The 56,010-nt window shown below is 54.9% G+C and carries 57 protein-coding genes, 1 tRNA gene and 1 pseudogene (1 of these 59 only partly in view); 35 read left to right on the top strand and 24 right to left on the bottom strand.

The window, feature by feature from the left end:
- On the top strand, positions 1-132 hold the 3' end of the coding sequence (locus ABLU87_RS12415) for a fimbrial protein (RefSeq protein ID WP_025106042.1). The gene continues 771 nt to the left of window position 1, outside the view; the window shows 132 of its 903 coding nt (coding positions 772-903); its start codon lies beyond the left edge, outside the window; the stop codon is at positions 130-132.
- 104 nt (positions 133-236) lie between these two features.
- On the opposite strand, the gene ABLU87_RS12410 is transcribed toward ABLU87_RS12415, so the two are convergent.
- Positions 237-509 carry a GNAT family N-acetyltransferase gene (locus ABLU87_RS12410; RefSeq protein ID WP_014226706.1) on the bottom strand — a complete coding sequence of 91 codons (273 nt, stop codon included), beginning with the start codon at positions 507-509 and terminating at the stop codon, positions 237-239.
- Positions 510-520: 11 nt separating this feature from the next.
- On the bottom strand, positions 521-751 hold the full coding sequence (gene yjdI, locus ABLU87_RS12405; RefSeq protein WP_004134525.1) for a 4Fe-4S mono-cluster protein YjdI: 231 nt from the start codon (positions 749-751) through the stop codon (positions 521-523).
- 269 nt (positions 752-1,020) lie between these two features.
- On the opposite strand from yjdI, the gene ABLU87_RS12400 reads away from it, so the two are divergent.
- From ABLU87_RS12400 to ABLU87_RS12385, 4 genes are read left to right on the top strand one after another with little or no spacing between them, the layout of a single operon-like run.
- The gene (locus tag ABLU87_RS12400) at positions 1,021-1,293 is read left to right on the top strand and encodes a YtcA family lipoprotein (RefSeq protein WP_014226707.1); all 273 of its coding nucleotides are present in this window, start codon (positions 1,021-1,023) and stop codon (positions 1,291-1,293) included.
- Between the two features lie 6 nt (positions 1,294-1,299).
- Entirely contained in the window at positions 1,300-2,328 is a 1,029-nt protein-coding gene (gene mdtN / locus ABLU87_RS12395; protein WP_014226708.1) for a multidrug transporter subunit MdtN, read from the top strand.
- A gap of 9 nt (positions 2,329-2,337) precedes the next feature.
- Complete coding sequence (locus ABLU87_RS12390; protein ID WP_122117370.1) at positions 2,338-4,275, top strand: FUSC family protein; 1,938 nt, start codon at positions 2,338-2,340, stop codon at positions 4,273-4,275.
- Positions 4,272-5,750, top strand: a complete 1,479-nt coding sequence (locus tag ABLU87_RS12385; RefSeq protein WP_049078728.1) for an MdtP family multidrug efflux transporter outer membrane subunit — start codon at positions 4,272-4,274, stop codon at positions 5,748-5,750. The genes ABLU87_RS12390 and ABLU87_RS12385 overlap by 4 nt, the downstream gene beginning before the upstream one ends.
- Here ABLU87_RS12385 and ABLU87_RS12380 read toward each other — a convergent pair.
- A complete protein-coding gene (locus ABLU87_RS12380; protein WP_122117369.1) occupies positions 5,747-8,458 on the bottom strand; it encodes a LuxR C-terminal-related transcriptional regulator in 2,712 nt (903 codons plus the stop codon). The genes ABLU87_RS12385 and ABLU87_RS12380 overlap by 4 nt on opposite strands.
- Before the next feature lie 167 nt (positions 8,459-8,625).
- Here ABLU87_RS12380 and ABLU87_RS12375 point away from each other — a divergent pair, with 167 nt between their 5' ends.
- Entirely contained in the window at positions 8,626-9,405 is a 780-nt protein-coding gene (locus ABLU87_RS12375) for an acetoin reductase (protein ID WP_032751132.1), read from the top strand.
- Between the two features lie 40 nt (positions 9,406-9,445).
- Here ABLU87_RS12375 and ABLU87_RS12370 read toward each other — a convergent pair whose 3' ends face one another.
- From ABLU87_RS12370 to deoC, 6 genes are all read right to left on the bottom strand, one after another.
- Positions 9,446-10,999, bottom strand: coding sequence for a peptide MFS transporter (locus tag ABLU87_RS12370; protein WP_004124798.1), 1,554 nt, complete (start codon positions 10,997-10,999; stop codon positions 9,446-9,448).
- 496 nt (positions 11,000-11,495) lie between these two features.
- Positions 11,496-11,918 (bottom strand): hypothetical protein, encoded by a 423-nt coding sequence (locus ABLU87_RS12365; protein ID WP_009654947.1) that lies wholly within the window; start codon positions 11,916-11,918, stop codon positions 11,496-11,498.
- A 423-nt stretch (positions 11,919-12,341) separates the two neighbouring features.
- Positions 12,342-12,536 carry a hypothetical protein gene (locus ABLU87_RS12360; RefSeq protein WP_177952253.1) on the bottom strand — a complete coding sequence of 65 codons (195 nt, stop codon included), beginning with the start codon at positions 12,534-12,536 and terminating at the stop codon, positions 12,342-12,344.
- Positions 12,517-13,290 carry a DeoR/GlpR family DNA-binding transcription regulator gene (locus ABLU87_RS12355; protein WP_009654966.1) on the bottom strand — a complete coding sequence of 258 codons (774 nt, stop codon included), beginning with the start codon at positions 13,288-13,290 and terminating at the stop codon, positions 12,517-12,519. The genes ABLU87_RS12360 and ABLU87_RS12355 overlap by 20 nt, the downstream gene beginning before the upstream one ends.
- Before the next feature lie 61 nt (positions 13,291-13,351).
- Positions 13,352-14,857 carry an FGGY-family carbohydrate kinase gene (locus tag ABLU87_RS12350; protein ID WP_025106036.1) on the bottom strand — a complete coding sequence of 502 codons (1,506 nt, stop codon included), beginning with the start codon at positions 14,855-14,857 and terminating at the stop codon, positions 13,352-13,354.
- A gap of 53 nt (positions 14,858-14,910) precedes the next feature.
- On the bottom strand, positions 14,911-15,660 hold the full coding sequence (deoC, locus tag ABLU87_RS12345; protein WP_102803220.1) for a deoxyribose-phosphate aldolase: 750 nt from the start codon (positions 15,658-15,660) through the stop codon (positions 14,911-14,913).
- Positions 15,661-16,023: 363 nt separating this feature from the next.
- On the opposite strand from deoC, the gene ABLU87_RS12340 reads away from it, so the two are divergent.
- From ABLU87_RS12340 to ABLU87_RS12270, 15 genes are all read left to right on the top strand, one after another.
- Positions 16,024-16,824 carry a DeoR/GlpR family DNA-binding transcription regulator gene (locus ABLU87_RS12340; protein WP_122117368.1) on the top strand — a complete coding sequence of 267 codons (801 nt, stop codon included), beginning with the start codon at positions 16,024-16,026 and terminating at the stop codon, positions 16,822-16,824.
- A gap of 109 nt (positions 16,825-16,933) precedes the next feature.
- Entirely contained in the window at positions 16,934-17,623 is a 690-nt protein-coding gene (gene alsE / locus ABLU87_RS12335; protein WP_014839469.1) for a D-allulose 6-phosphate 3-epimerase, read from the top strand.
- Positions 17,624-17,634: 11 nt separating this feature from the next.
- Positions 17,635-18,576 (top strand): ribokinase, encoded by a 942-nt coding sequence (locus ABLU87_RS12330; protein WP_085520413.1) that lies wholly within the window; start codon positions 17,635-17,637, stop codon positions 18,574-18,576.
- Between the two features lie 36 nt (positions 18,577-18,612).
- Complete coding sequence (gene fucP, locus ABLU87_RS12325; protein ID WP_032751147.1) at positions 18,613-19,947, top strand: L-fucose:H+ symporter permease; 1,335 nt, start codon at positions 18,613-18,615, stop codon at positions 19,945-19,947.
- A 1-nt stretch (position 19,948) separates the two neighbouring features.
- A complete protein-coding gene (locus ABLU87_RS12320; protein WP_025106031.1) occupies positions 19,949-20,338 on the top strand; it encodes a VOC family protein in 390 nt (129 codons plus the stop codon).
- Positions 20,339-20,587: 249 nt separating this feature from the next.
- Positions 20,588-22,144: a class I adenylate-forming enzyme family protein gene (locus ABLU87_RS12315; RefSeq protein ID WP_025106030.1), complete on the top strand. Its 1,557-nt coding sequence runs from the start codon at positions 20,588-20,590 to the stop codon at positions 22,142-22,144.
- Positions 22,141-23,742 carry a CoA-transferase gene (locus ABLU87_RS12310; RefSeq protein WP_196942054.1) on the top strand — a complete coding sequence of 534 codons (1,602 nt, stop codon included), beginning with the start codon at positions 22,141-22,143 and terminating at the stop codon, positions 23,740-23,742. The genes ABLU87_RS12315 and ABLU87_RS12310 overlap by 4 nt, the downstream gene beginning before the upstream one ends.
- Before the next feature lie 2 nt (positions 23,743-23,744).
- The gene (gene fabG / locus ABLU87_RS12305) at positions 23,745-24,479 is read left to right on the top strand and encodes a 3-oxoacyl-ACP reductase FabG (protein WP_032751155.1); all 735 of its coding nucleotides are present in this window, start codon (positions 23,745-23,747) and stop codon (positions 24,477-24,479) included.
- A gap of 11 nt (positions 24,480-24,490) precedes the next feature.
- Complete coding sequence (locus ABLU87_RS12300; protein WP_122117384.1) at positions 24,491-25,681, top strand: thiolase family protein; 1,191 nt, start codon at positions 24,491-24,493, stop codon at positions 25,679-25,681.
- 135 nt (positions 25,682-25,816) lie between these two features.
- Complete coding sequence (locus tag ABLU87_RS12295) at positions 25,817-27,154, top strand: MFS transporter (protein WP_025106028.1); 1,338 nt, start codon at positions 25,817-25,819, stop codon at positions 27,152-27,154.
- A gap of 13 nt (positions 27,155-27,167) precedes the next feature.
- A complete protein-coding gene (locus tag ABLU87_RS12290) occupies positions 27,168-28,046 on the top strand; it encodes an SMP-30/gluconolactonase/LRE family protein (RefSeq protein ID WP_116279866.1) in 879 nt (292 codons plus the stop codon).
- Between the two features lie 76 nt (positions 28,047-28,122).
- On the top strand, positions 28,123-29,493 hold the full coding sequence (locus ABLU87_RS12285) for an MFS transporter (RefSeq protein ID WP_183129340.1): 1,371 nt from the start codon (positions 28,123-28,125) through the stop codon (positions 29,491-29,493).
- Between the two features lie 13 nt (positions 29,494-29,506).
- A complete protein-coding gene (locus tag ABLU87_RS12280; protein ID WP_032751158.1) occupies positions 29,507-30,682 on the top strand; it encodes a glycerate kinase in 1,176 nt (391 codons plus the stop codon).
- Positions 30,679-31,836, top strand: coding sequence for a sugar diacid recognition domain-containing protein (locus tag ABLU87_RS12275; RefSeq protein ID WP_014226730.1), 1,158 nt, complete (start codon positions 30,679-30,681; stop codon positions 31,834-31,836). Before ABLU87_RS12280 ends, ABLU87_RS12275 begins: the two co-directional genes overlap by 4 nt.
- A gap of 280 nt (positions 31,837-32,116) precedes the next feature.
- Positions 32,117-33,766, top strand: coding sequence for an OFA family MFS transporter (locus ABLU87_RS12270; protein WP_122117382.1), 1,650 nt, complete (start codon positions 32,117-32,119; stop codon positions 33,764-33,766).
- Between the two features lie 226 nt (positions 33,767-33,992).
- On the opposite strand, the gene ABLU87_RS12265 is transcribed toward ABLU87_RS12270, so the two are convergent.
- The 8 genes from ABLU87_RS12265 to ABLU87_RS12230 form a co-directional block, all read right to left on the bottom strand.
- Positions 33,993-34,607: a DUF2913 family protein gene (locus ABLU87_RS12265; RefSeq protein ID WP_183129339.1), complete on the bottom strand. Its 615-nt coding sequence runs from the start codon at positions 34,605-34,607 to the stop codon at positions 33,993-33,995.
- Between the two features lie 66 nt (positions 34,608-34,673).
- The gene (gene hxlB / locus ABLU87_RS12260) at positions 34,674-35,234 is read right to left on the bottom strand and encodes a 6-phospho-3-hexuloisomerase (protein WP_122117380.1); all 561 of its coding nucleotides are present in this window, start codon (positions 35,232-35,234) and stop codon (positions 34,674-34,676) included.
- A gap of 15 nt (positions 35,235-35,249) precedes the next feature.
- Complete coding sequence (locus tag ABLU87_RS12255; RefSeq protein WP_072124470.1) at positions 35,250-36,002, bottom strand: SDR family NAD(P)-dependent oxidoreductase; 753 nt, start codon at positions 36,000-36,002, stop codon at positions 35,250-35,252.
- A 122-nt stretch (positions 36,003-36,124) separates the two neighbouring features.
- Complete coding sequence (rpe, locus tag ABLU87_RS12250) at positions 36,125-36,769, bottom strand: ribulose-phosphate 3-epimerase (RefSeq protein ID WP_122117966.1); 645 nt, start codon at positions 36,767-36,769, stop codon at positions 36,125-36,127.
- Between the two features lie 18 nt (positions 36,770-36,787).
- Complete coding sequence (locus tag ABLU87_RS12245) at positions 36,788-38,041, bottom strand: PTS transporter subunit IIC (protein ID WP_025106019.1); 1,254 nt, start codon at positions 38,039-38,041, stop codon at positions 36,788-36,790.
- A 27-nt stretch (positions 38,042-38,068) separates the two neighbouring features.
- A complete protein-coding gene (locus tag ABLU87_RS12240) occupies positions 38,069-38,362 on the bottom strand; it encodes a PTS sugar transporter subunit IIB (RefSeq protein ID WP_025106018.1) in 294 nt (97 codons plus the stop codon).
- A 21-nt stretch (positions 38,363-38,383) separates the two neighbouring features.
- Positions 38,384-38,863 (bottom strand): PTS galactitol transporter subunit IIA, encoded by a 480-nt coding sequence (gene gatA / locus ABLU87_RS12235; protein WP_051586028.1) that lies wholly within the window; start codon positions 38,861-38,863, stop codon positions 38,384-38,386.
- A 327-nt stretch (positions 38,864-39,190) separates the two neighbouring features.
- Positions 39,191-39,946, bottom strand: a complete 756-nt coding sequence (locus ABLU87_RS12230; protein ID WP_025106016.1) for a DeoR/GlpR family DNA-binding transcription regulator — start codon at positions 39,944-39,946, stop codon at positions 39,191-39,193.
- 378 nt (positions 39,947-40,324) lie between these two features.
- Between ABLU87_RS12230 and ABLU87_RS12225 the strand changes: the two genes are divergently transcribed.
- The 4 genes from ABLU87_RS12225 to ABLU87_RS12210 are packed head-to-tail and all read left to right on the top strand — an operon-like array spanning position 40,325 to position 43,007.
- Entirely contained in the window at positions 40,325-40,861 is a 537-nt protein-coding gene (locus ABLU87_RS12225; protein WP_025106015.1) for an RpiB/LacA/LacB family sugar-phosphate isomerase, read from the top strand.
- 3 nt (positions 40,862-40,864) lie between these two features.
- Complete coding sequence (locus ABLU87_RS12220; protein ID WP_004105509.1) at positions 40,865-42,235, top strand: PTS transporter subunit IIC; 1,371 nt, start codon at positions 40,865-40,867, stop codon at positions 42,233-42,235.
- A 21-nt stretch (positions 42,236-42,256) separates the two neighbouring features.
- On the top strand, positions 42,257-42,541 hold the full coding sequence (locus ABLU87_RS12215) for a PTS sugar transporter subunit IIB (RefSeq protein ID WP_000723161.1): 285 nt from the start codon (positions 42,257-42,259) through the stop codon (positions 42,539-42,541).
- Between the two features lie 7 nt (positions 42,542-42,548).
- Positions 42,549-43,007: a PTS sugar transporter subunit IIA gene (locus tag ABLU87_RS12210; RefSeq protein WP_025106014.1), complete on the top strand. Its 459-nt coding sequence runs from the start codon at positions 42,549-42,551 to the stop codon at positions 43,005-43,007.
- Positions 43,008-43,255: 248 nt separating this feature from the next.
- On the opposite strand, the gene ABLU87_RS12205 is transcribed toward ABLU87_RS12210, so the two are convergent.
- Both ABLU87_RS12205 and ABLU87_RS12200 read right to left on the bottom strand, forming a co-directional pair.
- Positions 43,256-44,221 carry a sugar-binding domain-containing protein gene (locus ABLU87_RS12205; protein WP_108703535.1) on the bottom strand — a complete coding sequence of 322 codons (966 nt, stop codon included), beginning with the start codon at positions 44,219-44,221 and terminating at the stop codon, positions 43,256-43,258.
- Positions 44,222-44,557: 336 nt separating this feature from the next.
- Positions 44,558-45,088 carry an AAA family ATPase gene (locus ABLU87_RS12200; RefSeq protein ID WP_122117611.1) on the bottom strand — a complete coding sequence of 177 codons (531 nt, stop codon included), beginning with the start codon at positions 45,086-45,088 and terminating at the stop codon, positions 44,558-44,560.
- A gap of 23 nt (positions 45,089-45,111) precedes the next feature.
- Here ABLU87_RS12200 and ABLU87_RS12195 point away from each other — a divergent pair.
- Positions 45,112-45,195 (top strand): annotated as a pseudogene (locus ABLU87_RS12195) (hypothetical protein); the annotation flags it as partial.
- On the opposite strand, the gene ABLU87_RS12190 reads toward ABLU87_RS12195, so the two are convergent.
- Together ABLU87_RS12190 and ABLU87_RS12185 are read right to left on the bottom strand one after the other, a co-directional pair.
- Positions 45,188-45,331, bottom strand: a complete 144-nt coding sequence (locus ABLU87_RS12190) for a hypothetical protein (RefSeq protein ID WP_157835614.1) — start codon at positions 45,329-45,331, stop codon at positions 45,188-45,190. The pseudogene ABLU87_RS12195 and the gene ABLU87_RS12190 overlap by 8 nt on opposite strands.
- 198 nt (positions 45,332-45,529) lie before the next feature.
- A complete protein-coding gene (locus ABLU87_RS12185) occupies positions 45,530-46,456 on the bottom strand; it encodes a LysR family transcriptional regulator (RefSeq protein ID WP_025106011.1) in 927 nt (308 codons plus the stop codon).
- 192 nt (positions 46,457-46,648) lie between these two features.
- Between ABLU87_RS12185 and ABLU87_RS12180 the strand changes: the two genes are divergently transcribed.
- The 8 genes from ABLU87_RS12180 to ABLU87_RS12145 are packed head-to-tail and all read left to right on the top strand — an operon-like array spanning position 46,649 to position 52,575.
- On the top strand, positions 46,649-47,260 hold the full coding sequence (locus ABLU87_RS12180; protein ID WP_071998069.1) for a hypothetical protein: 612 nt from the start codon (positions 46,649-46,651) through the stop codon (positions 47,258-47,260).
- 10 nt (positions 47,261-47,270) lie between these two features.
- Entirely contained in the window at positions 47,271-48,056 is a 786-nt protein-coding gene (locus ABLU87_RS12175; RefSeq protein ID WP_025106009.1) for an AfsA-related hotdog domain-containing protein, read from the top strand.
- On the top strand, positions 48,040-48,873 hold the full coding sequence (locus tag ABLU87_RS12170) for a hypothetical protein (protein WP_048260380.1): 834 nt from the start codon (positions 48,040-48,042) through the stop codon (positions 48,871-48,873). Before ABLU87_RS12175 ends, ABLU87_RS12170 begins: the two co-directional genes overlap by 17 nt.
- Positions 48,874-48,881: 8 nt before the next feature.
- Complete coding sequence (locus ABLU87_RS12165; protein WP_048260381.1) at positions 48,882-49,106, top strand: tautomerase family protein; 225 nt, start codon at positions 48,882-48,884, stop codon at positions 49,104-49,106.
- Between the two features lie 3 nt (positions 49,107-49,109).
- Complete coding sequence (locus ABLU87_RS12160; protein ID WP_025106007.1) at positions 49,110-49,760, top strand: HAD-IB family hydrolase; 651 nt, start codon at positions 49,110-49,112, stop codon at positions 49,758-49,760.
- A gap of 22 nt (positions 49,761-49,782) precedes the next feature.
- Positions 49,783-51,003, top strand: a complete 1,221-nt coding sequence (locus ABLU87_RS12155; RefSeq protein ID WP_025106006.1) for an MFS transporter — start codon at positions 49,783-49,785, stop codon at positions 51,001-51,003.
- Positions 50,990-51,403, top strand: a complete 414-nt coding sequence (locus ABLU87_RS12150; RefSeq protein WP_025106005.1) for a carboxymuconolactone decarboxylase family protein — start codon at positions 50,990-50,992, stop codon at positions 51,401-51,403. Before ABLU87_RS12155 ends, ABLU87_RS12150 begins: the two co-directional genes overlap by 14 nt.
- Positions 51,400-52,575, top strand: a complete 1,176-nt coding sequence (locus ABLU87_RS12145; protein ID WP_048260384.1) for an acetyl-CoA C-acetyltransferase — start codon at positions 51,400-51,402, stop codon at positions 52,573-52,575. The genes ABLU87_RS12150 and ABLU87_RS12145 overlap by 4 nt, the downstream gene beginning before the upstream one ends.
- Before the next feature lie 88 nt (positions 52,576-52,663).
- Here ABLU87_RS12145 and ABLU87_RS12140 read toward each other — a convergent pair whose 3' ends face one another.
- The 3 genes from ABLU87_RS12140 to actS all read right to left on the bottom strand — a co-directional run bounded on the left by ABLU87_RS12140 (position 52,664) and on the right by actS (position 55,042).
- On the bottom strand, positions 52,664-53,662 hold the full coding sequence (locus tag ABLU87_RS12140; RefSeq protein WP_025106003.1) for an aldo/keto reductase: 999 nt from the start codon (positions 53,660-53,662) through the stop codon (positions 52,664-52,666).
- A 500-nt stretch (positions 53,663-54,162) separates the two neighbouring features.
- Positions 54,163-54,236, bottom strand: a tRNA-Gly gene (locus ABLU87_RS12135).
- A gap of 80 nt (positions 54,237-54,316) precedes the next feature.
- Complete coding sequence (gene actS, locus ABLU87_RS12130; RefSeq protein ID WP_004124922.1) at positions 54,317-55,042, bottom strand: amidase activator ActS; 726 nt, start codon at positions 55,040-55,042, stop codon at positions 54,317-54,319.
- 346 nt (positions 55,043-55,388) lie between these two features.
- Here actS and idi point away from each other — a divergent pair, with 346 nt between their 5' ends.
- Positions 55,389-55,937, top strand: a complete 549-nt coding sequence (gene idi, locus ABLU87_RS12125) for an isopentenyl-diphosphate Delta-isomerase (protein WP_122117975.1) — start codon at positions 55,389-55,391, stop codon at positions 55,935-55,937.
- The last annotated feature ends 73 nt before the right edge of the window (positions 55,938-56,010 follow it).

Raw genomic sequence — 56,010 nt, 5'->3', positions numbered from 1 at the left:
AACGTCTCGCTGGGTAAGGTAGGCACCTCATCGGTGAACCTGGGTCTGACCGCTACCTACGCGCGCACCAGCGGCAAGGTGACCGCTGGCAATGTACAATCAATTATTGGGGTAACATTTGTCTATGAGTAATCTCGTAACACGCCGGTTGCCGATGACTTATAATAGAAAGTACCGCAGTACGTGGTGACCAGCTCTCGACTCAAATTGTTGCGCCAGCATGCTGGCGCATTTATTCAGGCGCGAATATCGTCGTACTCGCGAGTATTATCAAATTCATGTTTGGCAAACGGGCATAGCGGAATAATTTTACGCTGCTCGCCGCGCATTTTTTCCACCACTTTCGCCACCAGCTTTTTCCCCACCCCCTGACCTTTCAGGCTGGGGTCGACGTCGGTGTGTTCAATAATGCTGAGGTGCTCGCCCGTGGGTACAAAAACAATTTCCGCCACCTGCTTCCCGTCGGCGTCATTGACGTAAAACTTGTTATGACCTTCCAGTATTTCCATCATTTCCTCGCTTATTTTTGGCGATACTTTAGTGCGCCGCTCGGGCAGGTATCAATAACCTTAACCACCGTGGCCACGTCCACTTCATCCGGGACGATCCACGGTTTGCGTTTCAGGTTGAAAAGCTTCGCGCTACCGCGCACGCAGTTACCCGAGTGCTGACAGATATCGGTGTTAAAGTAGACATCGATTTTCTCGCCGGTATAGGCGCGATAGCCCGCTTCCAGTAGTTCTTTATCCATGACATTGCCTCAGTTCTGACTATTTTTTTAGCTTTGGCTCTAAGCATAGCCCTGCCAACAACCGCTGACTATCGGCGACGGGCGAAATTTATATTCCAGCGGCCTCACGCCATTAATGCAGAATGAATGATTTTCTATGCACTCGTTATCCAAAGAAAATGTTCTGTTTATCGATGAAATACAGACGCTTCGGTTATATCTATCTTTTATTTCCCCGGTAGGGAGATTACACTCATTTCACCTTAACCCGAGCACTCAGGTATTCAGTCTTGAATCGCATTGTAAAGCTGCCGCGCCCTACGCTCTTATTCTTGCTATTTACGCTCTCCGGCTGCTCATTATCCCCGGCGATTCCGGTATTAGGCGCCGCATTCCCGGGCTGGTTTTTCTGCTTAACAGGCGCCGCGCTGTTACTTATTCCCTGCCATATCCTGATTGTGCGTAAAGGATGGCAGTCGCGATTTTCTCCGCTGGTCTTCAGCTATCTGGCGCTGATGTTCCTGTTCGCCACGATTCTGTGGTTCCTGCTCTTCGTAAACTAGATACCTATGACCTCATCCCGCTCAAGCGTTATCCGCAAAAAATGGCCCCTGCTGGCGCTCGTTCTCGCCGCTATCGTGGCGCTGATTCTGGTTATCTGGCAGCTGCAAACCTCGCCGGAAACCAACGATGCCTATGTCTATGCCGACACCATCGACGTGGTGCCGGAAGTGAGCGGGCGGATCGTCGAGATGCCGATTCGCGACAATCAGCGGGTAAAAAAAGGCGACCTGCTGTTCCGCATCGATCCGCGCCCCTACCAGGCGATGCTTGATGATGCCAAAGCGCGGCTGACCACGCTTGATGCGCAGATTATGCTGACTCAGCGCACGATCAAAGCGCAGGAGTACAACGCGCAGTCGGTCAGCGCCGCCGTTGAACGCGCTAAAGCGCTGGTTAAGCAAACCACCTCTTCACGCATTCGCCTTGAGCCGCTGGTACCGCAGGGGTTTGCCTCCCAGGAGGATCTTGATCAGGCGCGAACGGCAGAAAAAGCGGCGCGCGCCGAGCTGGAAGCCACCCTGCTGCAGGCCAAACAGGCTTCCGCCGCCGTGACCGGCGTCGATGCCATGGTGGCGCAGCGGGCGGGCATCCTCGCGCAAATTGCGCTGGCCGAGCTGCACCTCGAATTTACCGAAGTCCGCGCGCCGTTTAACGGCGTGGTGGTGGCGCTGAAAACCACGATCGGCCAGTACGCCTCGGCCCTGAAGCCGGTCTTTACCCTGCTTGATGACGACCACTGGTACGTGGTGGCGAACTTCCGCGAAACCGATTTAAAAAACGTGCGGCCCGGCGTTCCGGCCAGAATCACCGTGATGACCAACCACAGTCGCGCCTTCGAGGGCGTAGTCGACTCGGTCGGCACCGGCGTTCTGCCCGACGGCGGCAGCGTGATTGAAGGCCTGCCGGTGATCCAGAAGAGTATCAACTGGGTCCACGTCTCCCAGCGCTTCCCGGTCAAAATCGCCGTTAAAGACCCCGACCCGAACCTGTTTCGTATGGGCGCCTCCGCCAGCGCCGTTCTGCAGCCGCAATAAGGAGACGGCATGCAGAGCTTGTGGCCCTTTCTGACCCGGGAACTCCGCGATGCGCCGGGGCGGGCGAACTACACCCTGCGCCTGACGCTCAGCTGCGCGGTGCTGATTGTGCTGTTTATGACGCTGCATATTCCCTTCCTCGCCGTCGCGCTGATCGTGGTGTTTTACGTCAGCCAGCCGAACGTCCTGATGATCAAACTGGTAAGCGTGGTTTTCGTGGTGACCGTCAGCGTCGCGCTGGGCGGCGTGCTGCTGATTATCAAGTGGACCTATGACTATCCGCTGATCCGCCTGGTCGCCTCGGTGATCCTGTTCTTCTGCGCCATTTACCTGATGCGGGTGCTCGGCAAGCTCGGGCTGGCGTTTTTCGTGGTGGCGCTGGCGGTCATCTACGCCCAGACCTTCCCGTCGATGACCAGCCAGAGCGAAATTCTGGTGCGCCTGCTGCTGTGGCTATGGGTGGCGATCAACACCGCGATTCTGGTGACCCTGCTGGTCAACGCCTGTTTCCAGCAGGCCTTTCCCGGCTATCAGTTCAAAGCCCGGCTGGTGGTGATGCTCCGCCAGACGGCGCGGCGCCTGAGCCAGCCGGACAATGGCACGCCACCGCCCACCGTTACCGAGATTGCCGGGCAGTTTAACCAACTGCGGTCCCTGTATCAGCAGGCCGCACGCGCCACGCCGGAGATTGCCGCCAGCCCGCAGGCCTGGCAGTCGCTGATGGCCGCCGCGCTGAGCTGCTCTCATTTGACGGCGCTGCTCCAGCCGGGCGACGACCATCCCGATGCGCGTCGGCGGATAGCCAGCCAGCTTAACGCGCTGGCGGATAATCTGCCCGCGGCGGCGGAGGTCCAGCCGCTGATTGTCCCGCGCGACGGCGCCAACAGCGCCATTTTGCAGGAAATCGCCGAGGTTCTGGCGCGGCTGGCGCGCGGCGAAACCATCCCGCTGCCGCAGGGCGAAGTGGAAAAAGCGCCGCTGCTTTTGCCGGACGCGTGGTCCAATCCGGCCTATCTGCACTTTGCCCTGAAAACGCTGCTGGCGACGCTGCTGTGCTACGTTTTTTACACCGCCGCCGACTGGCAGGGCATCCACACCATCATGCTGAGCTGCGTGATCGTCGCCCAGCCGGGCCTGGGCGCCACCATGCAGAAAACGTGGCTACGCATTGGCGGCGCGCTGCTGGCCACGCTGATTGCGCTGCTTCTGATCGTCTTTGTGCAGCCCTGGACCGATTCGCTGAGCGGCCTGCTGGCGATGACCCTACCGGTCTTCGCGCTGGCGGCGTGGATTGCGGCGGGGTCGGAGCGCATCGCCTACGCCGGCATTCAGATAGGCTTTACCTTCGCGCTGGCATTCCTGAGCTGGTTTGGCCCGCTCAGCAACCTTACCGAGCTGCGCGACCGGGTTATCGGCATCCTGCTCGGCGTACTGGTTTCCTCCATTGTTCATCTCTATTTATGGCCCGATAGCGAAGCGCCGCAGCTGAAAGCGCGTCTGGCCCAGCTGTATCGCCAGCTGGCGAAAACCCTCGCCGCCCGCGACGATGAGGTTCAGCAGGTACCGCTGTTTGCCGCGCTGACCGAGAGCGAAACCTTAATCAACCGGGTGGCCGCCGAGCCGCTGGGAACCTATGCGCACCCGTGGCCGGAAGCCAAAAGCTGGCCGGCGCGGGCAACCTTTCGTCAGGCAGAGGAGATCCTGCGCCTCAGCGAAGGCTATCGCCTCTACGCCGCGCCGGAAGATACCTTTTTAGCCCGCTGCGCCCGGCGGCTTGAAGCCTACGCCAGCGATATCGATGCGCAGCAAAATACCGTTGAGCGCGTTCAGGCGCAGCAGCCGGATCCGGCGAATCCGTTCGGCGCGCCGCTGGTCAATGCGCTGGCCGCGCTGCCCACGTGGCCGCTTGCGTCTTCCGTTATTCCGCGACAGGCAACCCGATCATGACGAAAACCACTCCTCTTCCGCGCGTCTGGCGCTCCCTGGCGCTTGCCTTCGCCCTCACGCAATTAGCCGGCTGCGCGTTAATTCAGGACGATCCCGGCCAGGTACCGCTGGTCAACCCGCAGCAGGCCGAGCTGGCGCAGGTGATCCACCTGGCGAACAGCGGCTGGCCGACGGCGCGGTGGTGGGAAGGCTATCAGGATCCCCAGCTCAATATGCTGGTTAATCGCGCGCTGCAGAACTCCCCCACCATGCAGGCGGCGCGGCTGCGTATTTCGCAATCGCAGTCCACGGTTGAGCTGGCACAGTCGGCAATGGGCGTTCAGGCCACCGCCGTGGCGGCGCAAAACCGCCTGCGGGTAACCAATAAACAGTTTACCTGGCCCTACTCCTTCTCCCTGCCGGTGGATAAAAACGGCCCCTGGTACACGCTGAATACGGTCGGCGTCGGAGCGACGCTGAATATCGATTTATGGGGCGCCGACCGCGCCCGCGTCGCCGCCGCGATTGGCGAAAAGAACGCCCGCCAGGCGGAGACCGCCGGTATCGAGCTGGATCTCGCCAGCAGCGTGGCTCAGCTCTATTTCGCGATGCAGGCAACTTTTCAGAAAATCGAATTACTCAACCAGCTGGAGGCTATCGCCCGCCTCTCGGTGCAGGCGCACGAGCATCGTACCGCGCGCGGCGTCGAGGATAGCGTCGATGTCGCCAATGCCCAGGAGGAGCTGCTGGCGGCGCAGCAGCAGGTGATTACGGCGCAGGGGACGCTGACGCAGTACCGGGAAACCCTGCGGGCGCTGATCGGCGCCGATGCGCATAGCATGCCGGAGATTCACCCCGTGGCGCTGCCGACGCTGCAGGAAACGCTCCCGGACTCGCTCTCGTTTGAGCTGCTGGCCCGCCGCCCTGACCTGCAGGCGCTGCGCGGCTACGTTAGCGCTTCCATGAGCCAGGTGGACGCGGCAAAAGCGGCCTTTTACCCGCACTTTGATATCAAGGCCTTCTGGGGCTACAACGCGCTGAGCGTCGGCGATCTGTTTAAGTCCTCATTCCAGCAGATCAATATACTGCCGGGGCTCTATTTACCGCTGTTTGACGGCGGGCGCTTAAACGCCAACCTGAAATCGACGCGTACGGCGAGCAATATTTTGATTAAGCAGTACAACCAGGCGGTGCTGGACGCGGTGCGCGACGTGGCGATTAGCTCGAGCCAGCTGAACGATTTGAACCAGCAGGCCGCCCTGCAGCAGCAGAAAGTGACGGCGGCGATGGTGACCACCCGCAGCGCCAGCGCGCACCATCAGCGCGGGCTGGTCAGCTACTATGCGGCGCAGGAGGCGCGTCGCCCGGCCATCGCACAGCAGCTTTTGCTGCTGGATATCCAGGCCCAGCGGCTCAGTACCGATATCACCTTGATTAAAGCGCTGGGCGGCGATTATCGCGGCCCGGCGCTGAGCGAGAACGCCCCATCGCGCTAGCTTAACAGGCGCCATTCGCGCGCCTGGTTTACCGCCTGGATGCGCCCCTTCACCTGCAGCTTTTCATACAGCTGCTTAAGGTGCCATTTGACGGTTTCCGCCGAAATGCCCAGCTCGCGCGCCACGCCCTTGTTGGAATGGCCGTTGGCAATCAAACGCAGGGTCTGCTGCTCCCGTTCAGTCAGCCGCAGCGCGGGCGGCTGCGGACGCGCCGTATCAATCACGATACCGGCGGCGGCGAAGCGGGACAGCAAAGCGACGATATCGGCGGTCAGCGCATCATCCGCCGCGCCGCGCTTGTGCATCTCCGCCAGCAGCGCAGCCATCTCTTCCCTCCCCTCCAGCAGGCTGCGCCACAGCCCCTGACGCAGCGCGCGCGCAAGCGCCGGTCGGCAGACAGCCATCGCCTGCTCCCGCTCGCCGGCACGCCAGAGGGCAAGCGCCTGTTTGAGCCGCAAACGCACGGCGAATAGCCACTCGCCGCTGGTTTCCCGCACGCCGGCCAGCGTATCCAACAGCCGGGCGGCGGCCTGCGGTTCGCCGGCGGCGATAAGGAGACGGCTCTGGCTGAGCGCGATATATCCGCCGGCAGCCTCCGTCTGGCTAAGGGTCTGCAGGCGAAGCAGCAGCGCGTCGGCGGCCAGTTTGTCGCCCGCGTGAAGGGCAACGGCAATCCGCTCCGCCAGCAGCGGAGCCTGCGCCCGCAGCCAGCCGCGCTGGGCCGCCAGCCCTTCGGCATGCAGTAATAGTGATTCGGCTTCCGCCAGTCTCCCCATTTCACGGGCCTGACGGGCCAGGATGATATAGCCGCAGCTAAGGCCGTCGGGCGGACAGAAGTTGTCGATGGTCTCCAGACGCGGAACCAGCAGGCTTTGCGCCTGCTCGCCCTTCCCTTGCTCCCAGGCTATCTCGGCGAGAATGGGCGCCAGGGTAGCGCCGCTGCTGGCGTTCTCGCCGGTATGCTGCTCCGCATAGCGCAGCGCCGCCGCGGCCTGACGTTCCGCTTCGGCGAGATTCCCCTGGCGCAAATAGCTCTGCGCCATGACAAAGGCCCGGTAGACCGTCACGAACAGGTTGCGGTTAGCAACGCTGACGCCGGATACCCGCTGCTGCACCTCCAGCGCCTGCTGCGGCCGGGAGTCCGCCAGATGGCAGTAGCTGAGGATGTTGCACACCAGGCCATCAACCCAGATATCGCCGCAGGGCACCTCGCGCAGCAGCGGTTCGACAATAGCGATACTGCGGGCAATATTGTCGGCAAAGGCTTCGCAGATCGCGCGAACGACCCGCAGCTTCACCCACGAGCTGTGGGCCAGCGCCCCACCATGCGCCGCCGATTGCGTCTCAATGGCGTCGAGCAGCTGGCGAGCGTCGCTAAACCGGAAGCGGTGGGCTAACGCCCAGGCCAGATTAAGCTGAAGCTCGATGCGCGACGGGTCGAGATTGGCTGGCAGGTAGCGTATCCACTGCACCAGGGTATCGATATCCCCCTCCTCCGCCAGAGACTGCGCGCCCGCTTCCGCATCCCTGGCCGCCGATTTTCCGGCGGCCAGCGCATGGCGTATCGCCTCGGCCCACAGCTGCTGCGAGGCGAACCAGGCGCTGGCGCGATCGTGCAGCTGGCGAATATCAATATCCCCGCCGTGGCGCAGGCGATGCAGCAGCGCGTCGCGCATCAGCGGGTGATAGCGAAACCAGCGGCCGCTGTCGTCCAGCGCGGAAAGAAACAGATTGTGCTGCGCTATCCACCTCAGCATCTCGCCGCCGTTATGGCGGCCGCAGACGGCATCGCACAGATCCGGATGCAGGCGATTAAGCACGGAGGTATGCAGCAGGAAGTCGAATACTTCGGGCGGCAGCGGCGCGAAAATCACTTCATCCAGATAGCGGGAGATTGACCGCGAGCCGGCGCCGAAGCCCATCGCCGTAGACGCGTCCGGGGAGAGCGCGGCCATTTTCATTCCCGCGACCCACCCTTGTGTAAGCGCGATAAGCCGGGGGATCGCCTGCGGATCCAGCCCCGACGCGCCAGCGAAATAAGCGCGGGCTTCGCTGGGGTTAAAGCGCAGCTCCGGGTCATCGACCTCCAGCAGCTGGTCCTGCATATGCAGACGGCTCAGGGCTAAAGGCGGCTGACTACGGCTACCGATGAGCAGATGCAGCGCCGGCGGCGCATGGTGCAGCAGCCAGCTCATTCCCTGATGAATCGCCGGGTCGCTGATACACTGATAGTCGTCGAGGATCAGGTACAGCGGGTGCGGGCACTGATTAAGCTGATTAACGAGCTCAGCAAAGAACAGGGGGAGCTCGGCCGGAAGCTCGCCTTGTAACAGATGCAGAAACGACGGGCTCCACCCCTGCCACAGCGGCCGCAGCGCCTCCTGTAGATAGCGCATAAACAGCAGCGGCGCGTTGTCGTCCTCTTCAAGGCTCAGCCAGGCCAGCGCATCCCCTTGTCGAAGGCGGTGCCGGTACCACTGCGCCAGCAGGGTGGTTTTGCCAAACCCGGCGGGGGCGCGCAGCAGGGTTAAACGGCGGGAGACGGCGCCGTCGAGGCGCTGCAGCAGGCGCTCCCGCGACAGCAGGCTTTCCGGCGTACGGGGCGGCGTAAAGCGCGTGGAAATAAGCGGCAGCGTCCCGGTGAAACGTAAAGGTTCCTGATGAACAAACGCTGTCAGTGAATCATCCGCCGAGGGTAAAAAAGCCATACCGCGATTACTCCTTAAATCCAGTCCGTACGCTCATTATCCCCCCCATCAGGGGGGTAGGCCACGCTTATTGCGCCCGATAGAGTAGTGCCATTCGCCGCAGCGGCTACGACGACATCGGCCGCGGGCCTCCCTGGTTTATTAATCAGTACAAGGTGAGTACAGACATGGCTATCGAAAATAAAGTTGCGCTGGTGACCGGCGCCGGTCAGGGCATTGGTCGCGGTATCGCGTTGCGTCTGGCTAAAGACGGCGCGTCGGTGATGCTGGTCGACGTGAACCCGGAAGGGATTGCCGCCGTCGCCGCCGAAGTGGAAGCGCTGGGGCGTAAAGCGGCCACCTTCGTCGCTAACATCGCCGACCGCGCGCAGGTATACGCCGCCATTGATGAAGCGGAAAAACAGCTGGGCGGCTTTGATATTATCGTGAACAACGCCGGGATCGCCCAGGTTCAGGCGCTGGCCGATGTGACGCCTGAAGAAGTGGACCGCATCATGCGCATCAACGTTCAGGGTACCCTGTGGGGCATTCAGGCGGCGGCGAAAAAATTCATCGATCGTCAGCAGAAAGGGAAAATCATCAACGCCTGCTCTATCGCCGGTCATGATGGTTTCGCGCTGCTGGGCGTCTATTCCGCCACCAAATTTGCCGTACGCGCCCTGACGCAGGCAGCGGCGAAAGAGTACGCCAGCCGCGGCATCACGGTAAACGCCTACTGTCCGGGGATTGTGGGAACCGGAATGTGGACCGAGATCGATAAGCGCTTCGCCGACATTACCGGTGCGCCGGTGGGCGAAACCTATAAAAAATACGTGGAAGGCATCGCCCTTGGCCGCGCCGAAACGCCGGACGATGTGGCAAGCCTGGTCTCTTATCTGGCAGGCCCGGACTCCGATTATGTTACCGGTCAGTCGATTCTGATCGATGGCGGTATTGTTTACCGTTAAGGGATAAACCCGGCGCAGAACGCGCCGGGTTTTTGCGGGATTACGCGTTGGCCGCGGGCTCCTGCGGCTTGTCGCTGCGGGTGTTTTCCAGCATCCGGCGAACCGGAACAATCAGCAGGCACAGCACCGCGGCGCAGATCAGCAGCGCAATGGAGCAGCGTGCGAACAGGTCAGGCAGCATATCCAGCTGATCGGCCTTCACGTGCCCGCCAATCAGGCCCGCCGCCAGGTTACCCAGGGCGCTGGCGCAGAACCACAGCCCCATCATCTGGCCGCGCATTCTTTCCGGCGCCAGCAGGGTCATGGTCGCCAGGCCAATCGGGCTAAGGCACAGCTCCCCCAGCGTCAGCATCAGAATACTGCCCACCAGCCACATCGGCGAAACGCCCGCGCCGTTGTTGCTCAGGACGTTTTGCGCCGCCAGCATCATCAGGCCAAAGCCCGCCGCCGCGCATAAAATACCGATAACAAACTTAGTGATGCTGCTCGGACGGACGTTTTTGCGCGCCAGCGCAGGCCATGCCCAGCTGAATACCGGCGCCAGCAAAATAATAAACAGGGCGTTGATCGACTGGAACCACACCGCCGGGATCTCGAAGGAGCCGAGCATACGGTTGGTATAGTCGTTAGCGAACAGGTTAAACGAGGTCGGTTTCTGCTCAAACGCCGACCAGAAAAAGGCGGCGGAGATGAGCAGGATAAAGCATACCAGCAGGCGGGCGCGCTCTTTGCGGCTCAGTCCGGCGAAGACGAACAGGTAGATAAAATAGAGCACCACCGACGCCGCAATCACGTAGACCAGCACGCTGGCGACCGCCACCGGGTTAATCACGATAACGCCCTGGGCAATCAACGCGATGATAACCGCCACGCCGACCGTCAGCGCCAGCAGCCATGCGCCGACGCCGTTTCGTTTCACTACCGGGCTGTTCCAGGTGGAGTCGAGGCCGACTTCGCTGTCGTAGCGTTTCATCGCCGGAACGGCAAAGACGCGGAAGATAATCAGCGCGACCAGCATCCCGATGCCGCCGATGCCGAAGCCCCAGTGCCAGCCGTGAGATTTAATCAGCCAGCCGGAGATCAGCGGGGCGATAAACGACCCCATGTTGATGCCCATATAGAACAGCGAGAAGCCGCCGTCGCGGCGCGCATCGCCTTTCTTGTACAGCGTACCGACCATCACCGAAATACAGGTTTTGAACAGGCCGGAACCGAGCACGATAAACATCAGGCCAATAAAGAACAGGCTATCCCCCATCACCGCCGACAGCGCGATGGAGAGATGGCCGAGGGCGATCAGAATCGAGCCGTACCAGACCGCCTTTTGTTGCCCGAGCCAGTTATCCGCCAGCCAGCCGCCGGGCAGCGCGGCAAGATACATGGTCCCGGCAAAGATCCCGACAATGGCCGACGCGTTCTCGCGCGCCAGCCCCATCCCGCCGTCATAGACGGTGGCCGCCATAAACAGGATCAGTAATGGTCGAATACCGTAAAACGAGAACCGTTCCCACATTTCGGTGAAAAACAGCGAACCGAGGGGGTAAGGATGACCAAAAAAGGTCCGAGTTTCATTTTTATTAACAGAGGAATGCATAACTTCTCCCAAAGATGTCCGCAGCGCTTTAACGCAGCGGAAAGCGTGTTGGCCTTTTATACACAAGGCCAATCATTCACATTTAATGTGACGTAATTTAACCATTTGATAACCTAATAATGGTCCTGTCTAGTCCCTTCCCCCAACTTTTTAGATGAAAAGTCGACAAACGTCTACTTTTACAGATTTAAAGTTGGCGAGAGAGGAAATGTGATTGACAGAGGCATTCATGACAAAAATGATACTTTTTCATTTATTTACAAGGAGTTAAGAAATCACCCTGGCAACTTCATCCCGCCAGAAAACCCGGGCGATAAAAGGGGTAAAAGCGGGAAAAAACAGCATTAATGGGGGCTTTATCGAGTAATGCCGTTTAATGACATTCTCATCGACTCAAACCAGGAGGAACTCGCGGCAGGAAATATCCAACCTGCAGCCGGAAGAACGATCGAAGCGAGCATCCCGGCTCATTGGCCCATTGGCGGAGAGGAAATATCTACAGATAGCGGATCAAAAAGACGATAAGCTCCTCAATCAGCTGTGGCTTCATGACTCTAAAAATATACTTAAACTTTTTATGGGATATTTTTACAATGCGCCATTTCGCTTTTGATGCCGTCAGCCGCAGGGTGAGCCTGACTTTCAGCGACAGGCTTTCTTCAGATACAATAATCCGCACTTTATTTCTTGCGTAGTCATATTTGAAACTAATATCAAAAAAGAAACCATCGTTTGCCACGGTGATTTTTTTAGCATCACCAAAAGAACCCTTGGTAACTTTATTATCAGGATTTGCTTTTAGATGTGACAATATTGAGACATATAAGCACACGAATTTTATTTTAAACTCACGCCGCTGTCGCTTTATCTCCTCCTTTTCCTTCCTTAATCTTTCCAGGCTATTTGTCATCGAACTCATTTATTGTTCCTGCCATATGATTTATATCCTATATAATCACCAGCGAGGTTTTTAAGACAGGATAGCATCACGATAATTCTCCATGCGAATAATCAGACAACGCCTCAGAATATTATTTCTGTAGCGTTCGGTAGTATCCGCTCATTATGGCTCGCATAATGACAATATATAAAATATGGTTTTTATTGCCATAACGCGATTCTGACATAAAGATTGAAATAAAATCCACTTTTTATTTCATTGGACATGTTTTTCAGAAGTTTCGCGTTACATTTTAAATGTCCGCGTGCTAAGAATTATATTAGCTACGCGCATAATGTATTGAAAACTTTTAAAAAGGGAGAGAACCAGTAACCGTTTGTTCGTTGACGGATAAGCCGATGCTCCCGATGGCATACAGGAACGTTTGAGGGGCTATACCCTTCAGGGGGTATCTTTCCTGTACGCCACTATCAACGACGCTTTAATCCAGCGCGCTTTAATTGCGCTATATTCGGGAGAAGCCGTCACTTTCTCCAGCGCCGGGTTGATACGCGGCGCAATACCGAGCCCTTTACTGTAGTACTCCGGATCGGTACGCCGCTGCCGGAACAGAACGCTAGAGGTGCGCCTCTTCATCCAGGGAGATCACCTGAATGCCGGCATTACGATACGCCTGAACGTCATCGGGCAGACGATCGACCACCACGGTATCAATCCGATCCGCGGCGGTAAACTGGGCAAGCGAGGTATTATTCAGCTTGCTGTAGTCGCAGACGATAATCACCTGGCTGGCGTGTTCAACCATGCCGCGTTTCGTTTCTGCCAGCATGATATCGGCCACGCAGGCGCCGTGTTTCAGCGACAGCGAATTGGCGCCCATAAACGCTTTATCGACGTTCAGGGTATCAAGAATAGAGCGTCCGTTGATCGCCACCACGCAGTGGTACCCCTTCTTCACGATCCCGCCCAGCAGAATGGTTTGAATCGAGGGGCTGGCTTCCAGCTCGCGGGCGATTTGGTAATCGTTGGTGACCACCGTGACGTTTTGTCGGTCGCGAATATTGCGCGCGATATGCAGGGTCGTTGTGCCGGTATCCAGCACGATAATGTCGCCATCCTCAACCAGCGCCGCTGCGCGCTGGCCGATCCGCTCTTTCGCGCTGAGGTTGACAATTTCACGCGCGTCCGACGCCTGTTCAAAGCTCGCCCGCGTGCGAAGGACGGCGCCGCCGTGGGTACGGGTCAGCAGTCCCTCCTCTTCCAACTGGCGGAGATCGGCACGAATGGTGGCGCCAGATACATTAAAGACGTCACACATCTCAGAAACAGCCACTTTGCGTTTTTCCCTGAGAATACTGAGCAACTTCTCCTGTCTTTCTTCTGCAAACATTCTGCCTCTCTCTTATTTACGGCACGTTACGCGCGACGCGGCGCTGGCTTACCGTTGCTTATCAGTCGGGTCCTGCGCTCAGGGCATCCAGCCTGTCGTATAAGGCGGCGGATTGCCGGTAGAGCGTATCAAAAAGCTCGCTGCAGGCGTGGTAATAATCCCGCAGACGGGGATCCGGCGAAATCAGCTTACCGAACTGCACCGTCTGCCTCACGCCGCTGGCAAAATCCGCGTACAGCCCCGCGCCAACCCCGGCGATAATACCGCATCCGGTGACGCCATTCTCCTGGTTGCGCGTAGATAATATCGGAAGATTGTACGCCGCGGCTTTGATTTCAAGCCACAGCGGGCTTCGCGCGCCGCCGCCGGAAGCGATCATTTGTTGCGGATATTGCCCGCACGCCTGCAGCTGGCGCAGATTGCGCCAGGACGCAAAGGCCACCCCTTCCAGGACCGCGCGGAATAAATGACCGCGGCGATGCTTGCGCTGCAGGCCGAAGAACTGCGCCCGCGAGTTCGTGTGTTCGGCCAGGCGCTCTCCCGTCAGATAGGGAAGAAAGAGCAGCCCTTCCGCACCGGCCGGCACCGCCGCCGCTTCCTGCAAAAGCTGCGGGTGGGTAATCTGGTTATCGGCAAGCGCCAGCCGCGCCCAGCGGACGGCATCGCCGCCGGCGTCGAGAATCGTAAATCCGCCCCAGGCCGCGTTAGCCAGATGAAGGTTATTGACCAGCGGGTGGCGTAACGGCCGCGGCGACACCACGGTGATCAGCGTCGACGTGCCGGTGGAGTCGGACGCCATCCCCGGCTCATATACTCCCGAGCCCAGCAGAGAGGCCGCCATGTCCGACGTACCGGCAACCACCGGGATCCCTGGAGGCAGGCCCGTCAGGCCGGCGGCGCGTGGGGTTACCTGGCCGATAATGTCGCTGGAAAGTTTGAGGTCCGGTAGCTGATCGACCCGCAGGCCAAACGTTTCGCAGGCTTGCGAAGACCAGGCGCGGGTTTCGCTGTCCATCAGGAAATAGCAGGACGCCTCGCTATAGTCGGTCGCCAGGGCGCCGGTCAGCATGAAATTAATATAGTCCTTCGGCATTAACACTTTGGCGAGCTGCGGCCAGCGCTCCGGATGATGTTCACGCCACCAGGCTAATTTGAAAGCGGGCCACGCCGCCGCGGGTGGATTATTTAAATGCGCCAGCCACTTTTCCCGCCCTTCGCGCGCGGTAAAAGCTTCCACCTGCGGCTGGCTGCGCTTGTCATTCCACAGCAGCGCCCTGTCCTCCACCAGCTCGCCGCGATCGTCCAGCAGGACGGTGCCGTGCATCTGCCCGCAGGCGCCAATAACCGCAATCTGCGCAGCCGTTTCAGGATAGCGGTAAAGCACCTCGCGTATACAGTCGCAGGCGGCCTGCCACCATAAAGACGGGGCCTGTTCTGACCAACCCGCACGCGACGTGGTCTGTTCATACTCTCTTTGCGCAAAGCCGACCATCGTGCCGTCAACGCGCAAAAGAGCGGCGCGGGTACTGCCAGTGCCAACATCAATCGTGAGTATTTTATCTTTCATCACTGACTCCGGTGACGTCTTAAGGCGGGCCATCAGGCCCGCGGTCTCTCAGTTTAATCGGCGTTCAGCTCGGGAAAGCGTTCCGGGTGCTGCTCCAGTTCAGCCAGCACCTTTGTGACCGCGCCATGGCTCATGCCAAAGCGGCGGACGCCAAGCTGGTACAGGGCGCGCACCGTTGCCAGATCGCGAATCCCCCCGGCGCCTTTGATATCGATTCGGCCTTTAAGCTGGTCGGCAATAATGCTGACTTTTTCCACCGTCGCGCCGGTCGGCGCCCAGCCGGTGGAGGTTTTGACCCACTTCATCCCCACCTCTACGGCGATATCGCACACGCGGCGAATCTGCTCCTCATTGAGATAGTGCGTTTCGAGGATCACCTTCGCCGGTACCGGCGCGGCGGCCTCCACCACGCGGCGCAAATCTTCGCGCACATAGTCATAATCGCCGGATAACACTTTGCCGATATTCACCACCATATCCACTTCGCGGGCGCCATCGGCAATCAGCTGCCGCACTTCCTGAACCTTGGTGTCAGTCGCATGCCCGCCGCCGGGAAAGCCGACCGGCCCGCCAATCATCACCTCTCCCGTCCCCTGCTGCGGCAGCAACGTACTGAGAAAACGCGTCCAGCAGGGCAGAACGTGGACGGAAATAATGTTGTATCGGGTTGCCAGCTCGGCGCAGGCGCGAACGTCCGCTTCGGTACTGGTGGCCTGGACTGCGCTCAGGTCGACTAAACGTGCAAAACGACGGGTTGTTTCATTCATGGTTTTATCCTGCTCTTTGTTTTTAGTTTCTTTCATTTAATGCTCTTAATCGGCTTAAATCCATTTAAAAACGCATCAAATGAAAATAACGTGATCAAATTAGCATTTTTTTATTTTCATTTGCTTTTAATTAGCAGACGGGAAATGAGCGATGCCCTTGATGAACGGGCGTAAACGGGCATAAACGGGCGCAAAGGCAATATTGCATTTATTTTTGTTTGTTTTTGTTTATGCCTGAATAACGGGCGAGAGAGCGAAACCGCTGCCGGATATGACGCCAAAATGCGTACGCTGTCACATTGACCGGCGACAAAACGGTCGCCTTCGCCGGATATTCCGGAGGTCTCAACGCCCTGCGCAAGGGAAAGGTAATCTGATTATGTACTTCAGGAGAGAGCTATGTTGCCGCTGGAACGTCATCGTTTGATTGTTGAACTGCTGGGCCAACGCGGCGTGATGCGGGTGAATGAGATTGCGCAAGCGACTCGGGTCTCCAGGGAAACGATTCGCCGCGATCTGAGCGAGCTGGAACGGAAAGGGATTTTAAATCGGAGCCATGGCGGAGCGCTGGCGGCGGAGAACCCGCTGCCGGTGATCCGAGCGGCGTCGCCCGCCCTGCCGGTCGAAGATAGCCAGGGAAGCTTTCAGCAGAGAACGCTGCTGCACAGTGAAGGAAAAATGCGCGTTGCCCGCAAAGCGCTGCAGTGCCTCCAGCCGGGACAGACCATCGTCCTGGACGGCAGCAGCACCAGCTGGTTTTTGGCCCGGCAGATGCCGGAGATGGCGCTAACGGTTATCACGCCTTCTATCCGCATTTTGCAAACGCTGATGAGCAGACGCTCGTTGCATCTCGTGGGACTAGGGGGCGATTTTTCCCCGACCGAGGAGGCGTTCTTCGGTGAAACCGCCTCACGAACGCTGCGCGAGTACGCCGTCGATACGCTCTTTTTCTCCTGCCAGGGGCTGGAGCGCGATAGCGGTTTATATGCGGGTACGGAAGCCCACGCCGCCCTGTTGAAACAGATGATGCTGGCCGCCCGTCAGACCGTGGCATTGGTCGACGGCAGCAAGCTGGGGCGAACAGGCGTCGCGCGGATCGGCGGATTGGGCGAGCTGGACTGTTTAATCACCGAAAAGTTTGTCGATCCGCTGCTGGAAAAAGAGATGACCTGGCATAACGTCGGGCTACAGATCGCCTGAGTACGCCGTCATGACGTGACGGTGACTACGCGCATTGTCGAAACGCTGCTTCCCGCGGCAGGGCCAGACTTTGCCTGAAATCAGCCACTACCGGAATAAAAGAGGCCTTATGCGTTATTACCTTTCTCCCTCGCTCATGTGTATGGACATGATGAAGCTGGCGGAACAGCTGCACTTTTTAAACGGCAAAGCCGACAGGCTGCACGTCGACGTGATGGACGGGCACTATGTGAAAAACCTGGCGCTATCGGCCAGCTTTGTGGCGCAGATTCGGCCCTATACGTCGCTTCCCATTGATGTCCACCTGATGGTCGAAGAGCCCGCCCCGTTTATCCCGGCGCTGATAGAAGCCGGAGCAGACGCCATTTCACTGCATCCGGAAACCATCTGCCGCGAAGCTTTTCGGGTCATCAATATGCTTCGCCAGGCGGGGAAAGAGGTGGGGATGGTGCTCAATCCCGCCACGCCGGTTGAGAGCATCCAGCACTATCTGCATCTGCTCGATAAGGTCACGGTGATGACCGTCGATCCGGGCTATGCCGGTCAGCCGTTTATTCCCGAAATGACCGCCAAAATCGCGCAGCTTCATCAGTTAAAAGAGAGCCGCAGCCTCAACTTCTTGCTGGAAGTCGACGGCTCATGCAACCGCAACACCTACCGTGAGCTGCTGGGAGCCGGGGCGCAAGTATTGGTGATGGGCAGCAGCGGTTTATTCCGCCCGGATATGCCGCTCGAGCAGGCCTGGGAAAAAATGTCCCGGGATCTGTCCGCCGCGCTGCACTCCCCCGAGCACGTATAAAGGAGCGAATGATGTCAGGAAAAGTCTGTGTTTTTGGTTCATTCAATTTCGACATGGTGGCCAGAGTGGAACGCTTCCCGGTGCCGGGCGAGTCGTTAGTGGCCTGCGGGAGCATGACCAGCGCCGGCGGAAAAGGGGCGAACCAGGCCACCGCCGCGCTAAAAGCGGGGGCGAATGTCCACTATATCGGCAAGATTGGCAATGATACCTTCGGCCATTTTGCCCGTCGTCATCTGAAGAGCGTGGGGTTTAACGCCGTGACGCTGCTGGTCGCCGAAGAGGTCCCCACCGGCAATGCGCTGATTTATGTGGCCGGCAACGATGCCGAAAACATGATTGCCGTCGACCCCGGCGCGAATATGACGGTGACCGATGATGAAATCGCCGGCTGCATTCCCGCTATCGGCTGCGCGGATGTGGTGCTGGTTCAGCTGGAGAATAATCTTTCCGCCATTGAACAGGTCGTTGACGCCGCGAAAGCAGCCGGGGCCTTCGTGGTGCTCAATCCCGCCCCCTGGCAGCCCGTTGAGCACGCCTTTCTAAGCAAAGTGGATTTGCTCACGCCGAACGCGACGGAGGCCGGGTTAATGACCGGGCGCCGGGTTGACTCTCTGGCGGCCGCGGCCGAGGCCGCCGATGCGCTGCATGCCCAGGGCGCGCGCAACGTCATTATCACCCTCGGCGCAAAGGGCGCCCTGCTGAGCGAGCAGGGCGTGAAATCCCCTGTTCCGTGCTTTCCTTCTCATCCCCGCGATACCACCGGCGCGGGCGATGCCTTTAACGGCGCGCTGGCGGCGCGTCTGGCCTGCGGCGAGCCGCTGCATAGCGCGGCCCGATTTGCGGCGGCCTACGCCGCCGTCAGCGTCGAAAAGCAGGGCGCATCATCTTTACCGGACTACCAGGAGGCACGAGAACGGCTTTTACGTGCCGCCTCTGATTATGAAATGGCTTAAACCCTACTGTATAAAAACCATTAAGAGGATAGCTCAATGAGTACGCTAATCACGGATAAGGTCGATAAAGCGGCGGTCCACAATGAAAAACTGGACACCAGCGCGTATTTACCGCACACCCCCTGGCTGCAATTTTTACTGGTCTGTTGCCTGTTTGCGCTCTGGGGGATGGCGGGCAACCTGAATGATATTTTGATCGCCCAGTTTAAAAAGGGCTTCGATTTAACGGATACCCAGACGGCGCTGGTGCAGTCGATTTTTTTCCTCGGCTACTTCTTTGTCGCCCTGCCTGCGGCGGCGCTGATTAAGCGTTATTCCTATAAAGCGGCGATTATTATTGGGCTGTGCCTGTACGCCCTCGGCTGTTTCCTGTTCGTCCCGGCCGCGCAGATCATGACCTACGGCGCGTTCCTCGCCTGCCTGGGGGTGATCGCCTGCGGACTCTCTTTTCTGGAAACCTCGGCAAACACCTACTCCAGCCTGCTGGGCCCGATCCACTCCTCCACCCAGCGCATTAACTTTTCGCAGATCTTCAACTCGCTGGGCGTGATTTCCGGCGTGCTGATTGGCCAGGTGATGGTCTTCGGCGAAAACGATCCGAGCCATGAACAGCTGCTGGCGATGCCCGCCGCCGCCGCGGACGCCGCGCGCCATCAGATGGTCGGCCAGGTGGTCGGGCCCTATCTGATTATCGGCTCCGTGCTGGTGGTGCTGGCGCTGGTGTTCGTGTTTATTAAATTCCCGTCGTGCAAGGGCACGCCCTCTCAGCAGCAACAGCTCCCGACGGAAAGCATGGGGCCTACGCTGAAACGCCTGTTTGCCATCCCGCGCTTTCGCCTCGGGATCCTGTCGCAGTTTTTGTACGTCGGCGCCCAGGTTGGCGTATGGAGCTTCACGATTCGCTTTGTGCAGCTCGTGCAGCAGGGCACCAGCGAGCACTCCGCGACTTACTGGCTGCTGGCTTCTCTGGTGATTTACGCCGTGGGTAAAACCGTGGCCACCTGGTTGATGAACCGCCTGAATCCGGCGCTGCTGCTCGGTACCTTTGCCCTGGCCGCCACCGCCCTTTTACTGGTTGCCGTATTCAGCAGTTCAATGCTGGCGGTCTATGCGCTCATTCTGGTCAGCTTCTGTATGGCGCCATGCTGGCCGACAAACTTTGGTCTGGTCATCAAAGGGATGGGGAAAGATACCCAGACCGCAGGCTCGATCGTGGTGATGTCGATTATCGGCGGGGCCGTTATTCCGCTGGTGATGGGCATTATCTCGGATATGAACGGCGGCAATATGCAAATCGCTTTTATCGCCCCACTTGTGTGCTTTGTGTATGTCGCTTTCTACGGTTTCTGGTGCGTGCGTAAGGGGGTATAACATGCGCGAACTGATCAACACGATTGCTCATATTGGCTATCAGGTCAGCGACTTAACACGTTCGCTAGCCTTCTATGAACCGCTGGGCTTTCAGCGCCAGCAGCGGTTTAGCAAACCGTCGCCGCAGGGCGCTATTGAAGTCGCGTTTCTTGAAATGGCGGGCGCCGTCCTCGAGCTGTACCAGCTTCCCGAAGGAACGCCTTTTGACGTCCCTCGCTGCGGTATCGATCATCTGGCGCTGGAAGTCAGCGATCTGGATGCGGTGCAGCAGCGGCTGGCGGCGCTCGGTTATCCGCTCGATGAAGGGCCGATTGAGGAAGAAAATGTGCGCTTCCTGCTTATTCGCGGCCCCGATGGCGAACGGCTCGAGTTCGATGCCTTTAAGCGCTAAGCGGCCGGGCTGATCCCCTTCTCCCTTTTAGGCCCGGTTAACACGGGTCTAAAAGTGGGCTTCCTCAGGCTTTACAAAAGCCTGTCTGCTTCCAGATTTTCTCTCCCCCAACCGGCCTCTCCTGCCTATTGTGCAATGTTACAAAATTGCTTCTGTTTTGTTGATTTTCTATTGTGAGCCATTCGGCAATTTCCTCTCCTGAATTTCCCCAGACTACTTCCAGTCAATACGCAATATCAGGAGAGACAAATGAGCAGCACCTCCGCCGACTTCCAGAATCTGTACCAGGCCCTGAGACACAGCGCCGCCCGCAGCCCGGATGCCCTGGCGCTGGCGTTTGAGGATCGGCGCTATCTGTACCGCGATTTTCACCTGCGGGTACAGCGAGCGATGGCGCAGCTTGACCAGATCTGGTCGCTGCGCAAAGGCGATCGAATCCTGCTGGCCTGGGGGAATCATCCCGCTTTTTGCGAAGTCCTTTTTGCCGCGCTTGGTCTGGGCATCGAAGTGGTGCCTTTCAGCACTAAGCTTAAGCAGGCCGAAAGCGAGGAGCTGGTGGGCCATATCGCCCCGCGGGTCGTGCTGTTCGATGCGACCGTACAGGACTGGCTGAAAAACACCCCCGACGCGCGCGCGGTTTCGCTCAGCGAATGGCAGGCGATCTCACTTCCCGAACCGCTGACCCGCCAGCCGGTCCCGGTTAACCGCGACGATACGGCGGTGATGATGTTCACCTCCGGTACCACCGGAGAGCCGAAAGGGGCGATTATCACGCACAATAACCTGCTCTGCGCGATTGACGCCTATACGCAAAAACTGAATCTCACCGCCGCGGATAGCACCATTCTGGCGGTACCTATCTATCACATCACCGGCCTGTCGGCGCTGCTGGCGCTGTTTATTAGCCTCGGCGCGAGCATCTGGCTGCAGCACCGGTTCAACGCCCCGCAGGTGATCGGCACCCTGCGCGAACAGAACATTACCTTTCTGCACGGCTCGCCAACCATTTTTATCCTTCTCTGCCAGGCGGCGCGCGAGCAGAGCGCCAGTCATCCTGGCGATTTCCCCGCGTTACGCACGATTGCCTGCGGCGCGGGCCATCTGAGCGATGGACTGATCAACGAGTTAAAAACCCTGTTCCCGCACACGGCGATTCAGCCGATCTACGGGCTCACCGAAACGACCTCACCCGCGACGATTTTTCCGGGCGACGTCTGGGGCAGCGATAAATGCGGCAGTTCGGGCCAGGCGATCCCCGGCCTCGCCATTACGATCCGCAACGATCGCCAGCAGCTCCTCCCCGCCGGGCAAATCGGGCATATCTGGCTAAAAGGCGACGTGGTGATCCGCGAGTACTGGCAGCACAGCGAACGACGCCCGAGCTGCGATGCACAGGGCTGGTTTTGTACCGGCGACCTGGGCTATCTCGACGATGAAGGCTGGTTGTACATAAAAGACCGCAGCAAGGACATGATCAATCGCGGCGGAGAGAAGATTTACTCGCTGGAGCTGGAAAACATTCTCTCTACCTATCGGGGAGTGCGGGAAGTTGCCGTCATCCCGACCCCCAGCCCGATCTATGGCGAAGAGCCGGTGGCGTTTATCGTGCCGGACGGCCAGCACCACCTGACCAGCGAAGAGATCCTCGGCTGGCTGAAGGTCAAAATCGCCCGCTTTAAGCTGCCGGCGCGCATTATTTTCACCCGCGTTTTACCGCGCACCCATAACGGAAAAGTGAGCAAACAGCAGCTTAAAACGCGCCTCGCGGAATCCATCATCACGCTATCAACGGAGGATAAAAAGTGAGCAACAAATTTATCAGCGCCCATCAAGCGGCGCAGCGGGTCGCCAGCGGAGACACCGTCTGTACCGTCGGGATGACGCTTATCGGCGCGGCGGAATCCATTTTAGGCGCCATCGAAGCGCGTTTTCTGAGCGGAGGCGAGCCGCGCGATTTGACGCTGCTGCATGCCGCAGGGCAAAGCGATCGCCAGCGCGGTATCCAGCACTTCGCTCATCCGGGTATGGTGACGCGCCTCATCGGTTCGCACTGGGGCCTGGCGCCGCGCTGGATGGCGATGATCAACAACAACGAAGTGGAAGCCTGGTGTCTGCCGCAGGGGCAGATCGTTCATCTCTATAGCGCGATGGCTGCCGGACTTACGGGGCGCCTTTCGCCCGTCGGGCTCGGTACCTTTGTCGATCCGCGCATGGAAGGCGGGCGGATGAACGCCCGCACCCGCGAACGGCCCGATCTGATCGAGCACGTGACGTTTCGCGGCGACGAATATCTGTTCTACCCGGCCATTCCTCTGGACGTGGTCATTGTGCGCGGCACCCATGCTGATGAAGAGGGCAACCTCACGACCGATGAAGAGGTGATGAAGCTGGAAGTTCTGCACGCGGTTCTCGCCGCCAGACGCTATGGGGCGAAGGTGCTGGCGCAGGTGAAATATCGCGTGGCGAAAGGCTCGCTGCATCCGAAAAGCATCACCGTTCCCGGCAACCTAATCGACGCCATTGTGGTATGCGAAGAGCCACAGACGGATCACCGCCAGACCTCCAGCTGGGACTTCGATCCGGCGCTGTGCGGCGATATCCAGCTTCCCGCCGCGCAGAACGCGCCGCTGCCGCTCGACCTGCGCAAGCTTATCGGGCGGATTGCCTGCCGCTATCTGACGCCCGGCTGCGTCATCAATCTCGGCACCGGCATTCCCAACGACGTTATTGGCGCCATCATTCACGAAGAACGGCTCGGCGAGCAGGTCACCATCACCGTGGAGTCGGGGATCTACGGCGGGCAGCAGGCGGGCGGCGTTGATTTCGGCATCGGTCGTAACCTGAGCGCGATGATAAGCCACCAGGATCAAATGCTCTATTACAACGGCGCGGGGGTCGATATCACCTTTATGGGTGCCGGCGAGATGGACCCGCACGGCCACGTCAACGCCACGCGGCTCGGCGCATCCTGCCCCGGCGCGGGCGGTTTTATCGATATCACCCAGAATGCCCGCCACGTCGTGTTCTGCTCCTCTTTTACCGCCAAAGGGCTGGAGATCGCCTGTGAACAAGGGGCTCTGCATATCCGGCGCGAAGGCGAGGTACGCAAATTCGTCGCCGGGGTGAATCAGGTTTCCTACAACGGCGAGCTGGCCCGCGCCAAAGGACAAACCATGCATTACGTCACCGAACGGGCGGTTTTCGAACTGCGCCCGGAGGGGCCGGTGCTGACGGAAATCGCCCCCGGTATCGATCTTGAGCGCGACATCCTGGCGCATATGGATTTTCGTCCGGCGATCGCCGCGGATCTTCAGGTTATGGACAGTCGCTTGTTCACCCCGCAGCCCTGCGGCCTCGCGGAACATCTGTCCCGGAATTCATCCTCTGACTCACAAGGAAATTAGCTATGAAACTTGCCAGTAAAACCGCCATTGTTACCGGCGCCGCGCGCGGTATCGGCTTTGGCATTGCCCAGGTGCTTGCGAGGGAAGGCGCGCGCGTGATCATCGCCGATCGAGACGCGCACGGCGAAGCCGCCGCCGCGTCCCTGCGCGAATCGGGCGCACAGGCGCTGTTTATCAGCTGCAATATCGGTGAAAAAGCGCAGGTCGAAGCGCTGTTTTCCCAGGCCGAAGAGGCGTTTGGCCCGGTGGATATTGTGGTGAATAACGCCGGAATCAACCGCGACGCCATGCTGCACAAACTCTCCGAAGCGGACTGGGACACGGTGATCGATGTCAATCTGAAGGGCACTTTTCTCTGTATGCAGCAGGCCGCCATCCGCATGCGCGAACGCGGCGCGGGCCGCATTATCAATATCGCTTCCGCCAGCTGGCTTGGCAACGTCGGGCAAACCAACTATTCGGCGTCAAAAGCCGGCGTGGTGGGGATGACCAAAACCGCCTGCCGCGAACTGGCGAAAAAAGGCGTCACGGTTAATGCCATCTGCCCGGGCTTTATCGATACCGATATGACGCGCGGCGTCCCGGAAAACGTCTGGCAAATCATGATCAACAAGATCCCTGCGGGCTACGCGGGGGAGGCGAAAGACGTTGGCGAGTGCGTGGCGTTTCTGGCGTCCGACGCCGCGCGCTATATCAACGGGGAAGTCATTAACGTCGGCGGCGGCATGGTGCTGTAAGGAGAAAAACGATGACACAGGCTAATGATATTGTGGTTGTCAGCGGCGTCCGTACCGCTATTGGCACGTTTAACGGCAGTCTTAAGCATACCCACCAGCACGATCTCGGGGCAGCGGTTATTCGCGAAGCGATCGCCCGCGCCGGGCTTGCGCCGCAGGATATCGATGAAACGATCGTCGGCAACGTCGGGCAAATCGCCGAAAGCGGTTTTATCGCCCGCATCTGCCAGCTGCGGGCGGGGATCCCGCAGGAGAGCACCGCGTATTCGGTTAACCGCCAGTGCGGCTCCGGGCTTCAGGCCCTGGCGGACGGCATGATGCAGCTGCAAAGCGGCCAGGCCGAGGTGGTCGTCGCCTGCGGAACGGAAAATATGACCCAGTTGCCCTACTACCTGCGCAAAGCGCGCGATGGCTATCGCATGGGCCACGGCGAGCTGGAAGATGGACTGATCTCCATCCTTACCTGGCCAGAAGGGCCTTATCACAACGGCGTCACGGCGGAAAACGTCGCGCAACGCTTCGGTATTACCCGCGAAGCGATGGACGATTTCGCCTGGTCGAGCCAGCAGAAGGCGCTGAAGGCGATCGCTGAGGATCGCTTCCGCGAGCAGATTCTGGCCCTTGAGGTGCCGGACGGCAAAAAAGCGACCCGCCTGTTCGCGACCGATGAACACCCGCGCGACACCCCGCGCGAAAAGCTCGCCGCGCTGCGTCCGGCATTTAAAGCCGACGGCGTGGTGACGGCGGCCAACTCCTCCGGCATTAACGACGGCGCAGCCGCGCTGGTGATGATGACCCGCCAGCAGGCGGAACAGCGCGGCTTAACTCCGCGCATGCAGATTCGCGGCTGGGCGGTCGCCGGCTGCGGCGCGGAGATTATGGGGTTTGGCCCCTCTCCCGCTACCCGACGCCTGATGGACCGTCTCAATATGGATGTTCACGCCATCGATTTAATTGAACTCAATGAGGCCTTCGCCGCCCAGGCGCTGGCGGTGATGAACGATCTGCGTCTCGATCCAGCCCGCGTTAACGTCAACGGCGGCGCGATCGCCCTCGGCCACCCGGTGGGCGCCAGCGGTGCGATCCTGCCGGTCAAACTGATGTATGAAATGGCGCGCAGCGGCGCGCGCACCGGTCTGGTCACCATGTGCATCGGCGGCGGCCAGGGGATTTCTATGCTGTTCGAGCGCGAAGGCGCTTAGGAAAAGACGGCCCGAAGTGGGGCTTCGGGCCGGGCGTCGTTCGGGTCAGCACCCGGCGACAACCTGTGAGCTGACTAACGGGATCGACGCGATCCCGGCAAGGCTTCTGACCACGAATACGGGGAAATAATAACCATGTCCGCAATAAATGAAAAGGCGGTAAACGGGACGCAGCTACAGCGCACCCATAAAAAGATCTACCGCCATTTGATGCCGCTGCTTATCGTGGCGTACATCATCAGCTTTATTGATCGTACCAATATTGGCATGGCGAAAGCGACCATGTCGGTGGATATCGGCCTTTCCGCAACCGCATTCGGCCTCGGGGCCGGGTTGTTTTTTCTCACCTACGCGGTGCTGGAGATCCCCAGCAACCTGTTTTTAACCCGGATTGGCGCGCGGCGCTGGATCGCCCGCATCATGATAACCTGGGGGATCATCTCCTGCGGCATGGCGTTTGTCACCGGGCCTACGTCCTTTTACGTGATGCGCCTTTTGCTCGGCGCCGCCGAAGCGGGGCTCTATCCGGGCATTATTTACTACCTGACCCTCTGGTTTGGCCGCGAAGAGCGCGCTAAAGCCACCGGTCTGTTCCTGCTGGGAGTCTGCCTGGCCAATATTATCGGCGCGCCGCTGGGCGGATTGTTATTAAGCCTTGATGGAATGTCCGGCTGGCACGGCTGGCAGTGGATGTTCTTTATCGAAGGGCTGCCCGCGATAGCGCTGGCGTTCGTCGTCTGGCGCAGACTGCCGGATAAACCGGCTGACGCCCGCTGGCTGGACAGCAACGACGTGCAGGCAATCAACGCGGTACTGGAGAAAGAAGCCGAGGAGACGCGCCATACGCCGAGCCGTTTTTCCCTGAAAACAGCGCTCACCACCCGCGTATTTTTGTTGCTGGTGCTGATTTACTTTACTCACCAGTTTTCGGTTTACGGCCTGAGTTATTTCCTGCCGGGGATCATCGGTAGCTGGGGCCAGCTTACCCCGCTGCAGATCGGTCTGCTGACCGCCATCCCGTGGATCGCAGCCGCCGCTGGCGGGATCCTGCTGCCGCGCTTCGCCCGGACGGAGCAGCGTTCGCGCAGCATGCTGATGGCCGGATATCTGGTCATGGCGACCGGCATGGCCATTGGCGCAATTGCCGGTCACGGCGTGGCGCTGCTTGGCTTCTCGCTGGCCGCCTTCATGTTCTTCGCCATGCAATCCATCATCTTTAACTGGCTCCCCTCGATCATGAGCGGGCATATGCTGGCGGGCAGCTTCGGCCTGCTTAACTGCCTCGGGCTGTGCGGCGGCTTTCTCGGGCCGTTTATTCTCGGCGCGTTTGAGGACCGCACCGGCGCGGCAACGTCCGGCTTATGGTTCGCCGTCGCGCTACTGATCGTCGGCGCGCTGGTGTCTGTGTTCATCAAAAGTTCGTCATCCCCCGGCAGTGCATCGGCAAAACAGGCCGACGGCGAAAAAGCGTAATCAGGAGGTTCTTATGCGCATCGAAGTCTTACTGGATTTAAAAACTCGACTCGGCGAAAGCCCGGTCTGGGATGTCGAACAGCAGCGTCTTTGGTGGGTGGACAGCCTCGACGGGCGCCTGTTCGCCTGTAACGCGCAGGGCGGCGCGATTAACAGCTGGGACGTGCGGCAGAAAATTGGCTCTTTCGCCCTGCGCCAGAACGGCGAAGGCGCGGTAGTGGCGCTACAGAATGGCGTGCATCTGCTCGACTTCGCCAGCGGCGAGCTGACGCTACTGCACCATCCGGAAGCGGACCGGCCCTTTAACCGGCTCAACGACGGCAAAGTCGATCGTCAGGGACGTTTTCTGTTCGGATCGATGGATATGCGTGAAGAGGAGCCGAGCGGCGCGCTATATCGCCTGGACGCCGATCTGTCACTGCACGTGCTGAAGAAAAATATCATCGTCTCTAACGCCCCCTGCTGGAGCCCCTCCGGCGAGACGTTCTATTTTGCCGATACCTGGACGGGCGAAATCTGCGCCTGGGACTACAACACCGCGACCGGCGATCTCTCCGGAGAACGAGTCTTTTGCCGTGTCGATCGCAGCGAAGGCGGCGCGGCGGATGGCGCCACCGTGGACAGCGAAGGCTATCTGTGGAACGCGCTGGTCTACGCGGGCAAGCTGGTGCGCTACACGCCGGAGGGCAAGGTCGATCGCATCATTGAGATGCCGGTGAAAAAAGTGACCAGCGTAATGTTCGGCGGCGAAAACCTCGACGTGCTGTACGTCACCTCAATGGCGCAGCCGCCCCTCCCGCGCTTCCCGGAAGATAATCAGCTGCGCGGCAGCCTGTTCGCCCTGTACGACCTGGGCGTGACCGGCGTAGCGGAACGGCGTTTTGCCGGCTAAGCCAACCTCCGGCTCGCCGCGATAACAATAATACCCGGCGAACTGACTCTGACCCTGACACCAGGCGGCGCGCATCATGCTGTCGCGACGCCGCGGAGTAAACACGACTATGACAACAATCAATCACACACCTGCCGGCGAACAAGGTGGAAAAAAGCGGCTGATACATCGTTTCTCTTGGGTTTCGCTGCTGGTTTGCTGGCTAATCTGGGTGCTTAACGCCTACGATCGCGAGATGATCCTGCGCCTTGGCCCGGTCATCTCTAAAGAGTTTTCGCTCTCGCCGGAACAGTGGGGCAACGTCGTCGCCCTGATTATGGTTGCCCTCGCGGTGCTGGATATCCCCGGCTCCATCTGGAGCGATCGCTACGGTTCAGGCTGGAAGCGAGCGCGCTTTCAGGTACCGCTGGTGCTGGGCTATACCGCCCTCTCTTTTCTTTCCGGAATTAAAGCGATCAGCCACGGGCTGACGGCCTTTGTGCTGCTGCGCGTTGGCGTCAACCTCGGGGCCGGCTGGGGCGAGCCCGTCGGCGTCAGCAACACCGCAGAGTGGTGGCCGAAAGAGAAACGCGGCTTCGCGCTGGGGGTGCATCATACCGGCTATCCGATTGGCGCGCTGCTGAGCGGCGTGGTGGCAAGTCTGGTGCTTTCCGCATTTGGCGAAGGCAGCTGGCGCTACTGCTTCCTGCTGGCGCTGATCGTCGCCATCCCGCTGATGATTTTCTGGGCGAAATATTCCACCGCCGATCGCATCAACACGCTTTATCTGCATATCGATAGCCAGGGGATGACGCGCCCGGCGACCCAGGAAAGCAGCCATGTTGCCAAAGGCGAAGGGATGAGGACCTTTTTACGCACCCTGCGCAACCGCAATATTTCGCTAACGGCGGGCAATACCCTGCTGACGCAAATTGTCTATATGGGCATTAACGTTGTGCTGCCGCCGTATCTTTATCACGTCTCCGGCCTGTCGCTGGCGGCATCCGCCGGGCTAAGTATTATCTTCACGCTTACCGGTACCCTGGGCCAGATAATTTGGCCCTGGCTCTCCGATAGCTTTGGCCGTAAACGTACTCTGATCGTCTGCGGTCTGTGGATGAGTATCGGCATTGCGCTGTTCTATTTCGCCACCAATATGCCGCGCCTTATCGCCATTCAGCTATTTTTTGGCCTGGTGGCCAACGCCGTGTGGCCTATCTACTACGCCATGGCTTCGGACTCCGCCGAAGAATGCGCCACCTCTACCGCCAACGGCATTATCACCACGGCGATGTTTATCGGCGGCGGCATTTCGCCATTGCTTATGGGCTGGCTCATCCAGTTCGGTGGGGGATGGGAAAATCCGGCGGGTTATATCTACGCCTTCTTTACCATGGCGGGATGCGCGCTGCTGGGGATGTTATTGCAGCTTATGACCACCGATAAAACGCCGCGCAAAGCGCATTAACGCAGGAGAACGCATGAAGATTGTTATCGCGCTGGATTCGTTTAAGGGTAGCTGTAGCGCGCAGGCCGCTTGCGCAGCGGTAGCACAGGGGTTGCGCCGGGTTGACGAGGAGCTGGAGCTGGTCGAAATGCCCGTGTCGGACGGCGGAGAGGGGCTGCTCTCGGCTCTTGCGGAAAGTCCGCAGCTGAAGGGCGCAAGGTGGCAGCAGCAGCGTTGCGCCTCGCCTTACGGTCTCTCCGTACAGGCCGCGTTTCTGATCCTGCCCGGCGAACGGGCCATTATCGAGATGGCGCAAAGCTGTGGGCTGGAGCTCACGCCGAAAGCGCAGCGGGATGTGCGCCTGGCCAGCAGCTTTGGGCTGGGTGAGCAGGTAAAAGCGGCGCTGGATGCCGGGTGTCGGCGTTTGATTATCGGGCTGGGCGGCAGCGCGACCAACGATGGCGGCATCGGTTTTGCCCAGGCGCTTGGCGCCCGCTTCTGGCGCGAGGACGGCACGCTGCTGCCGGTTCCCGCAGCGGGCAAGGACCTAGCGCATATTCAGCGCATCGATTTAAGCGCCATGGACCCGCGCTTACGACAGGCCGAAATACAGGCCTCCTGCGACGTCACAAATCCTCTACTCGGGGAAGATGGCGCCACCCGGGTGTATGGCGCGCAGAAAGGCGCGGACGAGGCGGCGCTCAGGGAGCTGGAGGCGGGTATGGCGCACTACAGTCGGCAGCTTAAGCAAACGCTCGGCTACGACGTCAGCGAACGGCCCGGCGCCGGGGCTGCGGGCGGTATGGGGGCCGCGCTAATCGCCTATGCGGGCGCCACGCTGCGCCCGGGCATTGACCTGGTGCTCGAACTGCTTAACGCCGACCGTCATCTTAGCGATGCCGCGCTGACCATCGTCGGGGAAGGCTGGCTCGATCGTCAGAGCGCCTTTGGTAAAGCCCCGGTGGGCGTGGCGGGCAAAGCGGCGCGCCACGGTGTACCGGTTGTGGCCCTTTGCGGCGGACGCGATGAGAGCAGTCGGCAATTGTATCAACACCATATTGACGCGATGTGGTCTATCTGCCAGCGCCCTATGCCGCTGGCGGAGTCGATGAACACATGCGAACAGCTCCTCGCCGACGCAGCGGAGAATGTTCTACGAACCTTTCTGAGCGGGCGGCGCGGAGAGGCACATAAGCGGATAACTGTATGATTATTACGACGGCGCTGGCTAATGAAATTGTCGCCCGAGCAATGGCGATAATTCATCATAACGTGAACGTGATTGACCATCATGGACAGATCATTGCCTCAGGTGAACGGCATCGTATCGGCGAGCAGCATGAGATCGCCCGTGAGGTGATACGCACCGGTAAACGCATTTGTATTAACAACACCGCGGAAGCCGCGCGTTTCCAGAATGTGCATCCCGGTATTAATCATCCCATTATCTATGACGATCGCGTGGTGATGGTGGTGGGCATCAGCGGCGATCCCGCAGCGATCAGCCGCTATGCTGAACTGGCGGTACTCACCGCCGAGCTGCTGGTCCGCCAGGCCATAGAGATGCGGGAAACCAACTGGCGACAGCGTCTGCGCGATACCCTGTTTGGTCAATATCTTGATCAAGGCGCTTCGCCCGCCGGACAGGAAGCGCTGCATCGCCTGGTGGAGCTTGGCTTCGCTTTTGATGCGCCGCTGGTGCCGGTCGTGGTAACCGTCCAGGTCGAACAGCACCAGCTAAGCGAAATACTGAGTACGCTGCTGCGGGAATTCTCGCAGCTGTCCGGGGTAAGAGACGTGATTTTGCTGGGCAGCAATGAAATATTGCTCCTCAATACGCTGAGCGAATCCCAGGAAACGCTGCTGCGGGGCATCGAGTTTGTCCTCAGCAATCAGATCAGCCATTACCATATCGGTATTGGCGTGCAGGCGGACAGCGCTCCGGATATTCGCGAGGCCATCCGATTCGCCCGTTCGGTGATTGAGGTGGGGAGCAAAGTGCAGCCGCAGCGGCAGATCTACTACTTTCGCGAAATGGCGATGCTCTGCCTGTTCCGGGTGCTGGAAGACAGCTATATGGTCAATTTTTTCATCAATAACGTACGCCAGCTGCTTGAGCATGATTCCGGCGAAGTGCTGCTGGATACCCTCAGCAGCTTTATTGCCAATAACGCCGAGCCGGGCAAAACGTCGCTGCTGTTGGGGATTCATCGCAATACGCTCACCTACCGGCTACAGCAGATTAAAAAGCATATTCAGCTCGATCCGATGGTCTTCACCGACCTGACGCAGCTGGCGGTGTCGGTACACTGCTATCGTCGGCAGAACCCGCGCCAGAGCGAATGGATTGATACCTTAAGCTAACGTGCGGCGGGCGAGCAGGCCGGTACGCGCCCTCGCCACCTGGTACCGCGTATCACTCTGAGATCGCCGTTTATCAAAATAATAGCGCGCCCGGCGATTTTATCGCGGGCGGTGCCTCCTTCGCCGATGGAGGGCTTTTCGCCTCAGCCGTTCGGCGAAGCTTGCTCGCTTCAGTCGCCATTTTTGTACACAATTTAATCAAATGGCACCGTTCTTGCCTTTTATCTACGTTCCCCGACCGCAGCATTCGTCGGCTAATATCGATAAAAAGGACAGGAAAATGGCGCAAATGAATGAAAACATCGCGACCGCACCGGTCTCTCCCCTCCGCGATTTTTTCGCGAAACCCCGTATCATCGCCAGGCCCGGCTTTAACCGCTGGCTGGTGCCACCGGCCGCGCTGGCGGTTCATCTCTGCATAGGTATGGCCTATGGATTTTCCGTTTACTGGCTGCCTATGTCGCAGCTCATAGGAGGAAGCGCGTCCTTGCAATGCCCCGTCACGATGTCGTTCTGGCAGCAGCTGTTTACCCGCGATTGCGACTGGAAAATCTCCATGCTGGGCTGGACCTACACGCTGTTTTTTGTTTTTCTCGGCTGTTCGGCGGCGCTGTGGGGCAGCTGGCTTGAGAAGGTTGGACCGCGGCTGGTGAGCTTTATTGCCACCTTGTGCTGGTGCGGCGGCCTGCTGCTATCCAGCGTCGCTATCTATTTCCATCAGCTATGGCTGCTGTGGCTGGGGGCCGGGGTCATCGGCGGAATCGGTCTCGGACTGGGCTATATTTCACCGGTTTCGACGCTGTTGCGCTGGTTTCCTGACAAGCGCGGAATGGCGGCCGGGATGGCGATTATGGGTTTTGGCGGGGGAGCGCTGGTGGGCGCGCCGCTGGCAAACGGTCTGATGAATTACTTCGCCGGGCCGGCCGGCAACGGGGTATGGCAAAGCATTCTGGCGCTGGCGGCGATTTATGCGCTGTTTATGCTCGCCGGTACCTTTGGCTATCGCCTGCCGCCCATGGGCTGGCATCCTTCGGGTGAGAAGGCGCAAAAAACGATCCGCAATAATCCCACGATCCAGGTGCACGTCCGCGTTGCCTGCCGCACTCCGCAGTTCTGGCTGCTGTGGATGGTGCTGTGGCTCAACGTCACCGCGGGGATCGGCATTCTCGGTATGGCTTCGCCGATGCTGCAGGAGATCTTTGCCGGCAAACTGCTGTCGCTCGATCTCAGTTGGCATGAGCTGAACGGCGAGCAGCTGAAACGCATTGCAACCATGGCCGCAGGATTTACCGGTCTGCTCAGCCTGTTTAACATCCTGGGACGTTTTTTCTGGGCATCGGTATCCGACCTGTGCGGGCGCAAAATGACCTTTGCGATCATTTTCTGCCTGGGCGCCGTGCTGTACGGCACGTTGCCGCTGGTGAATCACGGCGGCTATATCGCGCTGTATGTCTGCGCAATGTGCATTATCATTTCGATGTACGGCGGAGGCTTTGCCAGTATTCCCGCCTATCTGGCCGACGTCTTTGGCTCACAAATGGTGGGCGCGATTCACGGGCGCCTGTTAACCGCCTGGTCGGCGGCGGGGATCAGCGGCCCGGTTCTGGTGAACTATCTGCGCGAGTATCAGCTAACGCACGGGGTTTCGCCCGAGCGCGTCTACGATATTACGCTGATGGTCCTGACCGGCCTGCTGGTGTTGGGTTTTATCTGTAATCAGCTGGTGCGTCCGCTGACGGAAGAGCATGCGATGACCGCGGAACAGCAGCAGCAGGCGAAAGGACTGTATACCATCAACAAGGATGCCCAGCTCACGTGGGAGCCCCGCCCGTCCACGCTGCTGTTAACCATAAGCTGGTTAGCGGTGAGCGTGCCGCTGTTATGGGGCGTCGGTACCACCCTCCAGCAGGCCGTGAAATTCTTTATGTAGGTTTTTGCCGCCGATGCCGGACGGCATCGGCTTGAGATAGCAATGGCGCGCTAAAGATACCGCCCGGTCTTCATCGCAGGTTTAATCTGGTACAGCGAGACGAATAATTACGAGGTGGATTTTTGGTGTCCCGTAAAAACGATGTGACGTAGAGCAACGCTTCCCAAACCCGTGGTAGAGGACTTATTTCCTGGATTAATAAATACATGGAGTTGCGCATTTTCGATCAAGTCATCTGCGCCTGTAGTACAAACAACGATGAATTGGCTGCGAAATGCTCGTTTGAATATGATTCGATTTTGTCGAGTTTAAGGCCAAAGCAGTCCAGAAGTGACTGCAGTTTCTCAATTTGACCAAACACCCGGATAGGAAGTGGGGCTATTTGCTTCCCATTAGAATCAAATCCGGCCTCAACAGCTGTTCTTTCCAGGCAAAACGAATTGATATTGTGAAATCTACTGATACCCGCCGCCATCTTTTTCTCATCGACAAGAAAGTATTGCCAACCGCCAGCTTTTGCCATTTTGATAGCATAGGTCAATCGAAGTAGATCCGGCATATTGTGAAGATCGCCGCTGCTCATGAGCCATAAATAATGCAGTTTCTGATACAAACGCGCCCGAACGCCAAGTCGGCGTCCCTGAGCAAGCAACCAGTCTATATCCGCAGTTAAATGTCTGGAGAATCTTTTCTGTTTTCGGGCAGTGGCCAGCCAGCGTGTCAGAAAAAGGTTTTCCTCGGCCTCGGTAACAACGAGCCGATCGTGCCGCTGAAGGCCGAGAGCCACCAAAGCACACCAGGCTAAATGCCCAATATTGTCGTAAGAAGAATCTTTGTTCATGCGCAAAAGAACCAACGACATTAATGCTAAAAAGGAAACGTCCCTTCAAGGGACGTTTTCTGCCGATTACTCAAGGTCAGCGTGTCTCTTAAACATCGTTTCGCTGGTTTCGCCGAGCTGGGCCATCAGCTCAAGCACGATTGCGTCATAGGCGATAAAGCAGAGCTGCTCAAAAGCCGATCCCATAGGCTGTGAAAAAGCACCGTCTTCACGCTCGTTGTCTCCTTTCACGGTTCCAGGCAACACAAGAGTGCTTTTGGCCAGTTTGCCGATTGTGGACTCCGCTTTCATTGTGACAAGCGCCACATCCACGCCACAGGCTACGGCCTTCTGCGCCAGGCTCACCAGACTGCCGGTCTCACCGCTGCCGGAACCAATAATGACCAGATCGCCCGGCTTCGTATGAGGAGAAGAAATTTCGCCAATAACGCTTACTGAAAAACCGAGGTGGAGCAGACGGTTTGCAAAGCCGCGGATGGCGATGCCGCTACGGCCCGCGCCCTGCAGAAAGATATGTTTGGCATTCTTGATCTGTGCGACGAATTGCGCAGCCTGGGCATCATCAATCTTCATCGCATTTTGCTGCAATTCGCTCAGGATATTTAAAGTGTTTTGTTGAACGCTCATGTGATTCTCTCCCTTTTAAGCGATGGTACGACCACCATCCATCAGAATGGTTTGCCCCTGGATGTACGAGTTGTCTTTATCAGCCAAAAAGATTGCCAGGTTTGCCACATCGTCAATGGTGCCAAGACGGCGCACCGGAATTTTTTCCAGAACAGCATCAAGATCGGCCTGAGTTGGGTAATTGACACGCATCATTTCACCGGTATCAATCAGACGTGGAGCGATAGCATTAACGTTGACCCCCTTCGGCCCTAATTCTTTTGCCAGGCCGCGAATCAATCCCTCACCGCCAGCTTTACTGGCCGGGTAACTCACGCCGCCGCCGGTGCCGGAAAGCGCCGAGCCGGACGAGATATAAACGATAGATCCATGATTAGTGGTGAAGTCGTCATAGAATGCTTTGACGGTGTTAAACAGGCCAGTAAGGTTAATCGCTATCGTTTTATTCCACTCTTCAAAAGTGATGTTATTGACCTTATTAGCAAACGCCACACCTGCATTTAATACCAAAATATCAATGCGTCCGAAGGTTTGAAAAACCTGCTCGCGAACGTTTTCCAAAGCTTTCGGATCGGATACATCGGTTTTAACGAATAAGGATTTAACATTACCGAAAGTTAACTCTTCAGCGGTCTTTTTGCCATTTTCCTCATTGTAATCGACAATGACCGTATGAGCCCCACGGTCAGCGAATTGCTTAGCAATACCTTTACCGATGCCATGTGCCCCACCGGTTACTAGCGCGACTTTACCTTCAAAATTACTCATTTCACTATACTCCTCAAAATCTTATGACAAAGGGGAGGACAACTCCCCTTTCAGGTAATTGGTAATTTAATTAATGCTAATAATAGCTTGTAGGGTTACTGGGTTTATTTGGTAGTAAACTGTTATTGGATCGCTGCCCTTAATGCCTGATAGCTTTCTTTCGGAGAACCGTTAAATAGCGCACCACCAACGACAATTAAATCAGCACCCGCATCCTTTACCTTTTTCGCGATTTCAACGTTGACGCCGCCATCGACCTCGATCTGAATATTACGACCGGCAACCATTTTTTTAGTATTCCTGATTTTCTCCAGACTTTTTTCAATAAAAGTCTGGCCGGGCTGACCTGGATTAATGGTCATAATTAAAATGTAATCAATATCATCCAGAAGATACTCAATTACGTTTTCTGGCGTCCCCGGATTAAGCACTACGCCAGCTTTGCGCCCCGCTTTCTTGATCTTCTGGATAATATAATGAACGTGCGGCGTTGATTCATAATGAACCGAGATCATTTCCGCGCCGGTATTAATAACTTCATCAACATGTCTTTCCGGATTTGCCAGCATCATATGTACATCAAATGTCATTGAACTGGCTTTTTTCATCGCTGCAATTTGGTTCGGACCGAAAGCTATATTGCTTACATAAGTGCCATCCATTAAATCAACATGCAGAATTTCTGTTTTTTCTGTTTCCAGAAACTGAATTTCTTCCTGCAAACGTAATATGTTTGCACCAAATACTGATGGTAAAATTTGTGCCATTTTAGTCAACTCCGTAAATTAATGAGTAACTGTGCTCAACCAGTAGGTCAGAATCTCCCATGGGCCGGTTAATACGAAGTCCGTACCCTGGCCATTCAGGCCGACGCCAGCACCGTTCAGGAACTGAGTTGCACCGGGCGCGACATATCCCCCCAGATACATAACCACCACACAGAACAGTAAGGTTGAGATAATCGAGCGAATAACGTTGCCGTTACTGACCATGACCGTCATGGTCGTCATGTAGATAATTGACATCAGCACGCCGATTGGGAATATCTGAATACCCGGTAAAACCAGCGCACAAAGCATTGTCAGAGGGATGGTAATAACGGTGACAGTCACCGTTGCCGGATCGCCAAGCGCCAGGGCGCAGTCCATCCCGATATTCAGTTCCGCATCTTTACCCATCTGCTTTTGCATGATTTCTTTAGCACTTTTACCTATCGGGTTGAGCCCTTCCATAAGGACCCCAACTACTTTTGGCAACAGCACCATGACGCCAGCCACGCCCATCGCCATTGGCACGATGGTTGTAATGGGTTGTTTGGTTAACAATCCCAGGAGACAACCGACAATCACACCGATGATCGCGGGTTCACCGAATACACCCAGTCGTTTCTGAACGCTCTCTAAATCCACATCCAGCTTGTTTAAACCCGGAATGAAATCGATAATTTTGTTAACAACCCATGCAAATGGAAGTGTCCATCCGATGTGGATCATTGTGGTACAGGTCGTCCCCTCCAGGCCGTAGTATTTCTGCCATCTTGGCGCAATAAGATCGCCAATAAACAGTGCGGCTACGCTCAGAGCCACGGCGACACCCAACCCAAGGAAAAAGCTGTCAAAGACGAAATACGCAAGAGCCCCCGGAACCAGGAAATGCATGTAGTTCCAGATGTCCACATTAAGAGTTTTGGTAAGCTTCAGACGAACCAGGATCAGGTTCAGGATAATGCCAATAGGAATAACCATTGCAGCAAACGGGGCAACCCACGCAGCTGCGCCAACGGCAGGCCATCCAATATCAGCCACGGTGAACCCGCTGCCAATTTTTGAATAATACGTAATTGCTGGCTGCAGGGCTGTATTTAGCAGCCCAACAACCAGCCCCAGACCGATGAAACCGATACCGACAGTGATGCCAGATTTAATGGCGGCACCCACTTTCATTCGAAAAACCAGACCTAAAAGGAAAATAACAAGCGGCAATATTGCTGTAGCGCCCATGCTTGTAATAGTAAACATAATGCTTTTTAACATTTCCATTTAACCATCCCCCGTCTTTTTTAGACTTTAGCCTTTGGAAATTTCGCTTAACAGTTCACCTAATTTTTTACGCAGCGCGGCTTCGTTAATACCGGTAATAAAACCTGCGACGCTCATGTGCGGCTTACCAATATCACCTTTATAATTATTCGTTGTCAGCACCACATCAGCGCTTTGCATTTCGGAGGACAGTTCGGACATGCTGCATTTATTAATCTTAACGTTGGCAATGCCGTATTCAGCACAAACCGATTTAACTTCATCAGCGGCAAGTGTGGAGGTTGCTACACCGCTTCCGCAGGCTACGAGGATAGTAATCATGGTAAAATCTCCGGGTAATTGTTATTTAATTATCGTGTTAATAAACAATGCCTTTGCTTCTTCAGCAGGAAGCTCCAGCATCTGGTGGTAAAAATCAGCTAGCTGAAGGTGGTTAAACAACGCCTTCAACAACTGCAATTGATCTGCAGGTTGAGTTACAACCAGGTTGACAACCAGGCGAACCCACAATTTTTCATCGCCATCAGCCTGATTAACTTCTATTTCCTGTGGCAAACGAATGATATAAATCGCCGGGCTGACGGCGTGCTGACTATCGCAATGAGGGATGGCGACAGCATAGCCGTCCAGTAAAATTCCAGTTGGGTAGTCGGCTTCACGTTCACGCAGCGCCTGGAGGTAAGTCTCTCTTACAATCCCATCGGCCAGATGTTTCTGGTGAATATGCTCCAGCACTTCATCATAATTTTTGTACGCCGCCCCATCCGCGACATTGATAGAAATTGCACCCACTTTTTTCTCCTCACCTAACCATTTGCTCATGTGAGCATAAGCTTAATCACATGAGCAGTTATAGCACATCAGTGAATTGCTGAAATGGGGAGCTTGCAAAAGTTATATCTCGATCACACAAAATAACATAAGCGCATTATAAAAATTACTCATATGAGCAAATATCACCTACCACCAATAAGCGAAATATGCTTAATATAATGATTTTTATAGCATTTTAATAATGTGATTGATTCTGAGAAGTTTTTCAATGGCGCTGCTTTAAATGCTCTTATGAGCAATGTATTCAGGTTGCAGTTGTATTTGCAGGACAACGGCACATGAGATGTACCGTTATTGAAATGATTGAATTTAGAATCAACAGGTTACCACTGTCGTATGCTTCGCAACTTCGGCAACACCGTCTTTATCAGCAATATCATTAGTGATCAGCGCGGTAATCTCAGACCAGTCGCAGATCTTAAATAAGCTGCTTCGCTGGAACTTAGTGTAATCGCCCAGGATATATTTCTTCTCGGAATGGGCAATGATCGTTCGATCCAGAAAGGCATCCGAGGAGGACGGAGTGGAGGGGCCCGTCATATTGTTGAAGCCATCGGTGCCGATAAAGCAGAGATCAACGTTAATATCATTAATCATTGACACAGCCCACCCACCAAAGACAGAAGAGCTTTTCCTCCTCAGTTCTCCGCCGAACAAAAAGACCTGGTTATCTGACTCGATCAGCACACTGGCCACCGGCAAAGAATCGGTAAAAATTTTAAAGCCAGATTTCATGCACAACAGATTGGCCAGTTCATAGTTAGAACTCCCTGTACCAATGATCATTGAGCTATTGGGGGGGATAAAGTCCAGCGCTTTTCTGGCGATAGCTTGTTTGAAAGTACTGTTTTCTTTTTCCCTGACCTGGAAAGGATGTTCGACAGCCCCCTGCTTTAAGGTCGCCCCTCCGTGGCTTTTAACCAGCAGCCCTTTTTTTTCAAGGTAGGTGAGATCTTTGCGGATGGTTTCATAAGTGACCTCATACTTTTTGGCAAGATCGCTAACGTACACGGTACCCGCCGAAATGATCTCTTCCAGGATCAATTTTCTCCTTTCTTCAACCAGGTACATCCTTCCCCCCTATAACCTTTCAACTCAATGCAATGAAGCGAATCATAGCACAGAAGATACAAACTAAAACAAACCCAAGGAGAAGACGAGTCGCCATCGGCCTGTGGACGTTTATTCGTGCAAACAACGGAAAAAAACAAAACCATTTAAAATCAAACAAATAATTAAACAAAATCAAGTTCCATTCCTACTAACTGTAAATACCCCTTCCCTGAATAGTACTGCTTAATTGGCATAAATTAGTATTTATTTGTTTTTATTGGTTTTTAATTCAAGTAAAATCAATAAGTTATAAAATTTGTGATTTAGATCTCAGTTGACAACCAATATTTACCAACCGCATACTTGGCTTAAGTTCTTTATGACAGGTTAGTTGAGATGAAAACGAAAATTGCAATCGCATGTGACGATGTAGGGTTTGATCGTAAGGAGGAAATTAAAAAGTACCTCGAAGAAGAGAAAAATGCAGAGGTCGTGTACGATCCCGTTAAACGAAAAGAAGACGGTTTCAACAACTTCGCTCGTCTTGCGGATGAAATGGCAGGTGTTATTCAGCGGGACGAATGCCGCCTCGGTATCTACATTTGCGGAACCGGAATTGGCTTTACTTGCCAGATAAATAAGCACTGGGGGATTCGTGCTGTCGCCGTCACCAACCCCTACTCGGCCAAGCGAGCAAGACTAAGTAACAATGCGCAGGTGATTGGACTTGGCTGCAGAGTTAATGATCTTGAATACACAAAAATGATCGTTGATGCCTGGTATGACAACGCGTTCGACTTTGCCACTGCAAGGGAAAATTCCAAAAAGAATCTACTGGAAGCAGAACGCAGTGACAACGCATTGCTGACGAAACCTGAAGATGTTCAATGGAATATGGGTTTCAGACCAGATGATGAGAAATCTGAGGGCTAATAAATGGAACTGATCACACAGTTTATCAATGACCTGGGTAACTTTATTTTTATACCGGTCATCTTCCTTATACTGATGAAACTCTTGGGGCGTCCCCTGTCGGAGTGTATTTCATCAGCCATTAAAGTCGGCATTGGTTTTATTGCATTAACCATGACCATCAAGCTGATGCTTGAAAAAATGCAGCCAGCGGTGACGGGACTTGCTGAGGCCACCGGCTCCTCGCTGAGCGCCATTGATGTTGGCGGCGCAGCCACAGCCGTAATGGGTTTTGGCTCAAGTATGGGGGCAATTATTATCCCTCTGTGCGTCGCGGTGAATATTGCCATGCTGGTGGCCCGTCTCACGGACTGCGTAAACGTTGACGTGTTTAACCTTCATCAGAATGCCTCTATGGGGGCAATTGTTGGCGCTTACTCTGGCAGTTTCCTCTACGGTGTTCTTACGGCTGCATTGTTCCATGTCTGGGCGCTTATCGCAGCTGACCTGGGTGCTAAAAACAACGAGAAATTCTTCAATCTGCCAAAAGGCGTTGCCATCTCCCACCCGGTTGCAAACACCTATTTGCTGTTCGCTTATCCGTTTAACTGGATTTACGACCGCATCCCTGGGTTCCGTAATCTGAACGTTACGGCGGAAAGCATTCAGAAACGCTTTGGTATCCTTGGCGATCCGACCATGGTTGGTTTCATTATTGGTATTCTTCTTGGCTTCTGTGGATATGGTTGGGAATCGCCGTATCACACCATTATCGCCAGCCTGCAGTTGGGTATGTACCTTGCCGCTGTGATGCTCCTGCTGCCACGCATGACCTCAATCATGATGGAAGGTCTGGTTCCGCTATCCAACGTGGCACGTAAGAAACTGGTTAAACGTTTCCCGGACCGTGAGATCACTGTCGGGATGGATACCGCGTTGATTGTTGGTCATCCTTCAGTTATCGCGCCTGCACTGCTGCTGATCCCGGTCATTGTTATCCTCGCTGTTGTCCTTCCCGGCAACCGAGTGATGCCGCTGGGGGACCTCTCGCAGTTCGTATTCTTTATTGCGTGCATGGTGCCGGTTTTTAATGGCAACATTATTCGTACCTGGGTGACTTCTATCATCCTGTTTGGCGGCGGCTTATACATCGCATCCTGGATGGCTCCAGCAACAAATGAAGTGTTTCAGAAATTCGGCACTAATCCTGATGCCAGCGTGATGTACTCATCGCTAAACCCTTCAGCTAACCCGTTCACCGGTCTCTTTGCTGGACTCAGCCATGTTGGCATTGCAGGTTATGCTCTCGCCGCTGTGTTGCTGTTGTCCGTAGGCTATTTACTCAAACAGAAAGCGCGCCGTCAGTTGAAAACTGAGGCAGAAAAAACGGCTTAAAACTTCATAAGGTAATTGAAAATGAAAAAGATTTTAGTTGTATGCGGAAACGGCATTGCCTCCTCTTCCATTATGGTTTCTGTCCTGCAGGACTACCTGAAAGAACAGAATATCGAAGCGCAGGTCGATAAATCCTCTTTGATGGCCTGCACCACGGACACGTTTAACAGCTATGACCTGATTGTTTCTTCAACCAAGCTGGATAACCCGGGGATCACCACTCGCGTGATTGTGGGTGCAGGCCTGTTAACGGGCCTGGGCGAAGATGAAATTTTTGATGCTGTTAAAGAAGAAATGCTTAAGTAGGTGAATAATGAAACTTGAGATTCTGGTAAATGACGTCGAGGGTACGATCGCTGACTGGCATGCAGCAATTGAGTTTGCCGGCCAGAAGCTGTTGGAAAAAGGCTATATCACTCCCGAGTATATTCAGGCCTGCCTGGAGCGTGAGAAGACTTATCCAACTGGTTTATTGATGGCGAACGGTCAGGGCATTGCCATCCCGCATGCAGACTATACGCTGGTAAAAACCAACAGCATAAGCATTGTGCGTTTTGATAAAGGTGTCGTGTTTGGTCAGATGGAAGATGCTGACCTCACAGTGGAATGCAGCATTATGTTTAATCTCGCATTCGCCACCAGCGATCAGCATATGTCTGTGCTGCGCCGCCTCTTTACGCTCTTCCAGGATATTTCGTTCATCGAGTCGTGCCGTAATCTCAAAACGCACGAAGTCGGGAAATATGTCGAAGAGATGCTTGTAGCATCCTGATAAACAAAAGGCAGATATCCCCTATCTGCCTTTTTCAATAAAAGAATGCCCATCATGAAAAAGTACTCACTATCCAGGCAGATCACAGCGCCCAACCGATGGGCTCTCTTTTCGAACAGGCTTCCCTGCTGACCTATGACATTATTGTTCTGTCATTAATGGCCAATCTTAATCAAACAAACCAGACGATGAAGGAACGCCACGCTGATATCAAATAATACCGGCGAGGCGTTAAGCGCTAGCGGCTATTAATCCAGCAGTTTGATAGCCGTATCAAAATCAGTGATCAGCACATTCAGAAGGCCTGATTTGAGAGAGGCAACAATGCCTTCATATTTTTCGTCCCCCCCAGCAACCCCAATCAGTTTTTTTGTGGCGCGCAATTGTTCTGTCGTAATGCCGAAACCCAGGCGGCTTAGCGGGCTATCGAGTATTTCCCCTTTACTATTTACCAGGGTTACGCATACATCAGCGGTAATGTCCTGGCTCATTAAAGTCTCACGCCATGCTTCAGGGAATATATCGCACAGACTGGAAGAACCGGTTTTCCAGGCCCCAATGCCCGTAATAACGACATCCATACTTGAGTAAAACTTTTGCGTATCCTGAACAGCCTGATCGTCTGCAAGTTTCTGGGCTAAACTTTCGTCATCTACCCACATAGGGACATACATTGGGTGTGCTCTTCCGTGGGAAATAGCAGCAACTTTGTGAATCAAATCAATGGGCCCCTGACTAAATTCAATGCCTGGATGAACGCCAGAAAGCTGAACCACATCCAGAACAGGTAATGTCGTCAGTTGACTCACCGTACTTGAGAGTACCCGTCCCCAGGCGAGACCAAACTTCATTCCCTCTTTGAGAATTTCACTCAAGTAGGTCGCCGTTATCCCTCCCAGCTTGACGTTTAATTGTTCCTGCGAAGACCAGGATTCAGAAACAGAGAGTACAACGGCATCCTGCAATCCGTATTTTTTACACAAATTTTGCGCTATTTCCTCGTCCAGAGCCTGCTGTTTAGGAAAAGTAAATTTTACATACTCTTGCGCAATGGCTTCATCAATCAGGCGTGCAACTTTGAAGCGGGACAGACCGAGTTCCTCAGCGATTTCTATCTTTGTCTTCATTTCAGAGAAGTAACGCTTAACAACAAGAGAGTAGATAAAACGAGGATCGTAGTTGCGCAGTTTCGGATTTTTGTTCTCTTTAGGCATAGCGGTTATCCATATATAACAAGAGGCATCACAAGTCATTCGAGCGACATGCTCAGATGCAATACTCAAAAGAGTACACTTTTAATTGCTCATCAGATACGGAACCTTGACGGAATTTTGTGTTTTGTGATGTAAACCGGTCTGACAATGTGAATTGTAAATGGTGCTAATCGTTGAGAACGAAAATATGAACGACCGAACAATACCTTACAACTCAAGTTTCTGAACACTCGAGATATCTCAAGAAACTTCGTTTCATAACACTGGGCTATTGTTTCACCGGAGATGCGCAGGCGCCTTCTTTTATGTGCCCTGCAAACGTTTGTCCGGCTTCCTCTATGAACCTACCGGCGCGTGGCGGCCGCGTAACGCAATATGCTCAACGATCCGCTCTACCGCCTCTTCGGCGGTCAGCACCGAGGTATCCAGAGTCAGGCTGGCGGTGCGCCAGGGTTGGTACTCACGGGCGATAACCTTTTGCCAGTCCGGCAGGATATGACCGCGAATATCCGCCACTCGGTTTTCCACGCGATACCGATGCTGCATTTGGTCGGAGCAGGTCAGTTCTATCTCCAGATAAGGCGCGGCATTCTCGGTCGCGACCGCTCTCCATGCCTGGCGGGTAATGGCTATAGGGTTAACTGAGTCGGCAATCACCACGTTGCCCTGCCTGAGGTTATCCGCAGCAATGGCATACGCCACCAGATATCCGGCCGGCCCTATATCGTGCCTGGTGACGGTTTCGGCGCGAATCAGCGCCTGTTCAATTGAATCAATCCGTAACCAGACGGCCCCCAGCCTGGCGGCCAGCAGGCGAGCGATGGTTGATTTTCCGGTACCGGGCAGACCGCCAAAGATCAGTAACATCGATATCCCATTACGGCAGCGTCATGTTATTGCCGCTGGCGATGATTATTGGTGATTTTCCATCTTACCTGACCAGGGTTCTTATTCAGCCAGGCATTATTAATATTCAATACTGGCTGAAACTGCATAAGCGGCATCAGGAAGCGTCTGCAGATAATAGTCATAGTCACCCTCCAGAATATCGTTCAGCGATAATGATACCGTCCCGCAGGCCAGATTGTGATAAATGGTGACGTTGCTCATAGCTAGCAGTATCTCATGACAAAGTGAAAGAGAGACGTAGCGCCAGGATAAAGAAGTACAGTTGATCAAGCGCCTGGGATTCAGTGATTATTGTAGCCTGGCGACGTCAGATAGAGAGGCGTGCCTGCCATCTCATGCCGGGTAATCCCTTGTAGTATAATAATTTTCGCTATCCAATCATGACCCCATATAAACTCTTCAGCCGGAAAAATTTTTCCCACATAAGACGTTCTGAGCATCCAGTACAGCCTCCCGCGTCTCATTGACCCTGATTGCCGAGTAGATATCAATATTCAGTTTCTGAGATTCATCGTCTGTCAGTTCGCGGTAGCACAGCCCTTCCTGATTAAACGTGCATTTCGACTGGGGCATCAGTGCAAACCCTTTGCCTCTTGCGATGCGGGTGAGCATAACGAGTGAATCATCCGGCTCTTTAACCCTTTTGAGCGGGACATTGAGCTGTTCAAAAAAACTTTCACATTTGTCATAAAATGAAGGGTTTGCGCTTCTTGAAAACCAGAAAAGTGGTAAATCACTGACGTCTTTGAGTGATACTTTTTCTTTCAGGCTGGCGGGATGTATGGCCGGCATTGCTATCAGCAGCGGTTCGCAGCAAACCCAGCGATACTGAACCATATCTTCATGGCCAGTGCCCTTTTCCCCCGTAAGCACGAGGTCAAGCGTGTTTTTTGACAGGCATTGAAGGAGCTGGGCAGAAGTCAGATTAGGTGTTTCAACGTCGTCTCCGGCATCCAGTTCGATAAGCTGTCTGCTGACGGGTTCGATAAATTCAAAATTAAGCGTCCGGGTAAGGCCGATCCGTACCTTCCCCCCGGATGCCAGTGAACCGGTTTTCAGTTCATTAAGCTCCAGCAGAATCTTCTCTGCTCTTATTACCAGTGCCTGGCCAGCCTCCGTCAGGCTGACGTCATGCGTACTGCGGCTGAATAACTGCTGATTCAGCACGCCTTCGAGGCACTTTATATGTCGGGTTAACGGAGGCTGAGTCATTCTGAGCCGTTCAGCAGCTCTGCGAAAATTCAGTTCATGAGCAACAGCAAGGAAGCACTGGAGCTGTTTAACGCTGGGGAGGTGGTTACTTATCAGGTGTCCTGCGATCGCCATAGATTCGAGCCTGCCAGTCAAAAAATTTATTCTAAACTCTTTTGTATTCTGAGTGTTAACACGAATGATCATATCAGGGATCAGTCTGTTTACAGTAATACGAAAATTGAATTACACATTAAACAATTCCATCCTCGTCACAGATTGATAAATTTCTCCCGAACTCAATCAGAAATCTATTTGGAGATGAAAATGTCAGCTAACTATGTACTGGTCTCACGCTTTCCGTTAAAAAATAATGTTTCCGCTGCTGATTTCTCGTTCTTAAAAAACAGCGGCAGCACACGATACTATTATTCAGAAGAGCAGGGAGTGAATGAACTTCTGGAGCTGCGTGCATTTAACGACATCAAGGAAATTTCGTGGGTAGAAGAAGAGATGGTATCCATGTTCCACAGGCTGGCTGATGTTCTTTCTGCAGATATTCGCAGAGAATTGCTTAAGTTTGTAGAATCTCCGATTGACAACAAGAAAGATCTCCCTGAAAGCCAGTACATTCAACTTCGCCATGTTGAAGTTCCGGCTCATAATTATCAGCAGTATCGTCAGTGGCGCGATGAGACCATTTTTAATGTTGTCAGGGACAATAAAGATAAAATTGAAAGCTTTGAAGCATTCCACTCTCTTATTAGCGGTGTTCCGGGTGTAATGTTTATCTCCTCCTTCAATGGCGATAAGCAATCCTATAAGGAAGCCTTCACCAATGCGCGTTACCAGGAAATTATCCAGCAAGCTGGAGACAATTACATCACCGGAGGCAATGAAGGACTTTACACCCGCATCTACCATGCCTGTTGCAGCTGAGGAATGATAAATGAACTATAAAAAACTGGTTATTGTAGGCGATAAGTTTAATGAATTCGCAAATGGTAAAGATGTTCTGACAATTTCTCAGCTTGAATTACTTTCGCAAATTCCAGCCAACATTATTGATAAAGAACATGAGATTATTATCGGCCAGGGTGTACGTAAAGATTTCGCAGGAAAAGTCATTTCGAATCAGGCAAGAAATGTTGTTCATGGCAATAAACTTAAAATGTGCTCTCTGGAAAAATTGGTCAGAGATAAAAAAAATGCACATTGTCATAAAAGGCTGGAGCAGAATGTTCTTATCGGCTCAGCAGAGCAGACCGAACATAACAGTGATCTTTTTGCAATGCCGCTGCTGATTGACGAACGCTGTGAGCTCATGGCCGATCATCAGACCGGCCAGCATATTCAGGGGATGCTTCTGGTCGAGGCAAGTCGTCAGGCTTTTATCGCCGTTACCGAAGAGTTTATTTATAAGCAAGAAGCAGGACGCTACTACGTCATTAACAGCATGGCGACGACCTTTTCCAGCTTTCTGTTTCCTTTACCAGCGCTGGTCCATTTTGAATTCCTTGAGAAGGACATTAATGAGCGAAGGGGGCGTTTCAGAGCGCAGGTTCGCGTGACTCAGCATCAGACGCTTTGCGCGACGATGGATGTATCGTTCACCGTATATCCTTCAGCTCTGATTGCTGAAAAGGAAAAACTGCTGGCTGAAGCCGCCATGCAGGCGGCAATTGCTGAACAGAACATCGCGACACACGGGGTGACGCATGTCCAAATCAGCTAGCCGAACATACCGCCTGGCTGTGACCACGCAGGGGCCGCTTTACCCCCCTGCGGAGGTCATGGACGGTAACGGCAACTTTGTGGTGGTTGGCATGGTGCCGGGTGATAACGGGCTGGAATGGCGAAGCGTGCTTGTGGCAGCAGACAGCCCCGTGCCCGAATTCGGCGCGACGAAGCCTTACAGAATACTGCGAGATATTGAAGGTATGTCGCAGGATGAAGTTAAGGATATCATCCTGCATACCCTTCCTTTACCCATCCCATCAAATAATTACGGGATGCTTTTTGCACCGGAGCAGCGGCCGCAGGCGAACACCGAAAGCCGCCCCAGTCTGCCTCTGCATGAAGGCTATATTGCTGATTACCGCAGCAGTGATGGCAAACGTCAGGTACAGCCTGTCACTCTGGAAAACTGGATGCATGCGGAGGGTACGCTGGATGTCTGTCTGTCTGAAGACAGCAGGCGCGCAAGGTTTACGTTTTCTTTCCGTAATCTTGTTCCCGACAGTGTTTATACCGTGATGAGCCTTCGGGAAAAAGATTTAGCGACTGAGAATCCAAGCCGACCGGGACCTCTGGGCATACCTAACGTATTTATTACCGATCATAACGGTAATGCAGATTACTGGGCGGAATTGCCCGATCCCTTCCCGGCACATGAACGGAATGAAAACCGGATTATTAACGTTGTTGTCCTGTATATGAGTTCCCGCCAGAGCTACGGCGGCGCAATCGGACTTTATGGTCTGGGTGGTGACATCCATGCTCATTTAAAACTGAAGGTCCGTTCCTTCGATGAATTTACTACCGTAGAGTGAGGTAAAATATGCCATTTGTTCACATCACCACTTGGCCTGTAAAAGATGAAGGTGAAATTATCCGGCTCCAGGAAGATATTACGTTTGCTGTGCATAAACATACCGGAGCGCCGCTGGATAAAATCTCGGTTGTCATTTCTGAAATACATCCTTCTCGCTGGGCAGACGCAGGGGTTCCCGGAAACCATAAAGATTTTCAGGAAAAAAGCCGAAGGAAAAATTACGAGGAGTGAGTTTTGCAACAGGCCGCCGCTTTTTTTGACGTCGATGAGACGCTGATCAATATTAAAAGTATGTTTGATTTTTTTGACTTCTGGTGCAAGGAGAATAATGAACCCATTAAACTCCATAAGTATATGGCGAATTTCCAGTCTGAAGTTAAAAAAGGAATTCCCCGTGAGCATCTCAACAGGGAGTACTACCGGCAATTTGCAGGTATCAGTTATAAGGCGCTTGAAGAGGCTGGTGAAAAATGGTTCAGATTTAAGCTGAATTCAGAATTGTTTATAGGAAGCGCGGTTTCGGCTCTTAAAAAACATCAGGCTGAAAATATGGATATTGTTTTTATATCCGGTTCAATGCTTCCCGTTCTTTCTCCTGTCGCAAGATACCTTGGCGTGAAAGATATTCTTTGCGCACCACTGAAGTTCACTGCTGCAGGGGAAATGACGGGTGAAATAGGTTATCCACAGACGATTGGTGACGGAAAGAAAGATGCGCTCCTTCAGTTTTGCGAACAGAGAAATATTAATCCTTCTGACTGTTATGCCTATGGTGACGATCTCTCTGACATTCCGATGCTTGCATCAACCGGCCACCCTGTCTGCGTAGGAAAACATTCAGCGCTGGCCAGACACGCGATAACACATCGCTGGCAGGTTATTTAAACCAACCTTGAGGTAAGAATATATGCATTCAGAAAAATCCCCGCAGGATATGACCTTCAGGTCTTGGCTTGCCTTGTTTATTCTGGCTCTTTCAACGTTTACTATCGTTACCACCGAACTGGCTCCGGTAGGCCTGCTGACGCCCATTGCAGAGGGACTTGGCGCCTCTGAGTCAGCGGTTGGCATGACGGTTTCACTTTACGCCTGGGTGGGCGCACTGAGCGCACTCTTTGCATCAGTATTCCTTGGTAATGTGGCCAAGAAGCGGCTTCTGCTCACACTCACGGTCATACTTTTTCTTTCTAACGTTCTTGCCGCCACGGTAAACACATACGCCATACTGCTAGTCGCGCGCGTACTGGGCGCGCTGGCACATGGCGCATTCTGGGCGATGATCGGCGCCACCGCAGTGGCTATCGTGCCAGCCCGATTCCTTGGCGCGGCAACGTCTATCGTTTTTGGTGGCGTCTCGGCTGCCAGCGTATTTGGCGTGCCGATATCAAATTATATTGGTATACACTTCGGCTGGAGACAGGCGTTCTGGCTGATGGCTTTACTCAGCGTGGTTGCCTTTGCCGGCATTACCATACTGGTGCCACAGATAACCAGTAAAAGTGCGATCGGCCTGGGGGCGCTCAAAAGCGTATTTAAATCCTCCGCGCTGTGGAAAATTTATTCCGCCACGTTACTGGCCGTAACCGCACACTTTGCCGCTTTTACATACATTGAACCCTGGCTGCACACGCAGCATTCCCTTGCCACATCCGTCATCCCGGCGGTTCTGTTTGTTTACGGTATCGCTGGTCTTGCCGGCAATTTTCTCACCGGAATGATGATTGATAAACATCTCAAAGCAACGGTATCGGTATCGGTCGTGCTTATCTGTGCTGTGCTGGTATTTCTGGGTTTATCCGGTACATCCCTTTCAGGCACTGCGGTCTTTACCGCAATGGTTATCTGGGGCGTGGCTGTATCCGGGATTTTTGTGGGCTTCCAGACGTGGGTCCTGCGCCTGGCGGAAGATAAAGCCTTCCCGGCGTCCGCGGTTTACGTTTCATTCTTCAATACCGCTATTGGTGTCGGGGCATCTGCAGGTGCCTGGATGGTATCCGCTTTTTCCGTCCCACTGCTTTATATCGCAGCCGGCGCAGCTATCGGACTTTCTGTCCTGCTCGTTGCCGCTATTCCGACGCGCCTGAGGTCTGAACAAACCACTCCGGAGAAATATTATGAGCCCAACTGATGAGCTGACACGTTATGGCAGAGATATTATGGATCGTCTTGAGTCCGGACTCGCCGATAAAGTCACCACCCGACTGAGCGAAATTGATTCCACCTTGCCGGCCCTGATTACCGATTACGCTTTTGGTGCTGTGGTTGGCCGTCCCGGACTAGATCTCAGAACGAGAGAAATGCTGACGGTTGCTTCGCTTGTGACGCTGGGTAACGCAATGCCACAGCTTGAATTACACATGAGAGCGGCACTCAATACCGGCGTCACCCCGGAAGAGCTGCTTGAAATCGTGATACAGATGGCTATCTATGCCGGCGTTCCGGCATGCATGAACGGCCTGACGGCCTACCGCGCCGCTATGGCGGCGACCGGCCATACTCTGCCTGGCCTGAAAGAGGAAATGTCATGAACGAAGTTGTGATTGTTTCTGCAAAACGTACTGCAACGGGTGCATTCATGGGTTCCCTGTCGGGCCATTCCGCAGCAGAACTCGGGAGTCACGTCATTCGTGCGCTTCTTGAAGACTCAGGAGTGGAGGCCAGTGAGATTTCTCAGGTTATTATGGGACAGGTACTGACGGCAGGATGTGGCCAGAATCCCGCACGTCAGTCCGCGCTGAACGCCGGGCTACCCGTTGAAACGCAATGTCTGACGATTAACAAGGTCTGCGGTTCAGGTCTCAAATCAGTTCATCTGGCCATGCTGGCGCTGCAGACGGGTGAGGCAGAATTCGTCATTGCCGGCGGTCAGGAGAGCATGTCTAACGCCCCTCATATTCTGATGGCTTCACGCTCAGGGACAAGGCTGGGGGATTGTAATATGAGGGATAGCGTGGTGTCCGATGGACTCTGGGATGCTTTCGATAATAACCATATGGGCGTCACCGCCGAAAATGTTGCAGCTGAGTTCAGCATCAGTCGCGAAATGCAAGATGAATACGCGCTACTGTCCCACATAAAGGCAATGGATGCTCAGGAAAAGGGAATATTTGCTCGTGAAATAGTTCCCGTTGAATGGCAGGACAGGAAAGGTAAAACCCTGAGAGTTGACACGGATGAAGGCCCCCGCAAAACCAGCATTGAAAAACTAATGCAGCTGAAACCCGTTTTCAGAAAGGGAGGAACTGTGACGGCAGGTAATGCATCCTCTCTTAATGATGGCGCGGCCGCTGTCCTTCTTTGTACCAGAAAAACTGCCGAGGCACGTGGGCTGCTGGTTTTAGCGTCTCTTGCCGCGTTTGCGAATTCGGGGATTAAGCCGGCATTAATGGGTGCCGCTCCGGTACAGGCTATCGCAGACTGTCTTTCCCGCTCTGGCTGGAAACCAGAAGATGTTGATCACCTGGAGTCCAATGAAGCGTTTGCAGCCCAGGCGCTGGCAGTGGTTGACCAGACGGGTATTTCACCCGATCGTATTAATCCCTATGGCGGAGCAATCGCACTCGGGCATGCTATCGGTGCCTCGGGATGCCGCATTCTGGTCACCCTCGTGCATGGACTCCTGCGTAATGATAATAAACGCGGTGTTGCAGCGCTGTGTGTTGGCGGCGGTGAAGGGGTGGCGCTGAGCGTTTACCGCTGAAGAAAAATTATCGGCTGTACAGCGGCTGGGCTGTTAATAAAAACAAAATAACCGGGCAATGCCCGGTTTCATATTATGTAAACGGATTTCAGGCGTTAACGCCTTTCATACCTTCTTCAGAATACCGGCCGCCTTTAATCTCAACGCGCTGGTGAATATCGTTCAGTAGCGCAACATCTGATTTGTCCAGAGCGATGTCAGCCGCCTGCGCATTTTCGGCCAGATAACTGATGTGCTTGGTACCGGGGATCGGTACCAGCTTATCGTACTGCGCGAGCAGCCAGGCCAGCGCCACCTGACCCGAGGAACAACCGTACTTTTCAGTAAGCGGGAGAACAGCATCGAGAAGCTGTACGTTGTGATCAAGGCTGGACTGAATGAAACGCTCATTATTTTTACGGAAGTCACCTTCAGAAAAATCACTGTTTTTACGGTATTTTCCTGTCAGGAACCCCCTTCCCAGCGGAGAATAGGGTACCAGGCCAATCCCCAGCTCTTTCACTGTCGGCAGGATTTCATCTTCAATGTCACGTGTCCATAGTGAATATTCTGTCTGCAGGGCTGTGATTGGGTGTACAGCATGGGCCCGGCGAAGGGTCGATGCAGAGACTTCACAAAGTCCGATATGATTGATCTTTCCATCTTTGATGAGACGGCTCAGACATTCCATGCTCTCCTCGACAGGCGTCGCCGGGCTGACCCTGTGAAGATAGAACAGATCGATCCGTTCAACGCCGAGCCTTTTGAGGGATTCATTACAGCAGTGGGTAATGTAGTCCGGTTGATTGTTAATGGTGCGGGCATAAGCCTCATCAGGCGCCCGATCGATTCCGCACTTTGTGGCAATTCTGAACTGCTCACGCGTAGCCTTATCGAGTCCGGCAAGAAAGTGGCCAATCAGCCGTTCATTGTGACCCCGCCCGTACAGGTTAGCGGTATCAATGAACGTAATATCCAGGTCAATGAGTTTATGTAATAGCTGCCGGGAAGCCTTGTCATCTGTCTGGCCATAAAATTCGCTCAGTCCCATCGCACCATAGCCGACTGAACTGACAATAAGGTTTTGAGATAAATTTCGGGTATGCATAATGACTCCTTTTTTTTACACCATGATTGTTTCACCCCGATTACGGTTAATGAATTGTCATTTTCGTTATGCAAAAAAAGTATCAAGGCGGGCTGCATAAGGTGTAGCTCGTAACGCGCTGGCGTGTCGGTATGCATGCACCGGCAGGAAGAAATCAGGGACCGAATGACCGCCAAAGGCTGGAGAGATCCAGCCTTCCCTTTTTCCCTGATTTTGGACAATTCCATCCATAAAGCCCGTTGGTGGTAAGACACCTCGCGGAGCCGTCAGGCGACAACATCAGGGTATGTCAGACATCAGGATGACCATGTATCCGAAGGCGCGAGGCCGAACCGCTGGCAGCGCCTGCATGTGGTGTGCAAGTACCGTGACCACTAACAGTGTACCTTGTGTTGGTAAACTATCGTTCAATGGTAGGACGATTACAGACAATTTAGCTAAGGCAAGCTGTTGATAGAAATGAGAATTTTAATGAAGTTTTGCCACAGCGGGAGATATTCTGGAGCGGGCGAAGGGAATCGAACCCTCGTATAGAGCTTGGGAAGCTCTCGTTCTACCATTGAACTACGCCCGCGAGGAGGTGCGAGGGTCATTATAGACCTTACGCACCCGCTGACAAGCCCAAACCAGGCTAAATGCCGATAAAATAACCTTTTAGCACTTAGGCTTACTGCCCTGCGGCGGCAAATAGCGCAGCGGGTCGATCGCCGTCGCCCGGTAGCGAATCTGGAAATGCAGGCGCACGGAATCCGCGTCCGAGCTGCCCATGGTGGCAATCTGCTGGCCAATCTTCACGCTCTGGCCGTTATTCACCATTAGCTTGTCGTTGTGCGCGTAGGCGCTGATATAGTCCTCATTATGCTTAATCATAATCAGGTTGCCGTAGCCGCGCAGCTGGTTGCCCACGTACACCACTTTGCCCGCCCCTGCCGCATACACCGGCTGGCCGCGCTTACCGGCGATATCGATACCTTTATTGCCGCCATCGCTGGTGGAGTATGGCAGCACTACTTTACCGCTGGTTGGCCAGCGCCAGCAGCGTTGCCCGACCGGCGGCCAGGAGGATTGCGGCACCGCCGAAGATGGCGTCACGGCGGCGGTACGTTTCGCTGACGATTTCTTGCCGGATGCCCCCGCCTTCGCCGTGGTCCCGGAACCGCTGTTTAGCTTCAGCTTTTGCCCGACTTCGATGGTATAGGGAGGTGAAATATTATTGAGACGGGCGAGATCCCTGACGCTGGTGCCAGTGGAACGTGAGATAGCGTACAGCGTGTCGCCGCGCTTCACGGTGTAGGTAGAACCGGAATCGGATGAGCTGGAACACCCCGCGACGATCAGGCTGCTCAGCAACATTATTGCAATAACAAAGCGTTTTCTCATCAGGCATCCTGCGCTTAACACGAACATTCACCTCAAAACCAGGGCGATTATCATACCAGTCCCTAAGGCATTCCCCAATCGCTACCCGTCATACAGAAGTATTAAAGGCCTGCTAAACGGCTGAACATCTTCGCTCTCCCGGGAGAGTCCGGGAGCGTCGCGGTGCGTCCGGGTTAAACCGCTCGTGATTCAATTAGCCCCCTGCCGGCACCTCTGCAATATCACGCTCTCCCCGGAGGCCAACATGTTTTGGTAATGCCTTTGTCCCATTTATGGGCTACCCTAGTGGCCTGAGTACATGACCCGGCGGGTTTGTGCCGGGTCATTTTTTATTTCAGGAGTTGTCATGGCCGGGGAACATGTCATTTTGCTGGACGAGCAAGATAAGCCTACAGGTATGCTGGAGAAGTATGCCGCCCACACCTTCAATACCCCTCTGCATCTCGCGTTTTCCAGCTGGCTGTTCAATGAACAAGGCCAACTGCTGGTCACGCGCCGCTCGCTGGGCAAAAAAGCCTGGCCAGGCGTATGGACGAACTCAGTCTGCGGGCATCCGCAAACCGGCGAAACCTTTGAACAGGCCGTTGAGCGCCGCTGCCGCTTTGAGCTCGGCGTTGAGATTACCCGCATCGCCCCGGTCTTCCCGGGATTCCGCTATCGGGCCGTTGCGCCGAATGGCATTGTCGAAAACGAGGTCTGCCCGGTCTATGCGGCGCGAGTCGCCAGCGCGTTACGGATAAATCCTGACGAAGTGATGGATTTTCAGTGGAGCAATCTTGCGGATGTGTTAAGCGGGATTCGCGCGACGCCCTGGGCTTTTAGCCCGTGGATGGTGCTGCAGGCGGCGGACGATAATGCGCGTAACGCATTAATCAGCTTTAGCAACCAGGCATAAAAAAACCCAGCTCTGCTGTAATGCCGATCAGTTAAGGATCGGTTGATCGATCCAGTGGCTGTGTAAGAATCCG

This window comes from Klebsiella sp. CB_Kp196, assembly GCF_040061575.1.
GTDB lineage: Bacteria > Pseudomonadota > Gammaproteobacteria > Enterobacterales > Enterobacteriaceae > Klebsiella > Klebsiella michiganensis.
This window is presented reverse-complemented; position numbering and strand designations above follow the sequence as displayed.

Excerpts from the sequence above, each read along its gene's own strand:
- ABLU87_RS12410 (WP_014226706.1), bottom strand. The coding sequence starts at position 509 with ATGGAAATACTGGAAGGTCATAACAAGTTTTACGTCAATGACGCCGAC.
- yjdI (WP_004134525.1), bottom strand. The coding sequence starts at position 751 with ATGGATAAAGAACTACTGGAAGCGGGCTATCGCGCCTATACCGGCGAG.
- mdtN (WP_014226708.1), top strand. The coding sequence starts at position 1,300 with ATGACCTCATCCCGCTCAAGCGTTATCCGCAAAAAATGGCCCCTGCTG.
- ABLU87_RS12390 (WP_122117370.1), top strand. The coding sequence starts at position 2,338 with ATGCAGAGCTTGTGGCCCTTTCTGACCCGGGAACTCCGCGATGCGCCG.
- ABLU87_RS12385 (WP_049078728.1), top strand. The coding sequence starts at position 4,272 with ATGACGAAAACCACTCCTCTTCCGCGCGTCTGGCGCTCCCTGGCGCTT.
- ABLU87_RS12380 (WP_122117369.1), bottom strand. The coding sequence starts at position 8,458 with ATGGCTTTTTTACCCTCGGCGGATGATTCACTGACAGCGTTTGTTCAT.
- ABLU87_RS12375 (WP_032751132.1), top strand. The coding sequence starts at position 8,626 with ATGGCTATCGAAAATAAAGTTGCGCTGGTGACCGGCGCCGGTCAGGGC.
- ABLU87_RS12370 (WP_004124798.1), bottom strand. The coding sequence starts at position 10,999 with ATGCATTCCTCTGTTAATAAAAATGAAACTCGGACCTTTTTTGGTCAT.
- ABLU87_RS12365 (WP_009654947.1), bottom strand. The coding sequence starts at position 11,918 with ATGAGTTCGATGACAAATAGCCTGGAAAGATTAAGGAAGGAAAAGGAG.
- ABLU87_RS12360 (WP_177952253.1), bottom strand. The coding sequence starts at position 12,536 with ATGAAGAGGCGCACCTCTAGCGTTCTGTTCCGGCAGCGGCGTACCGAT.
- ABLU87_RS12355 (WP_009654966.1), bottom strand. The coding sequence starts at position 13,290 with ATGTTTGCAGAAGAAAGACAGGAGAAGTTGCTCAGTATTCTCAGGGAA.
- ABLU87_RS12350 (WP_025106036.1), bottom strand. The coding sequence starts at position 14,857 with ATGAAAGATAAAATACTCACGATTGATGTTGGCACTGGCAGTACCCGC.
- deoC (WP_102803220.1), bottom strand. The coding sequence starts at position 15,660 with ATGAAAGAAACTAAAAACAAAGAGCAGGATAAAACCATGAATGAAACA.
- ABLU87_RS12340 (WP_122117368.1), top strand. The coding sequence starts at position 16,024 with ATGTTGCCGCTGGAACGTCATCGTTTGATTGTTGAACTGCTGGGCCAA.
- alsE (WP_014839469.1), top strand. The coding sequence starts at position 16,934 with ATGCGTTATTACCTTTCTCCCTCGCTCATGTGTATGGACATGATGAAG.
- ABLU87_RS12330 (WP_085520413.1), top strand. The coding sequence starts at position 17,635 with ATGTCAGGAAAAGTCTGTGTTTTTGGTTCATTCAATTTCGACATGGTG.
- fucP (WP_032751147.1), top strand. The coding sequence starts at position 18,613 with ATGAGTACGCTAATCACGGATAAGGTCGATAAAGCGGCGGTCCACAAT.
- ABLU87_RS12320 (WP_025106031.1), top strand. The coding sequence starts at position 19,949 with ATGCGCGAACTGATCAACACGATTGCTCATATTGGCTATCAGGTCAGC.
- ABLU87_RS12315 (WP_025106030.1), top strand. The coding sequence starts at position 20,588 with ATGAGCAGCACCTCCGCCGACTTCCAGAATCTGTACCAGGCCCTGAGA.
- fabG (WP_032751155.1), top strand. The coding sequence starts at position 23,745 with ATGAAACTTGCCAGTAAAACCGCCATTGTTACCGGCGCCGCGCGCGGT.
- ABLU87_RS12300 (WP_122117384.1), top strand. The coding sequence starts at position 24,491 with ATGACACAGGCTAATGATATTGTGGTTGTCAGCGGCGTCCGTACCGCT.
- ABLU87_RS12295 (WP_025106028.1), top strand. The coding sequence starts at position 25,817 with ATGTCCGCAATAAATGAAAAGGCGGTAAACGGGACGCAGCTACAGCGC.
- ABLU87_RS12290 (WP_116279866.1), top strand. The coding sequence starts at position 27,168 with ATGCGCATCGAAGTCTTACTGGATTTAAAAACTCGACTCGGCGAAAGC.
- ABLU87_RS12285 (WP_183129340.1), top strand. The coding sequence starts at position 28,123 with ATGCTGTCGCGACGCCGCGGAGTAAACACGACTATGACAACAATCAAT.
- ABLU87_RS12280 (WP_032751158.1), top strand. The coding sequence starts at position 29,507 with ATGAAGATTGTTATCGCGCTGGATTCGTTTAAGGGTAGCTGTAGCGCG.
- ABLU87_RS12275 (WP_014226730.1), top strand. The coding sequence starts at position 30,679 with ATGATTATTACGACGGCGCTGGCTAATGAAATTGTCGCCCGAGCAATG.
- ABLU87_RS12270 (WP_122117382.1), top strand. The coding sequence starts at position 32,117 with ATGGCGCAAATGAATGAAAACATCGCGACCGCACCGGTCTCTCCCCTC.
- ABLU87_RS12265 (WP_183129339.1), bottom strand. The coding sequence starts at position 34,607 with ATGAACAAAGATTCTTCTTACGACAATATTGGGCATTTAGCCTGGTGT.
- hxlB (WP_122117380.1), bottom strand. The coding sequence starts at position 35,234 with ATGAGCGTTCAACAAAACACTTTAAATATCCTGAGCGAATTGCAGCAA.
- ABLU87_RS12255 (WP_072124470.1), bottom strand. The coding sequence starts at position 36,002 with ATGAGTAATTTTGAAGGTAAAGTCGCGCTAGTAACCGGTGGGGCACAT.
- rpe (WP_122117966.1), bottom strand. The coding sequence starts at position 36,769 with ATGGCACAAATTTTACCATCAGTATTTGGTGCAAACATATTACGTTTG.
- ABLU87_RS12245 (WP_025106019.1), bottom strand. The coding sequence starts at position 38,041 with ATGGAAATGTTAAAAAGCATTATGTTTACTATTACAAGCATGGGCGCT.
- ABLU87_RS12240 (WP_025106018.1), bottom strand. The coding sequence starts at position 38,362 with ATGATTACTATCCTCGTAGCCTGCGGAAGCGGTGTAGCAACCTCCACA.
- gatA (WP_051586028.1), bottom strand. The coding sequence starts at position 38,863 with ATGAGCAAATGGTTAGGTGAGGAGAAAAAAGTGGGTGCAATTTCTATC.
- ABLU87_RS12230 (WP_025106016.1), bottom strand. The coding sequence starts at position 39,946 with ATGTACCTGGTTGAAGAAAGGAGAAAATTGATCCTGGAAGAGATCATT.
- ABLU87_RS12225 (WP_025106015.1), top strand. The coding sequence starts at position 40,325 with ATGAAAACGAAAATTGCAATCGCATGTGACGATGTAGGGTTTGATCGT.
- ABLU87_RS12220 (WP_004105509.1), top strand. The coding sequence starts at position 40,865 with ATGGAACTGATCACACAGTTTATCAATGACCTGGGTAACTTTATTTTT.
- ABLU87_RS12215 (WP_000723161.1), top strand. The coding sequence starts at position 42,257 with ATGAAAAAGATTTTAGTTGTATGCGGAAACGGCATTGCCTCCTCTTCC.
- ABLU87_RS12210 (WP_025106014.1), top strand. The coding sequence starts at position 42,549 with ATGAAACTTGAGATTCTGGTAAATGACGTCGAGGGTACGATCGCTGAC.
- ABLU87_RS12205 (WP_108703535.1), bottom strand. The coding sequence starts at position 44,221 with ATGCCTAAAGAGAACAAAAATCCGAAACTGCGCAACTACGATCCTCGT.
- ABLU87_RS12200 (WP_122117611.1), bottom strand. The coding sequence starts at position 45,088 with ATGTTACTGATCTTTGGCGGTCTGCCCGGTACCGGAAAATCAACCATC.
- ABLU87_RS12190 (WP_157835614.1), bottom strand. The coding sequence starts at position 45,331 with ATGAGCAACGTCACCATTTATCACAATCTGGCCTGCGGGACGGTATCA.
- ABLU87_RS12185 (WP_025106011.1), bottom strand. The coding sequence starts at position 46,456 with ATGGCGATCGCAGGACACCTGATAAGTAACCACCTCCCCAGCGTTAAA.
- ABLU87_RS12180 (WP_071998069.1), top strand. The coding sequence starts at position 46,649 with ATGTCAGCTAACTATGTACTGGTCTCACGCTTTCCGTTAAAAAATAAT.
- ABLU87_RS12175 (WP_025106009.1), top strand. The coding sequence starts at position 47,271 with ATGAACTATAAAAAACTGGTTATTGTAGGCGATAAGTTTAATGAATTC.
- ABLU87_RS12170 (WP_048260380.1), top strand. The coding sequence starts at position 48,040 with ATGTCCAAATCAGCTAGCCGAACATACCGCCTGGCTGTGACCACGCAG.
- ABLU87_RS12165 (WP_048260381.1), top strand. The coding sequence starts at position 48,882 with ATGCCATTTGTTCACATCACCACTTGGCCTGTAAAAGATGAAGGTGAA.
- ABLU87_RS12155 (WP_025106006.1), top strand. The coding sequence starts at position 49,783 with ATGCATTCAGAAAAATCCCCGCAGGATATGACCTTCAGGTCTTGGCTT.
- ABLU87_RS12150 (WP_025106005.1), top strand. The coding sequence starts at position 50,990 with ATGAGCCCAACTGATGAGCTGACACGTTATGGCAGAGATATTATGGAT.
- ABLU87_RS12145 (WP_048260384.1), top strand. The coding sequence starts at position 51,400 with ATGAACGAAGTTGTGATTGTTTCTGCAAAACGTACTGCAACGGGTGCA.
- ABLU87_RS12140 (WP_025106003.1), bottom strand. The coding sequence starts at position 53,662 with ATGCATACCCGAAATTTATCTCAAAACCTTATTGTCAGTTCAGTCGGC.
- actS (WP_004124922.1), bottom strand. The coding sequence starts at position 55,042 with ATGAGAAAACGCTTTGTTATTGCAATAATGTTGCTGAGCAGCCTGATC.
- idi (WP_122117975.1), top strand. The coding sequence starts at position 55,389 with ATGGCCGGGGAACATGTCATTTTGCTGGACGAGCAAGATAAGCCTACA.